Below are 57671 nucleotides of genomic sequence, written 5' to 3'. Positions count from 1 at the left end.
GCTCATGTCGCACTTCATGGTCTCGTTGTGGCCGGCCGGCTTGAGCGAGATGCCGCCCGAGTCGTAGGTGATGCCCTTGCCCACCAGGGCGAGCGTCTTGGCGTCCTTGCCGGCGGTGTAGCTGAGCTTCACCAGGCGCGGCGGGTTCTGCGAGCCCTGGCCGACGCCGACGATGCCGCCGAAGCCGCCCTTGACGAGCGCCTTCTCGTCGAGGATCTGCACCTTGACGCCGTGCTCCTTGGCCGCGCCCGCGGCCAGCGCGGTGAACGTCTCGGGGGTGAGGTCGTTCGGCGGCATGTTGATCAGGTCGCGGGCGCGGTTCAGCTCCTCGGAGACCGCGATGGCGCGCTCGGCGGCGGCCTTGTACGCCTTGTCGCGCGGCTTGGCGCCCAGCAGGGCGACCTCGGCGAGCGGCAGCTTGGGCCCGCCGCTCTTCGCGCTCTTCTTGTCGCCGCCCTGGTAGGCGGTGAAGGAGTACGCCCCCAGAAGGGCGCCCTCGGCGATGGCCTGGGCGTCCTCCGCGGCCTCGATCGGCAGCGCGAAGGCGGCCTTCTTGGAACCGTTGAGCACCCGGGCCGCGGTGCCCGCGGCGCGGCGCAGGGTCTCGGCGCCGTAGGTCTCGTCCTTGCCCGGTACGGTCCCGAGGCCGACGGCCAGGACCACCGGCGACTTGATGCCGGCCGGCGAGGGAAGCTTGGTCACCTCGCCCTCGGAGCCGGTGGCCCCGAGGGTTTCGAGTACGGCGGCGAGCTTTCCGCCGAACGCCTTGTCCACGGCCTCCGCGCCCGGCGTGACCACCGGGCCCTTGGCGCCCTTCGCGACCCCGACGACAAGGGCGTCGGCGCGCAGCGTCGCAGCGCCGGCAGTGCTGAGAGTGAGAGCAGTCACGGTGGTGAAATCTCGCTTCCGTTGAGTTCCAAGGCCTTTGGGGGCCGTTGAGGGGATAGGTCGACACCCCGCCCGGCAAAAGCGTACGCGCGGTCACCTTCGCTGCTCACGGCGGCGGTGGTGCCGGTGCGCGGCACTTCGGCTGTACGGGGGTTCAGGAGCGCGCGCCGGTGCGCGGGTGCCCGGCCGGTCACCCGAGGACCAGCGCGATCAGAGTGACGGTCGCCGCCGTCTCCGCGACGCCGCCGAAGACATCGCCGGTGACCCCGCCGAAGCGGCGGACGCAGTGCCCCAACAGGGCCTGTGCGGCGAGGAGTCCGGCCAGGACCGCGAGGGCCTGGTGGGCGGCGCCCCAGCCGCCGAGGAGGGCGCCCGCGCCCGCGCAGCCGGCGGTGACCGCGGCCGCCGCCGCCAGCGCGAGCGGTACGGGAACGGTCCCCGCGACCGCGGCGCCCAGGCCCTGCGGCCGGGCCGCGGGGACCCCGGCGCGGGAGGCGAGGGTGAGGGCGAGCCGGGCGGTGACGCCGGAGACCACGGCCGCCACCGCGCCGTGCGCCCAGCTCTCGCCGTACAGTTCGGCGACGGCCGCGACCTGCGCGAGCAGGACGAACAGCAGGGTGATCACCCCGAAGGGGCCGATGTCCGACTGCTTCATGATCCGCAGGGCGTCCTCGGCGGGTCTGGCGCTGCCCAGTCCGTCGGCGGTGTCGGCGAGACCGTCCAGATGCAGCCCCCGGGTCAGCGCGGCGGGGACGGCGACGGTCGCCGCGGCCGCGAGGGCGGGACCGGCCCCGAGCAGGGTGAGCAGCCCGCCCGCGCCCGCCGCGAACAGACCCACCACCAGCCCCGCCAGCGGGGCGCAGAGCATCCCGGCGCGGGCCGCGTCCCGGTCCCAGCGGGTGACCCGGACGGGCAGGGCGGTGAGGGTGCCGAAGGCGAAACGTATACCGGTCACCCGCCGAAGCGTAGCCCGCTCCTCCTCTCCCACAAGCGGTAAATTGCGCATACCGCTCGAAGGGGAGCAATCCAAGGGGAGCACCGCATATGGGCCGCTGGTTCCACGACAACATCATCGAGCCGGGGAAGCTGCCCATGCTGCTCGCGCTCGGCTCCTTCGTGCTCACCTTTCTGATCACCCGCACCATCACCCGGCTGATCCGGGCCGGCCGAGGGCCGTTCCGCGACCTCAGCAGCTCCGGCGGGACCCATATCCACCATGTGGTGCCCGGTGTGGTGCTCATGGTGGTCGGCGGCTTCGGCGCGGTCGGCAGCGGACGGTACGGGGTGACCGCCGCCGTCTGCGCGGTCGTCTTCGGGGTCGGGGCGGGGCTGGTGCTCGACGAGTTCGCCCTGATCGTCCATGTCGACGACGTCTACTGGACCGAGCAGGGGCGGCAGAGCGTGGAGGTCGTCGTCCTCGCCACCGCGCTCGCCCTGCTGGTGATCAGCGGGTTCTCGCCGCTCGACGTGGACTCCCTCAGCCCGGGGGAGCGCCAGGACCGGGTCACCTTCGTCGGCACCCTGGTGCTGAACTTCCTCCTCGTGCTGATCACCCTGCTCAAGGGGAAGCCCCGGCTGGCGCTCATCGGCACCCTCGTCCCCTTCGTCGCCGTCCTCGGCGCGCTGCGGCTGGCCCGCCCCGCCTCGCCCTGGGCCCGGCGCTGCTACCGCGACCGCCCGAGGGCCCGCGCCCGGGCGGCCCTGCGCTCCTACCGCCACGACCGCCGCTGGGACGGCCCGCGCCGCAGATTCCAGGACCTGATCGGCGGCACCCCCGGCCCGCCGCCACTTCCCCCGCCCGGCCCGCCGCCCGGCCCGCCTTCCGGTCCCGGTCCCGGTCCCGGTTCCGCGCGGAAGGAGCCCTAGGGTTCCCGGCGGCCCTCCAGATGTCTGCGGTGCAGCCACTTCGGCAGCCCCGGGGCCTCCAGGAAGCCCTCCGCGCGCCCCGCCGCGATCCCGATGCGCAGCAGATCGGCGCTCTTCTCGAAGAGCAGGAACCGGGGCTCCCAGATCGGCCGGTACTTGGCGTTGGCCCGGTACAGCGACTCGATCTGCCACCAGCGGGAGAAGAAGGTCAGCAGCGAGCGCCAGAGCCGCAGCACCGGCCCCGCGCCCAGCCGTGAGCCGCGCTCGAAGACCGAGCGGAACATCGCGAAGTTCAGCGACACCTGGGTGATCCCGAGCGCCTTCGCCCGCTGGAGCAGCTCGATCACCATGAACTCCATCAGACCGTTCCCGGAGTCCCGGTCGCGCCGCATCAGATCGAGCGAGAGGCCCTCCGGGCCCCAGGGCACAAAGCTCAGCACCGCCCGCAACCCGCCCTCGGCGTCGGTGCACTCCAGCATCACGCAGCGGCCGTCGCCGGGGTCGCCGAGCCGCCCCAGCGCCATGGAGAAGCCGCGCTCGGTGGCCCCGTCGCGCCAGTCGTCGGCGCGCCGCAGCAGCACCTCCATCTCCTCGGCCGGGATCTCCTCGTGGCGCCGGACGCGCACCTCGTACCCGGCGCGCCGGACCCGGTTGTACGCCTGCCGGACGGTGCGCATGGCCCGCCCCTCCAGGGTGAAGTCGACGGTCTCCACGATCGCCTCGTCGCCCAGTTCCAGCGCGTCGAGACCGTGCCGGGCGTAGACCGTCCCCGCCTCCTCGCCCGCGCCCATCACGGCGGGAATCCAGCCGTGCCGGCGCGCCTCGCCGAGCCAGGGCTCGATCGCGCCGGGCCACGCCTCCGGGTCGCCGATCGGATCGCCCGATGCCAGGCTCACTCCGCCCACGACCCGGAAGACGACCGCGGCCTTGCCGGTGGGGGACCACACCACGCTCTTCTCCCGGCGCAGCGCGAAGTAGCCCAGCGAGTCGCGCTCGCCGTGCCGGTCGAGCAGGGCGCGCAGCCGCTCCTCGTCCTCCTCGGTGAGCGGGTCGACGGCCCGGCGCGAGCGGAAGGCCGCGTACAGCAGCGCCAGCACCAGCACGGTGGAGGCGGCGTTGATGACGACATCGACCCAGCCGGGGGTGGCGATGCCCGGGAAGTGCCGGTCGTCGGCGGCGAGCGAGACCAGCCGCATCACCCCGTACCGCCAGCGCTCCAGGAAGGTGGAGCCGCTGGTGGCGGTGTTGGTGGCGGTCACCAGCAGGGCCGCGAGGAGCGAGGTGGCCAGCAGCCCGAGGACGGCGACGGTGGCGGCGAGGAGGGGGTTGGAGCGGTCCCCCACCGCGTAGAACTCCCGCCGGCCCAGCAGCAGCGCCAGTACGAAGGCGGCGGTGAGGGCGAGCGAGACCCAGTTCTGAGGGCGCGCCCGGAACTGCGGCTCGACGGCCACGGCGAGGACGAAGACCGCCAGGACCAGCCCGCCGAGGACCAGATTGAGAATCCAGGCGGCCCGCTTGCGGCGGCGCATGGTGATCGCCAGGAAGAGGGTGAAGACCCCGGACGCGAACCCCGCGGTCAGCAGATACGGGGTGAAGAGGGCGTCCTCGTTGTGGCGGCGGACATCCTGCCCGAACGAGACCCAGACGGCGCTGAGGATGTTGAGGAACGCGACCGCCCGCAGATACCAGACGGCGAAGGCCGCCCCGCGCCGGGAGGCCGTGCCCCCGCCCGGGGCGGAACCGGAGCCGCCGGTACTGCCGGTACCGCCGGCGCTGTCGGCACTGCTGGACAAGCGGACCTCTCCCATGAAGAGCGTTGAACGCGAGGAATGCCGCGCGTGCCGCGAAACAGGGCATCGCTCGCCAGGGGAGGCGAGGGTACGGCCACCACCCGGTGCCGGGACCGTACCCGCGCGTCCGTCAGTCCGTGTCGCTCCCCGCCCGCTCCGGGACCACCGGGGTGGCCCCCGGAGTCTCCTCCCGGGCGGTCCCCGCCGCCGGAGCCGGACGCTCCGGCAGCTCGGCGGCGAGCGCCGCCGCGGCCTGGACGAGGGGGAGTGCGAGCAATGCCCCGGTTCCTTCCCCCACAGTGACGCCGTGGTCGAGCAGCGGGTTGAGCGCCATCCGGTCCAGCGCCTTCGCCTGGGCCGGCTCCCCGCTCACCTGACCCGCCAGCCACCAGTCCGGCGCCCGGAACGCCGCCCGCTGCGCGACCAGCGCGCACGCCGCCGAGACCACCCCGTCCAGGATCACCGGCATCCGGCGCACCGCGCTCTGGAGCAGGAACCCGGTCATGGCGGCCAGATCCGCGCCGCCCACCGCCGCCAGCAGCTCCAGCTGGTCGCCCAGGACCGGCCGGGCCCGCCGCAGCGCGTCCCTGACCGCCGCGCACTTGCGCATCCACGCCAGATCGTCGATGCCCGCGCCGCCGCGCCCGGTGACCACCGAGGCGTCCGTCCCGCAGAGCGCCGCGATCAGCACCGCGGCGGAGGTGGTCCCGCCGACGCTCAGATCGCCCAGGACCACCAGATCCGTGCCCGAGTCGGCCTCCTCGTCGGCGATGGCCATCCCGAGCCGGACCGCCCGCTCGGCCTCGTCCGCCGTCAGCGCGTCCTCGACATCGATCCGGCCGCTGCCGTGCCGCACCCGGTGGCGCGTGATCTCCCCGGGCAGCTCCCCGGGGTCGGACGCCAGACCGGCGTCCACCACCCGCAGCGGCACCCGGAACCGGCGGGCCAGCACCGCGACCGGGCTCGCGCCCTCCAGCACGGCCCGCACCAGCAGATGCGCCGAACCGGCCGGGCGGCCGGAGACATCCAGCGACGCCACCCCGTGGTCCCCGGCGAACAGCACCACACGGGGCTGCTCGATGGGCTTCACCGGCACCGCCGCGCGCGCGGCCGACAGCCACTCGCCCAGTTCGTCGAGGCGGCCGAGAGCACCGGGCGGGACGATCAGCCGCTCCCTGCGTTCCTCGGCGTCACGCCGGACACCGCTGTCGGGGCGCTCGATCAGATCGGAGAAGTCATCGAGATTCAGCCTGCTCATTCGCCGAACAGTACCGGGTGCGCGCCGGCTCAGTTCCGGAGCACCAGCGCCTGCCCGGCGACCACCAGCACCACCTGCTCGCACTCCGCCGCGAAGGCCGCGTTGAGCCGGCCCAGCTCATCGCGGAAACGCCGTCCCGACGCGGTCGCCGGGACCACGCCCGACCCCACCTCGTTGGTCACCGCGACGACGGTACGAGGGGTCCGCCGCACCGCGCCGACCAGCTCGGCCACCCGCTCCCGCAGCGCCCGCTCGCCCCCCTCGTACCAGGTCGCGTCCTCCCAGGCGCCCGCCCGGTCCATCGCGTCGGTCAGCCAGAGCGAGAGACAGTCGATCAGGAGCGGCGGGCCGTCGTCGCCGAGCAGCGGCGCCAGGTCGCAGCTCTCGTCGGTACGCCAGGAGGCGGGCCGGCGCTCCCGGTGCAGCCGCACCCGGTCCGCCCACTCCGCGTCCCCCGCGCGCCGGCCGCCCGTGGCCACGTACAGCACATCGGGGAAGGTCTCCAGACGGCGCTCGGCCTCCACCGACTTCCCCGAGCGCGCGCCGCCGGTGACCAGGGTGCGGCGCGGGACGTCCGGTACGGCGTGGTACTCGCCGACGATCAGCGTCGTCCCGTCCGGCACGGCCCGCGCCCCGGCCGCGGAGAGCCTGCGCTCCAGCTCCGGGCCGCCCGGGACGTCGTGGTCCAGATGGACCGCGATGACATCGGTGGTCGCGCCGATGGCGCCGGCGGCGCGCAGCCGGGCGATGGCGTCCGGGCGGCCGGTCACATCGGCGACCACCATCTCGTACGCCGCGAGGCCCTCGGCGAGACCGGCCGGGGCGCCCCCCGGCGGGAGGTACAGCAGCCGGTCGCCCTCGGGGGAGGTCACCTCGTACCCCGTGCCCGGGTGGTCCATGGCCACGGCCCGCACCCGGTGGCCGCTGATCAGGGTCAGCACCCGCCCGTCGGGCACCCGGCCCGGCGCGGGGAGCCCCGCCGGGACATCGACGGCGGGGCCGTCGTGGGGGTGCGTCAACAGCACCTGCCGCACCCCCACGAGCGAGTGGCCGGCCCGCGCGGCGGCGAGCGCGGCCCCCGGGGTGAGGTCGAGCAGCAGCGCCCCGTCCACCAGCAGCGCGGTGGCGGCCCGCGCACGGGGACCGCGGGCGGCGGCACAGACGGCACAGGGGCAGTCGGGCCGGGGGAGGCCGGCGGGGGCGCCGGTGCCGAGCAGAGTCAGTTCCACCCCCTGATCCTCCCGCGTCGGCGCGAGCCGTGCGCGCCCGGCTACGCTGCGGGCAGGACAGAGATCACTTCAGGGCCCTGGAGGCGGACATGGCATGGACGTGGCGGTTCGAGAAGTCCGACGGGACGGAGGTCCGGCCGGCGGTGGAGCCGGAGGAGTTCACCACGCAGGGGGACGCGGAGTCGTGGATCGGTGAGCACTGGAGGGCTCTGAAGGAGGGCGGTGCGGATGCGGTGACCCTCTCCGAGGACACCACGAAGATCTACGGCCCCATGAGCCTCGACGCCCCGGAGTAGCCCTCCCCGGCGCCCGCCCGCCCGGCACGGGGCCCCGCGCCCCGGACCCCGTCCCGAGGGGCCCGCACCCGTGCGGGTCGCCTGTGGCCCGGGGTCCGTCCTCAAACGCCGGACGGGCTGGTTCTTTCAGCCTCTCCGGCGTTTGAGGAGCGGGGGTTCGGGGGCTGGTCTCCGACGGTGGGTCGTAGCGTGACGGGGTCCTGTGGTGCGGGGTCCGTCCTCAAGCGCCGGACGGGCTGGGTTTGCTGGGGTTGCCCGTGGTGCGGGGTCCGTCCTCAAGCGCCGGACGGGCTGGGTTTGCTGGGGTTGCCTGTGGTGCGGGGTCCGTCCTCAAGCGCCGGATGGGCTGGGTTTGCTGGGGTTGCCTGTGGCCCGGGGTTCGTCCTCATGGGCCGGATGGGCTGGTTGTTTCAGCCTCTCCGGCGTTTGAGGAGCGGGGGTTCGGGGGCTGGTCCCCGACCGTGGCCCGCAGGGTGCGGGGGCCACGCGCCGGGGCGGGCGGGTTTGATCGGGGCCCGAGGCCCGGGGGCGTGCTCAGGCGTTGGGCCGGCCGGGTTCGCCCGGTGCGGGGCCCGGGGGTCAGACCTCGCCCAGGGTGACCTCCGCCGTCTTCGACGCCCCGCCACGCGTAAACCCCACCACCACCCTCTCCCCCGGCTCATCCCCCGCCAGCGCCTCCGCCAGCGACGTGATCGACGTGATCTCCACCGACCCCACCTTCCTGATGATGTCCCCCGCCCTCAACCCCCCTTTGTCCGCCGCACCCCCCTTCACCACCTCCACCACCGCCGCCCCCGCCGGCTGGTAGTTGTCGTCCAGCACCGTCCGCGCCGTGATCTCCAGCGCCGCTCTCCCCGAGTCCGTGACCTTCCCCTTCTGGATGATCTGGTCCGCGACCGTCGTCACCATCGACACCGGGATCGCGAACCCGATCCCCGGCGCCGACCCTTCCCCCAGCTCCGGATCGGTCGCCGCCAGTGTCGGGATGCCGATCACCTCGCTGTCCAGGTTCACCAGCGCGCCCCCGCTGTTCCCCGGGTTGATCGCCGCCGAGGTCTGCACCATGTTCCCGATGGTCGCCCCCGTCCCCCCGTTCGTGGCGCTCTCGCTCACCGTGCGGCCGATCCCGGAGACGATGCCCTGGGTCACGCTGCTGGAGAGCCCGAGCGGCGAGCCCATCGCCAGGACGATCTGCCCCACCGCCACCTCGGACGAGTCGCCGAACCGGGCGGCCTTCAGCCCGGCGGGCACCCGTTCCAGCTTGATGACCGCGAGATCCTGCTCCGGGTACGACGAGACCAGCTTCGCGGTCAGCGGCTCCTCCCCGGTCGCCACCGTGACCAGGAAGGACCGCCCCTCGCCCACCACATGGGCGTTGGTGATCACATGGCCCTTGCTGTCGTAGACGATGCCGGACCCCAGGCTGTTCCCGGCCTCGATCTGGACGACCGACGGGAGCACATCCCTGATCACGGTCTCGTAGTCGGTCTGGAGGTCGTTCGCCATCTTGGGGGGCACCGCGCGCGTCGAGTTCTCCGGCTGCCACGCCGCCGCCGGCGGCCGCTCACCGCCCTGGAGAACGCCCGAGCAGCCCCCCACGAGGGCCGCGGCGCAGACCCAGGCGGTCAGCGCCGCCAGCCGCCGCCGGAAGCGGCGGGCAGCGCGGCGCGGCGGGTGCGGACGAGGGGATATATCCATGCCCGGAGTATCCCTTTCGCCCCGATGTGCTGGCATGTCGTACGCCGCCGAACCGGTGACCCCCGCTCACCCGGCGGCGGGGCTCACTCCGGCACCGTCGCCAGGAACTGTGTCGCCGCCAGCTCCCCGTACAGCGGATCTCCGGCCACCAGCTCCGCGTGGGTCCCCACCGCGCGTACCCGCCCCGCGTCCATCACCACGATCCGGTCCGCCAGCGTCACCGTCGACAGCCGGTGCGCCACCACCAGCACCGTCACCTCCCGGGCCACCTCCGTGACCACGTCCCGCAGCGCCAGCTCATTGACCGCGTCGAGCTGCGAGGTCGCCTCGTCGAGCAGCAGCAGCCTCGGCCGCCGCAGCAGCGCCCGCGCTATCGCCACCCGCTGGCGCTCCCCGCCGGACAGCTTGGAGCCCCGGTGGCCCACCACCGTGTCGAGCCCCTCGGGCAGCCGCGCGACCAGGGTGTCGAGCCGCGCCCGGACGAGAACGTCCTGAATCTGCTCGTCCGTGGCCTCCGGCGCCGCGAAGACCAGATTCTCCCGCAGGGTCCCCGCCAGTACCGGGGCGTCCTGCTCGACATAGCCGATGGCGGCGCGCAGCCGCGCGGTCGGCCAGTCGCGCACATCCCTGCCGTCGACGAGGACCCGCCCGCCGGTCGCCTCGTAGAACCGTTCGATCAGCCCGAACACGGTGGTCTTCCCCGCTCCCGAGGGCCCCACGAAGGCGGTCATCCCCGCCCCCGGCACCTCGAAGGAGACCCCGTGATGGACCGGGGGGAGATCGTCCCGGTAGCGGAAGGCCACGTTCTCGAAGACGACGGACGCGGCCCCGGCCGCCACCGGCCCCGCCCCGCCCAGCTCCTCGGTCTCCAGACGCTCCGCCTCCACGATCCGCGCGATGGCCGCCGAGCCCTCCTGGTACTGGGTCGCCGCCTCCACCAGCTTCGACACCGGGTCGATCAGATAGAAGAGGAAGAGCAGGAACGCCACCAGGGTCGAGACCGAGATCGCCCCGGAGGCCACCCGCGCCCCGCCGATGCCGAGCACCGCGAGGAACGACACCTGCACCGCGAGCCCCACCGACGACCACGCCACGGACTCCCACTTGGCGGACCGGACGCCATGGCGCCAGGCCTCCTCGGCCGCCCCGGTCACCGCGGCGGCCTCGCGCTCCTCCGCGCCGGACGCCTTGAGGGTGCGGAAGGCCCCGAAGGCGCGCTCCAGGCCGGTGGATATCTCGCCGACGGCCTCCTGGGCCCGCTGCGCCGCCTTGGCGATCCTCGGCATCACCACTCCGACGGCCCCGCCGACCAGCACGATCACCCCGAGCGTGACCCCGAGCAGCACCAAGTCCATCATGCCCATCAGCACGACGGTGGCGATGGCGGTGAGCCCGCCGGTGGCCGCCGAGACGATCGACTGGGTGGTCACCGCCCGCAGCAGCGTGGTGTCGGAGGTGACCCGGGACATCAGATCGCCCGGCTGGCTCCGCTCCATCTCCGGCAGCCGCAGCCGCAGCAGCCGTCCGATCAGGGTGCGCCGGGCGGCCAGCACCACGGACTCGGCGGTGCGGCCGAGGATGAACCCGCCGAACGCCTCGATCACCGTGCCGCACACCACCAGCGCGGTGAGCGCGATCAGGATCGAGGTGATCGGCTGATCGCCGCCGAGCCGGTCGACCAGCTCCTTGGCCGCCAGCGGCTGGAGCAGTCCGGTGACGGCGCCGATCAGGGTCAGGAAGGCACCGAGAGCGACCAGCCCCCGGTGCGGGCGGAAGTGCCCGTAGAGGGCCCGCCAGGTCTCCCCGGCGGAGAGTCTCACCGGGGGTCTGTCGTTCTCTGTCCGGTTCTCGTTCTCGTTCTTTTCCTTGGTTTCCGCGTTCGTCACTGGGGTGAGGACGCGGAAACCGCCTCGCCGCCTGAGCGGAGGGCGCGGAAAGTTCTACGCGTCCCGCGCGCCGCAGAGATGCAGCAGTGCCGCGATCCCCCGGTACGGATCGGTCCGCCCGGCCCGGTCCTCCGCCGTGAGCTGCCGCCCCAGCGCGTCCCCGGAGCCGGCGCCGGAGCCGGTGGTCTCGGCCGCTCCGGTGGTCCCGGAGCTCCGCCCGGTGAAGACCTGCACGCCGTACCAGGCGTGCAGCGGGGCCGCGATCCCGGCCAGGGTCGCGGTGAGCGCCGCCAGCCGGTCGGCGCGCACGGCACCGCCCCGGCGGTCGGTGGCCCCCTCCGCGTCCAGCGCGGTCAGGGCTCCGTCCCAGTCGCCGGCCAGTCCGGGGCCCAGCGCCAGCGCGTCGGCGTTGCGGACGAGGAGGGAGAGGAGCCCGCGCGGCGCCAGCATGCGGGCGAGCCCGGCCAGCGTCGCGTGCGCGTCCGGCTCCGGCGAGTCCATCAGCACCCGGTGGCAGAGCACCACATCGAAGCTCCCGGGGGTGAAGTGGACCCCGGTCTCCCGGCAGTCGCCCTCGATCAGCCGGACCCGCTCACGGATGCCCTCCGGCTCGGTCGCCAGCGTCTCCCGGGCCCGCCCGAGCAGCCCGGGATCGGACTCCAGACCGGTGACCTCATGGCCCGCGCGGGCCAGCCGCAGCGCCTGGCCGCCCCGGCCCATGCCGACATCCAGCACCCGCAGCCGCTGGCCCACGGGGAAGCGGGCCACGATCTGCTCGTCGAGCTGGCGGGTCAGCAGCTCCCGGCGGATCGCCGAAGGAGTGATCTCCGCCGCTTCGGCCGCAGGGGCGCCCGAGGGCCCGCCGCCGGCCGGGTTCAAGCCCGATGGCCCGTCCGGCGCCGCGTCGGCGACGCCCGTCGGGGCCTCCGTACTCAGGGTCGCTCTCCGCGCTTGACCTGCGGCTTCGGCAGCCGGAGCCGGCGCATCTGGAGGGTGCGCATCAGGGCGTAGGCGACCGCGCCGCGCTTGGGCTCGTCCGGGAAGCGCGTGTTGAGCTGCTTCTTCAGCCGGATGCCCAGACCGATCGAGTCGATGACGATCATCACGATCACACCGAGCCACACCAGCAGCGCGATGTTCTGGAGCTGACCCACCTGGATCATGCTCATGATCAGGATGATCACCGCGAGCGGCAGGAAGAACTCGGCGACGCAGAAGCGGGAGTCGACGAAGTCCCGGGCGAACCTCCGCACCGGGCCCTTGTCCCGCGCCGGGAGGTACCGCTCGTCACCACTGGCGAGCGCCTCCCGCTGCCGGGCCAGGTCCGCCCGGCGCGCCTCCCGCTGGCGGCGCATGGCCGCCTTGCGGTCGAGGGGCTGGGTGGCCGCACGGCGGCGCTGGGTCTGGGCCTCACTCCGCTTGGGCGTGGGGCGGCCCTTCGGGGCCTCGGGGTCGCGGGTCTGCTGGGAGAGGTCGGCCGTCACCTTCTCGGCGGGGACCTTCTCTGTCTTGGCACGGCTACGGAACACAAAGCCCAAGGGTACGGGGTGGGGCGCGGCGACCCAACGCCGGAGGGGAACGATCCGGCAACGCCACGCGTCCTCCACACCGACAGAAGGGGGACGCAAAGGAGACGCAAGGGGGACAGAAGGGGCGAGAAGCAGGCGCCGCCGGGCATTTCCTGAGGGTTCCCTGACAGTCGTCTACTCCTTGCGCCGGATCGGCGGCTGTCCGCAGTCGTCCTTGGGGATGAGCGCATCCGCGTCCGAACAGTGCGGTAATGGATGCAGGGCCCGTACTGTGGGTTCTGTTGGAGTGCTGGAGCGAAGTCCGTCAGAAGGGGGCGCGCGAAGCCCATGAGCGGTGTCATGAAGCGTATGGGGATGATCTTCCGCGCGAAGGCGAACAAGGCCCTTGACCGGGCCGAGGACCCGCGCGAGACCCTCGATTACTCGTACCAGAAGCAGCTGGAGCTGCTCCAGAAGGTACGCAGGGGAGTCGCCGATGTCGCGACCTCCCGCAAGCGCCTGGAGCTCCAGGTGAACCAGTTGCAGGGGCAGTCCACCAAGCTGGAGGACCAGGGCCGCAAGGCGCTCGCCCTCGGCCGGGAGGACCTGGCCCGGGAGGCGCTCTCCCGGCGGGCCGCGCTCCAGCAGCAGATCAGCGATCTGGAGGTGCAGCACCAGACGCTCCAGGGCGAGGAGGAGAAGCTCACCCTGGCGGCCCAGCGCCTTCAGGCCAAGGTCGACGCCTTCCGCACCAAGAAGGAGACGATCAAGGCCACCTACACCGCCGCCCAGGCGCAGACCCGGATCGGGGAGGCCTTCTCCGGCATCTCCGAGGAGATGGGCGATGTGGGCCTGGCGATCCAGCGGGCCGAGGACAAGACCGCCCAGCTCCAGGCCAGGGCCGGCGCGATCGACGAGCTGCTGGCCTCCGGCGCGCTCGACGACCCGTCCGGGATGGCCAAGGACGACATCGCCGCCGAGCTGGACCGCATCTCCGGCGGTTCGGATGTGGAGCTGGAGCTCCAGCGGATGAAGGCCGAGCTGGCCGGCGGCGGCAGCGCCTCGCAGCAGGCCATCGAGGGCGGCGGCGCCGCCGGGCAGGACGCCTCCCGGCAGCAGCAGGGCAGCCGGCCCAATTTCGACAAGCCGTAATCGCCGGCGTCCGTCACTCTGGCATCAGGCGCCCGGACGGCCGGACACTCCGGCACCCGGGCCCTCGGGCAGTTTCGACAAGCAGGACAAGCAGTAGGGACTCGTCATGATCGTACGGATCATGGGGGAGGGTCAGGTGAGGCTGGCCGATCGCCACCTCGCCGAACTGAACAGGCTCGACGACGAGCTGCTGGCCGAGATGGAGCGGGGGGACGGTCCGGGATTCCGCCGGACCCTCACCGCGCTCCTGGACACCGTCCACACACTCGGCGAGCCGCTCCCGGACGACGCCCTGGAACCGTCCGAGCTGATCCTCCCGGCGCCCGACGCGACGCTGGAGGACGTACGGACCATGCTCGGCGACGAGGGCCTGATCCCGGGCCTGCCGGGCTGACCGGCCCCGTCGGCCCCGTACCCCCTGCGCACCCCTCCGCACCGGGCGCGGCCATCCGCGCCCCGAGAGCGGCACCGCACTCCCGCACCCACCCGGGCCGCACCCGAGGTCCGCACCGGCCGCACCCGGCCCGGGCCCCGGGAGGCCCCGGGCCCCCGGGCCGCGCACCGCCGGACGCCCCCACCGCGACACGCCGTACTCTTGCCCGACGTGACCTCACTCGCCACCGGATTCGCCCGCGCTCAGAGCTGGGTCCGCGCGCACCCGCTGGCCCTCGACGGCGCGCTCGCCGGCTTCTCGCTCATCGCCATGGTCATCGGCTCCTTCGCCGTGAACGGGGTGCACGGGCCGGAGTTCGGCACCCGCACCCCCGCCGCGCGCAGTGTGGCCCTGATGGTGCTGGTCGCCGCCGCCCTGGTGCCGCGCCGCCGCAACCCGATGGGCGTCCTCGTCTTCACCAGCCTGCTCTCCGTCGTCGAACTGGGCTTCGGCGATCCCTCGGCCCCGGTCGCCATGTGTGCCGTGATCGCCCTCTACACCGTGGCCTCCCGCACCGACCGCCCCACCACCTGGCGGGTCGGACTCCTCACCATGACCGGGCTGACCGGCACCGCGATGTTCTTCGGCTCCACCCCCTGGTACACCCAGGAGAACCTGGGGATCTTCGCCTGGACCGGGATGGCCGCGGCGGCCGGGGACGCCGTCCGCAGCCGCCGGGCCTTCGTCGACGCCATCAGGGAGCGCGCCGAACGCGCCGAGCGCACCCGCGAGGAGGAGGCCCGCCGCCGGGTCGCCGAGGAGCGGCTCCGCATAGCCCGCGACCTCCACGATGTCGTCGCCCACCACATCGCCCTCGTCAATGTGCAGGCGGGTGTCGCGGCCCATGTCATGGACAAGCGGCCCGACCAGGCCAAGGAGGCCCTCGCCCATGTCCGCGAGGCCAGCCGCTCGGCCCTCAACGAACTCCGCGCCACCGTCGGCCTGCTGAGGCAGTCCGGCGACCCGGAGGCCCCCACCGAGCCCGCCCCCGGCCTCGGGGTGCTCGATGAACTCGTCACCACCTTCCGGCAGGCCGGACTGCCCGTGGAGGTGGCCCGCGCCGACGACGGCGTGCGCCCGCCGGCGGCCGTCGACCTCGCCGCGTACCGGATCATCCAGGAGGCCCTCACCAATGTGCAGAAGCACGCGGGCCGGGAGGCCAGGGCCGAGGTCAGCGTGATTCGTGTGGGCCGCACCCTGGAGGTCACCGTCCTCGACAACGGCGCCACCGCCGGCACCACCGGCGGACCGCCCCCCGCCGACGAGGAGCCCGAGGGCCGGCACGGCCTCGTCGGGATGCGCGAGCGGGTCAGCGCCCTCGGCGGCCGGCTCAGCGCGGGCCCCCGATACGGAGGCGGCTTCCGGGTGCAGGCGATACTGCCACTCACCGCACGCACGGGGGAGGACGCATGACGATCAGGGTGCTGCTCGCCGACGACCAGACGCTGCTCCGCAGCGCGTTCCGGATTCTGGTGGACTCGGAACCCGACATGGAGGTCGTCGGGGAGGCCGCCGACGGCGCGGAGGCCGTCGATCTGGCGCGCTCCGAGCGGGCCGATGTCGTGCTCATGGACATCCGGATGCCCGGCCTCGACGGACTCGCCGCCACCCGGCTGATCAGCGCCGACCCCGGGCTCTCCGGGGTGCGCGTGGTCATGCTGACCACCTTCGAGGTGGACGAGTACGTCGTCCAGTCGCTGCGCGCCGGCGCCTCCGGCTTCCTCGGCAAGGGCGCCGAACCCGAGGAGCTGCTCAACGCCATCCGGATCGCCGCCGCCGGTGAGGCCCTGCTCTCCCCGGCCGCGACCAAGGGCCTGATCGCCCGGTTCCTCGCCCAGGGCGGCGGCACCGACGACACCGAGGAGACCGCCGCCCACTCCCAGCGGCTCCAGGCGCTGACCGTGCGCGAGCGCGAGGTGCTCGTCCTGGTCGCCGGCGGCCACTCCAACGACGAGATCGCCGAACGCCTCCAGGTCAGCCCGCTCACCGTCAAGACTCATGTGAACCGGGCGATGGCCAAGGTGGGCGCCCGGGACCGCGCCCAACTCGTCGTCATCGCCTACGAGTCCGGTCTGGTACGCCCACGAGTGGAGTGAGGACCACCCGCCCGTACTGCGCCTGCGGTATGGACGGCATAAGGAAACGGGACCTGGGGCCGACGGGGGAGCCCTTCTCATGGCTGATCGTATGAATGCGGGCCTCTGACTCTGCCCGCTCTGCCTGCCGCGCAAGCCACAGAAGAGAGACCTCATGTCCTGGCTGTCCAGATTCAGCCTCGCGCAACGCGCCCTCGTCGGGCTGATATCGATCGTGGCGCTCGTCTTCGGCGCCATCGCCATCCCTCAGCTCAAGCAGCAGCTGCTGCCCACCATCGAACTCCCGATGGTGTCCGTGCTCGCCCCCTATGAGGGCGCGTCTCCCGATGTGGTCGAGAAGCAGGTCGTCGAACCCCTGGAAAGCTCCCTGGAGGCCGTCGACGGCATCAAGGGGATCACCTCCACGGCGAGCGAGGGCAACGCCGTGATCATGGCCGGCTTCGACTACGGCGAGGGCACCAAGCAGCTCGTCGCCGATGTCCAGCAGGCCGTCAACCGTGCCCGCGCCCAGCTCCCCGAGAGCGTCGACCCGCAGGTCATCGCCGGTTCGACGGACGACATCCCCACCGTCGTCCTCGCCGTCACCTCCGACCAGGACCCCCAGGCCCTCGCCGAGCAGCTGGAGCGCACCGTCGTCCCCGCCCTGGAGGACATCGACGGTGTCGCCCAGGTCTCCATCGACGGCGTCCAGGACCTCCAGGTCTCCGTCACCCCCGACGGCGCCGCCCTCGCCAAGGCCGGTCTGACCACCGCCGTCCTCGCCGAGGCGCTGCGCGCGGGCGGCGCGACCGTACCCGCCGGCTCCTTCAGCGAGGACGGCAAGAGCCGCACCGTCCAGGTCGGCGGCGGCTTCACCGGGCTGCGGCAGATCGAGGAGGTGCGGCTGACCCCCGCGCCGCCCGCCAAGGGCAAGCCGGTCCGCCTCGGCGACGTCGCCGAGGTGAAGCAGACCCCGGCCGCCGCGGTCTCGCTCACCCGCACCAACGGCAAGCCGAGCCTCGCCGTCCTCGCCACCATGGACAACAACGGCAGCGCCGTCGCGATCTCCGAGGCCGTCGAGGAGAAACTGCCCGGGCTGCGCAAGGACCTGGGCTCCGGCGCCGATGTCACCGTCGTCTCCGACCAGGGGCCCGCGGTCTCCAAGTCGATCTCCGGTCTGACCACCGAGGGCGCCCTCGGGCTGCTCTTCGCGGTCATCGTCATCCTGGTCTTCCTCGCGTCCCTGCGCTCGACCCTGGTCACCGCGGTCTCCATCCCGCTCTCCGTGGTCCTCGCGCTGATCGTGCTCTGGACCCGCGACCTCTCGCTCAACATGCTCACCCTGGGCGCCCTCACCATCGCCATCGGCCGGGTCGTCGACGACTCGATCGTGGTCCTGGAGAACATCAAGCGCCACCTCGGCTACGGCGAGGAGCGGCAGAGCGCGATCATCACCGCGGTCAAGGAGGTCGCCGGGGCGGTCACCGCCTCCACCCTGACCACCGTCGCCGTCTTCCTCCCGATCGGTCTCTCCGGGGGCATGGTCGGCGAGCTGTTCGGCTCGTTCTCGCTCACCGTCACCGCCGCGCTGCTCGCCTCGCTGCTGGTCTCGCTGACCGTCGTACCGGTGCTGTCGTTCTGGTTCCTGCGCGCGCCCAAGGACGTCCGCGGCCTGGACCCGGACGAGGCGCGCCGCGTCGCCGAGGAGAAGGAGGGCCGGAGCCGGCTCCAGCGGGCCTATGTCCCGGTGCTGCGGTTCGCGACCCGCCGCCGGATCACCAGTGTGGTCCTCGCCGTCGTCGTCCTCCTCGGCACCTTCGGCATGGCCTCGCTGCTCAAGACCAACTTCTTCGACCAGGGCGAGCAGGAGGTGATGTCCATCAAGCAGGAGCTGCCCCCCGGCACCGCGCTGGACGCCGCCGACGCCGCCGCGCAGAAGGTCGAGCGGGTCCTCAAGGGGATCGACGAGATCAAGGACTACCAGGTCACCGTCGGCTCCTCCGGGTTCATGGCGGCCTTCGGCGGGGGTACGGGAGCCAATCAGGCCTCGTACCAGATGACGCTGAGGGACGCGGGCGACTACGAGCGCGTCCGCGACCGCGTCGACGCGGAGCTGGCGAAGCTCGACGGCGTCGGCGACACCACCATCGCCGCCGGGGACGGCTTCGCCAGCCAGGACCTGAGCGTGGTGGTGAAGGCCGCCGACCCGGCGACGCTGAAGGAGGCGTCCGAGGCGGTGCGCGAGGAGGTCGCCGGGCTCGACGACGTCACCGACGTCCAGAGCGACCTGGCGCAGAGCGTCCCCAGGATCTCGGTCACCGGGAACGCCCGTGCCGCCGAGGCCGGGTTCAACGAGACCACCCTCGGCATGGCCGTCGGCCAGGCGGTCCGGGGCACCCCGGCCGGCAAGGCGATCCTCGACAGCACCGAGCGCGATGTCGTCATCACCTCGGCGAAGCCCGCCAAGACCCTCGCGGAACTGCGGGAGCTGCCGCTCGGACCGGTGAAGCTGGGACAGATCGCCGAGGTCGAGCTGGTCCCGGGGCCGGTCTCCATGACCCGCATCGACGGGGCCAGGGCCGCGACGGTCACCGCCAAGCCGACCGGGGACAACACCGGCGCGGTCAGCACCGCGCTCCAGTCGAAGCTGAAGTCCCTGGATCTGCCGGAGGGCGCCACGGCCTCCATCGGCGGGGTCTCCGAGGACCAGGACGAGGCCTTCGCCTCGCTCGGCCTGGCGATGCTCGCGGCCATCGCGATCGTCTTCATGCTGCTGGTCGCGACCTTCCGCTCGCTGGTGCAGCCGCTGATCCTGCTGGTCTCCGTCCCGTTCGCGGCGACCGGGGCGATCGGCCTGCTGGTCGTGACCGGTACGCCGATGGGGGTGCCCGCCATGATCGGCATGCTGATGCTGATCGGCATCGTCGTCACCAACGCGATTGTGCTGATCGACCTGATCAACCAGTACCGGGCTCAGGGGTACGGGGTCGTCGAGGCGGTCGTCGAGGGCGGGCGGCACCGGCTGCGCCCGATCCTGATGACGGCCCTGGCGACGGTCTTCGCGCTGCTGCCGATGGCGCTGGGGGTCACCGGGGAGGGCGGGTTCATCGCGAAGCCGCTGGCGGTGGTGGTGATCGGCGGGCTGATCAGTTCGACGCTGCTCACGCTGCTGCTGGTGCCGACGCTGTACGCGATGGTGGAGCTTCGCAAGGAGCGGCGGGCGGCGAGGAGGGCGGCGAAGCGCTCGCCGGACCCGCTGTCCCCGGACACCCCCCAGCCAACCCCCGCGAACGCCTGACCCAGCCCCGGCGGGGCTGCCCCCCCTTCGGCCCCGCCGGCCCCCGGCCACCCCCGCCTCTGCGGCGAGCTGAGCCGCGCCACTCCAGCCTCTGCGGCGAGCTGAGGCTCACCCTCCGGCCTCTCCGGCGAGCTGAGCCGCGCCCATTCAGCCTCTCCGGCGTTTGAGGAGCGGGGGTTCGGGGGCTGGTCCCCGACGGTGGCCCGCACCGTGCGGGTGTCCTGTGGCACAGGGTCCGTCCTCAAACGCCGGACGGGCTGTGAGGGTGCCGGAGGCCCGGGAGTGTCGGACAGGCCCGGGGATACCGGACAAGGCCAGGGTGTCGGACAGGCCCGGGGGTGCCGGACCGGTTCCGGGATGTCGGGCGAGGGGACGGAGTCCCGTGGGGAACCTCGTGGTGAGGGCGTGCTCACGGGGTGGACGAGGCGGGCACCACAGGGTGGGACGCCCTGTGCGCGAAGGCCGCGCACACAACGGCCACCGCCGCACACACCCCCATCACCCCAAACAACCTCCCCACCTCATCCCCCACCACCGGCGCCACCCCCGCCCCCACCCCACTCTGCACCGTCCCCAGCACCGCCGACCCCACCCCCGCCGCCCCCGGCACCCTCCCGATCGCGAGCGCCGCCGCGTTCGACAGCGCGAGCCCCACCCCCAGGCACATCACCGCCACCAGCGGCAGACACACCACCACCGTCAGCCCCCCGACCAGCGTCACCCCCAGCAGCCCCGCACACGCCGAGAGCACCGCGAGCAGCCCCGTGCGCAGCAGCCGCTCCGGCCCCACCCGCTCCACCAGCCGGGCGCTCACCACCCCGCCGGCCGCCGCCATGACGGCGCCCGCGCTGAAGGCCGCGGACGATGCCCGGACGCTGAGCCCCAGCTCGTTCTGGAGCAGGAACGGCGACCCGGATATGTAGCAGAACAGCGCCCCGAAGCCGAAGGAGAAGGCCAGCGTGTACCCGGTGTAGGCGCGGTCCCCCACCACCTCCCGGATCGACGCCGCCAGCTCCCGCACACCCCCGCCGACGCGCCGCTCCGGCGGCAGGCTCTCCGGTACGAAGAGGGCGACCGCCGCCGCGACGGCCGCCGCCACCCCGCCCAGCACCCAGAAGACCCCGCGCCACCCGAGCGCCTCGATCACCGCCCCGCCCACCAGCGGCCCCACGATCGGGGCGATGGTGCTCAGCGTCATCAGCAGCGCCAGCAGCCGGGCGGCGGCGGCCCCGCGCGCCACATCCGCGACCACCGCGCGCCCGATGACCACCCCCGCCGCCCCGCTGAACCCCGCGACGAAGCGCGCGGCCACCAGCCACCCCAGCGACGGCGCCACCGCGCAGAGCGCGGTCGCCACCGCGCACACCACCGCCCCCGCGAGCAGCGGCCCCCGCCGCCCGTATCGGTCGGAGAGCGGCCCGAACACCAGATGCCCGACCGTCATCCCGACCAGGAAGGCCGTCAGGGTGAGCTGCACCCCGGAGGCGTCCGTGCCCAGTTCCCCGGCCATCCGGGGGAAGGCGGGCAGATACATGTCGGTCGACAGCGGACCGACCACACAGAGCAGCGCGAGCGCGCCGGTGAGCGAGCGCATGACGGAGTGAACCCCCACGGGGAAGGAGACAGTGATGTGTCCGCGGAAGAAGCGGAACCAGATCGTCCGGGCCGTGTCCGGCGCCGGGGGCGGAGCAGGGCGGCCATGGCCCTGCTCAGAACGCCCGGGGCGGAGCTGTTCGCGACACGCTTCCCGTGCCGCGCCGCGGACCCGTCGCACGGCACGCTAGCGGCGGCCCGGCGGAAAACCAAGAGGCGCCCCGGCCGTCGACAGCGACGGCCGGGGCGCCCGGGGACGCGGCGGCAGGGCTACGGCAGCGCGAGCATCCGCTCCAGGGCCAGCTTGGCGAAGCTCTCCGTCTCCGGGTCGACCTCGATCCGGTTGACCAGCGTCCCCGCCGCGAGCGACTCCAGCGTCCACACCAGATGCGGCAGGTCGATCCGGTTCATGGTCGAGCAGAAGCAGACCGTCCGGTCGAGAAAGACGATCTCCTTGTCGGGGTGGGCGAGCGCGAGCCGCCGGACCAGGTTCAGCTCGGTGCCGATCGCCCACTTGGACCCGGCCGGAGCCGCGTCCAGGGCCTTGATGATGTACTCCGTGGAACCGACCTGGTCCGCCGCCGCCACGACCTCGTGCTTGCACTCCGGGTGCACCAGCACCCGCACCCCCGGAATCCGGGCGCGCACATCCTCCACCGACTCCAGCGAGAACCGGCCGTGCACCGAGCAGTGGCCGCGCCAGAGAATCATCTTCGCCGCGCGCAACTGCTCCACCGTCAGCCCGCCGTTCGGCTTGTGCGGGTTGTAGAGGACGCAGTCGTCCAGGGACAGACCCATGTCCCGGACGGCGGTGTTGCGCCCCAGGTGCTGGTCGGGCAGGAAGAGCACCTTCTCGCCCTGCTCGAAGGCCCAGTCCAGGGCCCGCTTGGCGTTCGACGAGGTGCAGATCGTGCCGCCGTGCTTACCGGTGAACGCCTTGATGTCCGCCGAGGAGTTCATGTACGACACGGGCACGACCTGCTCGGCTATGCCGGCCTCGGTCAGCGTGTCCCAGCACTCCGCGACCTGCTCGGCCGTCGCCATGTCCGCCATGGAGCAGCCGGCGGCGAGATCCGGCAGCACGACCTTCTGGTCGTCCGAGGTCAGGATGTCCGCGGACTCCGCCATGAAGTGCACACCGCAGAAGACGATGTACTCGGCCTCGGGCCGCGCCGCCGCGTCCCGCGCCAGCTTGAAGGAGTCGCCCGTGACATCGGCGAACTGGATGACCTCGTCACGCTGGTAGTGGTGGCCCAGGACGAAGACCCTGCTGCCGAGCTTCTCCTTGGCCGCGCGGGCCCGCTCCACCAGATCCGGGTCCGAGGGGGAGGGCAGATCGCCGGGGCACTCCACTCCGCGCTCGCTCCTCGGGTCGGCCTCCCGGCCGAGCAACAGCAGGGCGAGTGGCGTCGGCTGTACATCGAGCACGTCCTGCGACTCCGTACGGGGCTGGGCGGTGGTCACGACACACACCCTTTCTCTGTTCTGCTGGGCCTTTTCGTCTATTTGACGTTATCTATCATAACCGCTTCACGTCACTTTGACGATGGCCATAGCGTCGATGTGACGCACCCCTGGGCGTCGCGCCATGTCCCCCCACGGGCGCGGTGTGCGAGCATGAAAGGGAAAGAACACCAACGGCCCGGAATGAATCCGCGGCCCCGCCGGTTGCAATCGTCGGCAAGCAGTCTCCGTACTTCCCCTGCCTCGCTGGGGAGACCCCATCCCGGGAGTGATGAAGCACATGTCCGTATCGGACGAGACCACCACCGTGAGCGACGGCATCCTCCTGTCCGACGCCGCCGCGGCCAAGGTCAAGGGCCTGCTCGACCAGGAAGGCCGCGACGATCTGGCGCTGCGCGTCGCCGTCCAGCCCGGCGGCTGCTCCGGCCTGCGCTACCAGCTGTTCTTCGACGAGCGGTCGCTCGACGGCGATGTCGTCAAGGACTTCGACGGCGTCAAGGTCGTCACCGACCGGATGAGCGCCCCTTACCTGGGCGGCGCCTCGATCGACTTTGTCGACACCATCGAGAAGCAGGGCTTCACCATCGACAACCCGAACGCCACGGGCTCCTGCGCCTGTGGTGACTCCTTCAGCTAGAGCAGCCCTCGGCACCGCGCCGAGGCGACGACGCGGAGGCGGCGGTCCCGACCGGGACCGCCGCCTCCGTGCTTCCTGTGCTTCCTGTGCTTCCCGGGTTTCCTGTGCTTCGCGCGCTCAGCCGGCCGACCGGCCGACGGCCCTCCCGGACTCCGCGTCCACGACCTCCCGGTCGCCCAGCGGCCGTTCCAGCGTCACCGTCTCCCTCAGCTCCTTCGCCACCGCGATGCAGACCTCGTCCGGCTCCGGCTCCGGCGGAACGATCCGTACCGCCACCCGGTCGGCGCTCTCCTCCGCCTCGGCGCCGTACTCACCGCACACCCCGCCCCAGAACGTGACGGTCAGCGACCGGCCCTCCGTGCTGTACGACTCGATCGAGGCGCCGCCCGACTCCGCCGGCGGCACCGTGGGCTCCCGCAGCAGGGACGGCTCCACCGCGGGCTCCGCCACCGTGTACCCGTCCCGGCCCCCGCCCGGCTCCGCCCGGAACATCCAGGACGGCACCAGGGTCGCCCGCCCGTCCGCGTACTGCGCCGAGAGCCCGAACCAGGCGCCGGTGACCGGGATCTCCTTCGGCTCGGCGGGCGCGGCCGGGGCGCCCCCGGTGCCGCACGGGTCCTCCGCCGGCCTGGCGCCCCGCTGCTCGCCCTCCAGCGGCACCGCCGAGGCACAGGCCGCCGGGCCGCAGGGGACATCGCGCTGCGGGAGCCTGCCCGCGCAGCCGGAGAGCGAGGCGCCGGAGTTCCCGCCGCTCCGCGCGTTCAGCCGCTCCAGCGTCCCGCCGGCGGAGTGCACCGGGTACTCCTCGCCCTTCACCGGAGCCTTCAGCTGCCCCACCCCCCGGACCACCCGGCCGTCGGGGCCGATCTGGAGATCCGTCGCCCAGCCGTACGTCGGCAGCCCGCCGATCACGGGATCGGCGTTCACCACCCGTACCGACCCGATCGTCTGCGCGGCGCCGAGCCGGGCCCCGCTCTGGCCGACGGCCCTCAGCACGGGCTCCGCCGCCCTCCTCGCGGCCCGCTCGTCCACCGCCCGGCCGTTCCCGGACTCCGCGGCCGGCGGGGGACAGGGCTTGCCCTTGGAGCAGTTGTGGCCGCGGGGGGCGCGTTCGTACGTCCAGCTGCCCGGCGCGGCGGTCTCCACCCGCAGCACCGGCTCGGAGCCGTCGCCGACGGGGCCGACCGTCCACTGCCCCCCGCTCCCGGCGGGGGCGCCCGCCATGCCGAGCGCCTCGGCGAGCCGGGCCACCTCGGCCCGGGAGACCGTACCCGCGGCACGGTGGACCGGGGCCCGGTCCGGGCCGTCCGGCAGTTCGCCCCGGGCCCGGTAGACCACCCCGCCCGCGGGGGACGGGGTACTCGGCGCGATCCCGCCCGTCCCCCGGTCCCCGGGGGAGGAGGAGGGCGGGGGCGCCGGTACGGCGGCCGTGCCGCTCTTCGCGTCCGACGCGCCGCCGCTCGTCCCGCCGGTGCCGCTGCCGGCGGCCGGTCCGGCCGTCGCGAGCCAGACGCCGCCGCCTCCCGCGATCAGCACCACCGCCGCCACGGCGGCGATGAGGGGGGCACGCCTGCGGGGTGGACCGTCGTCGTGGGTGGTGCTCTCCGTACCGCTCACCGCATCGCTCCTCGTCTCCCGTCCCCGCGGGCCCGGGGGTGTGTATGGGACGGGGCACGGCGGCGCACGGTTCCCCGGGCGCCGCCGCCCGGGGGAGACGACCGGCAGATTCCTGTCAGTCGCCGTACTCGGACATGGCGTCGACCAGCCGCGCCGAGGCCGCCGGGACGACTACACCATGGATGTGCGAGGGAGGCACGGGGGCGGGCAGCGCCACGGCCGGAACCACCCAATGTGGTGCCATGCGGACGCAGTCACCCCGGAGCTGCGCCAGGGTGGGATCGGGCTCGTGCGCGGTGCCGGGGACGGGGAGCTCTGTCATACCCGCACCGTACGCAGCGGAAGTCAGGGTAAAAAAGACCTACTATCGGGTAGTTTCGTACCATCGGCTGATCCACTCGGAACCGGGTAGCGTTAGGCGTCATCCACACCCCTCCACAGGAGCGCATCGCCGTGCGAATCGCAGTCACCGGCTCCATCGCAACCGACCACCTCATGACCTTCCCGGGACGTTTCGCCGATCAGTTGGTCGCCGACCAACTGCACACCGTATCCCTCTCCTTCCTGGTCGACGGCCTCAATGTGCGCAGGGGCGGTGTCGCGGCGAACATCTGCTTCGGCATGGGCCAGCTGGGCACCGAGCCCATCCTCGTGGGCGCGGCCGGGGCGGACTTCGACGAGTACCGCGCCTGGCTCGACCGCCACGGTGTGGACACCGAGTCCGTAAGGATCTCCGAGGTCCTGCACACCGCCCGTTTCGTCTGCACCACCGACGCCGACCACAACCAGATCGGCTCCTTCTACACGGGAGCGATGAGCGAGGCCCGGCTGATCGAGCTGCACTCGGTGGCCGAGCGGGTCGACGGGCTCGACCTGGTCCTGATCGGCGCGGACGACCCCGAGGCGATGCTCCGCCACACGGAGGAGTGCCGCTCGCGCGGGATTCCGTTCGCCGCGGACTTCTCGCAGCAGATCGCCCGGATGAAGGGGGACGAGATCCGCATACTGCTGGACGGTGCCACCTATCTCTTCTCCAACGAGTACGAGAAGGGGCTGATCGAGTCCAAGACCGGCTGGACCGACGAGGAGATCCTCTCCCGGGTGGGCCACCGGGTCACCACGCTCGGCTCGCGCGGAGTCCGCATCGAGCGCGCCGGCGCGGACCCGATCGAGGTGGGCTGCCCGGAGGAGGACGCGAAGGTCGACCCGACCGGGGTCGGGGACGCCTTCCGGGCGGGGTTCCTGTCGGGGCTGTCGTGGGGGGTGGGGCATGAGAGGGCGGCGCAGGTGGGGTGCATGTTGGCGACGCTGGTGATTGAGACTCTCGGCACCCAGGAGTACACGCTGCGCCGGGCCCACTTCATGGACCGCTTCAAGAAGGCGTACGGCCATGAGGCCGGAGCCGAGGTCCAGACCCACCTCCTCTGACGGCACGCCCCCTCGGTACGGTCACCCCGCCCCGAGGGGGCACTCACCCACCCCGCCGCGCACCCCTCCTCCCGGAGCCCCCTCCCTCTTCGCCGCGTGAGCCGCACCACTCCACCCTCTCCGGCGACCCGAGGCACACATTCCAGCCCCTCCGGCGACCGAGCCGCGCCACCTCAGCCCCGCTGGCGAGCTGCACCACCCCAGCCCCGCTGGCGAGCTGCACCACCCAAGCCCCTCTGGCGACCTGAGCAACCCAAGCCCCTCCGGCGTTTGAGGAGCGGGGGTTCGGGGGCTGGCCCCCGACCGTGGCCCGCACCGTGCGGGGTCCTGTGGCACAGGGTCCGTCCTCAATCGCCGGACGGGCTGGGGGTGCCGGACCCGCTGGGTTTGCTCGGGCCACCCGTGGTGCGGGGTCCGTCCTCAATCGCCGGACGGGCTGGGGGTGCCGGGCGGACTGGGGGTGCCGGGCGGACTGGGGGTGCCGGATGGGCTGGGGGGCCGACGGGCCGAAGGCGCTCGGGGCGCCCCCGGGGCAGGGTGGCTAGTGGAGGCGGCGGACGCGGTAGGCGGTGCCACGGGGGCGCGGGGACTCCCCCAGGTACTCATGGCCCCGCATCCCGCACCACGCGGGAACATCCAGCCGCGCCGCCACATCATCCGCCACCACCGTCACCACCCCCCCCACCCGCACCCTCCCCATCACCTTCGCCAACTCGATCACCGGAATCGGACACCGCTTCCCCACCGCGTCCACCACCACCCCCTCTTCCTCCGCCCCGCCCTCCGTACCCCCCGGCGCCCCGATCCGCTCCCGCACCGCCCCCACCACCCCGGGCAGCACCGACAGAAACCGCTCCACCTCCGCCTCCGGGGTGCCGAGCGGCAGCGACACCCGGACATTCCCCTCGCTCAGCACCCCCATCGCCCGCAGCACATGGCTCGGCATCAGCGTGCTCGACGTACAGGACGAGCCCGACGAGACCGAGAACCCCTCCCGGTCCAGCCCGTGCAGAAGCGCCTCCCCGTCGACGTACAGACAGGAGAAGGTGACGACATGGGGGAGCCGGTCCACCGGATCACCCACCACCTCCACATCGGGCACCAGCTCCGGCACCCGGGCGCGCATCCGGTCCACCAGGCCCCGCAGCCGTACCGCCTCGTCGGCCGCCTCCGACCGCACCGCCCGCAGGGACGCCGCCGCCGCCACGATCGCCGGCAGATTCCCGAACCCGGGGGAGCGGCCCGACTCGCGCTCGTCCACCGGGCCCCGCGGCGCGAACCGCACCCCCTTGCGGACCACCAGCAGCCCCACCCCCGCCGGCCCGCCCCACTTGTGCGCGCTCGCGGTGAGCAGCGACCAGTCGCCCGCCACCGGGCCCCACCCCAGCGACTGGGCCGCGTCCACCAGCAGCGGCACCCCCGCCGCCCGGCAGACCCCGGCCACCTCCGCCACCGGCTGCTCCGTGCCGACCTCGTGGTTGGCGGACTGGAGACACGCCAGCGCGGTGTCCTCCCGCACCGCCTCCGCGAAGGCCGGCACCGACACCCGGCCGGAGCGCTCCACCGGCACCTCGGCGGCGTCCTCGCCCGCCGCGTGCAGCACCGACGAGTGCTCCACCGCCGAGACCACCACCCGCCGCCCGGCCCGCCGCCGTCCCGCCCGCGCGCCCGCGACCCCCTGATGCACCGCATGGGTCCCGGAGGGGGTGAAGACCAGCTCGTCGGGGCGGCACCCCACCGCGTCGGCCGCCGCCTCCCGGGCGGCGTCCAGGAGCAGCCGGGCCCGCCGCCCCTCCCGGTAGAGCCTGGCGGGGTCGGCCCACCCCTCGTCCAGCGAGGCGGCGAGCGCCTGCCGGGCGACGGGGTGCAGGGGAGCGGAGGAGGCGGCATCGAAGTAGGACACGCCGCCACGCTAGCCCAGGGCCCCGGACGGGCGGCGGGCCCGCGAAGGGCCCCCGGAGCCCTCGCGCACCCCGCCGAAGCCCCGTCAGATCCTCGCCGGAGCCACCCCCTCCGCCGCCCCGCCGAGAGCCTCCCGCGCCCGAATACCCGAGCGAATACGCGAGCGATTCCCGGAGAAAACCGCACGTTATCCAGGGGGATTCCACCCCTTCGGGGGGCCGGACGGCGCGTTGGGCACCCTCCCCGCGCGACCCCAAATAGCGTCCAGTAGGGTTTGGTCCGCATAAACATCCAAACCCCTGCCCGCGTCAGGGCCGGCGACCGACCAGCGAGACGGCCGCAGCCCGTCGCGCGGGCCGAGACTCTCGGGAAGGCGCTACGTGAGTCCCAACGGCTCCGACCGCTCGTCGCGGCGCCCGATGCGGCGGAAGCTGCCGCAGGTGCTGACTGCGGGCCTGATCCTGGTTACCGCCACCGGCTGCGAATACACATACAAGGACTTCCCACGCCTCGGCATGCCGACTCCGGTCACGGAGGAGGCTCCGATCATCCTCTCCCTGTGGCAGGGGTCGTGGGCCGCGGCCCTCGTCACGGGTGTTCTGGTGTGGGGCCTGATCCTGTGGAGCGTCTTCTTCCACCGGCGCACCCGCAGCAAGGTGGAGGTACCTCCGCAGACCCGGTACAACCTGCCCATCGAGGCGCTGTACACCGTGGTCCCGCTCATCGTCGTATCGGTGTTCTTCTACTTCACCGCGCGCGACGAATCCAGGCTGCTCTCCCTCTCCAACAAGCCCGTCCACAACATCAATGTGGTCGGCTACCAGTGGAGCTGGGGCTTCAACTACATCGAGAACGTGGACGGGTCCACGGGTGATGCCAAGACGGACAAGAACCTGAAGGCGATCCCGGACAAGTTCGTGAAGGACCTCCCGGCCAATGCCGGCGGTGTGTACGACGCCGGTATCCCCGGCACCCGCAACCCGCAGAACGGCAACCCGGGACCGACCCTGTGGCTCCCCAAGGGCGAGAAGGTCCGCTTCATCCTGACCTCCCGTGACGTGATCCACTCCTTCTGGGTCGTGCCCTTCCTGTTCAAGCAGGACGTCATTCCCGGACACACCAATGCCTTCGAGGTGACCGCCACGAAGGAAGGCACCTTCATGGGCAAGTGCGCCGAGCTCTGCGGCGTCGACCACTCCCGGATGCTGTTCAACGTCAAGGTCGTCTCCCCGGAGCGCTACCAGCAGCATCTGAAGGAGCTGGCCGAGAAGGGGCAGACCGGCTACATCCCGTCCGGCATCGCTCAGACGGACCCGGCCAAAAACGCGGAGAAGAAGCAACTGTGAGCATCCTCAACGAATCCCAGGGTGCCGCCGCAGCAGCTGACGACTCATACGAGAACGAGCTGCCGGTACGGCGCAAGCAGCCGGGCAATGTGGTGGTGAAGTGGCTGACCACCACCGACCACAAGACCATCGGTACGCTCTACCTGGTCACCTCGTTCGTCTTCTTCTGCGTCGGCGGACTGATGGCGCTCTTCATGCGCGCCGAGCTGGCCCGTCCGGGCACGCAGATCATGTCGAACGAGCAGTTCAACCAGGCGTTCACCATGCATGGCACGATCATGCTGCTGATGTTCGCCACCCCGCTGTTCGCCGGATTCGCGAACTGGATCATGCCGCTGCAGATCGGCGCGCCCGATGTGGCGTTCCCGCGGCTGAACATGTTCGCCTACTGGCTCTACCTGTTCGGCTCGATCATCGCGGTGGCCGGCTTCCTCACCCCGCAGGGTGCGGCCGACTTCGGCTGGTTCGCCTACTCCCCGCTGTCGGACGCGGTCCGCTCGCCGGGTGTCGGCGCCGATATGTGGATCATGGGTCTGGCCCTCTCGGGCTTCGGCACCATCCTCGGCTCGGTCAACTTCATCACCACGATCATCTGTATGCGCGCCCCCGGTATGACGATGTTCCGCATGCCGATCTTCACCTGGAACGTGCTGCTGACCGGTGTGCTGGTCCTGCTCGCCTTCCCGGTGCTCGCCGCCGCGCTCTTCGCGCTGGAGGCGGACCGCAAGTTCGGTGCGCACATCTTCGACGCGGCCAATGGCGGCGCACTGCTCTGGCAGCACCTCTTCTGGTTCTTCGGCCATCCAGAGGTGTACATCATCGCCCTGCCGTTCTTCGGCATCGTCTCGGAGATCATCCCGGTCTTCAGCCGCAAGCCGATGTTCGGCTACATGGGTCTGGTCAGCGCGACGATCGCCATCGCCGGCCTCTCGGTGACGGTGTGGGCGCACCACATGTATGTGACGGGCGGCGTACTCCTGCCGTTCTTCTCCTTCATGACCTTCCTGATCGCGGTACCGACCGGTGTGAAGTTCTTCAACTGGATCGGCACCATGTGGAAGGGGTCGCTGTCCTTCGAGACACCGATGCTCTGGACGATCGGCTTCCTGATCACCTTCACCTTCGGTGGTCTGACCGGTGTCATCCTGGCCTCGCCGCCGCTGGACTTCCATGTCTCGGACTCGTACTTCGTGGTGGCGCACTTCCACTACGTGGTCTTCGGCACCGTGGTCTTCGCGATGTTCGCCGGCTTCCATTTCTGGTGGCCGAAATTCACGGGCAAGATGCTGGACGAGCGTCTCGGTAAGATCACCTTCTGGACGCTGTTCATCGGATTCCACGGCACCTTCCTGGTCCAGCACTGGCTGGGCGCCGAGGGAATGCCCCGGCGGTACGCGGACTATCTCGCGGCCGATGGCTTCACCGCGCTGAACACCATCTCCACCATCAGTTCGTTTGTGCTCGGCGCCTCGGTTCTCCCCTTCATGTACAACGTCTGGAAGACGGCGAAGTACGGGAAGAAGATCGAGGTCGACGACCCGTGGGGCTATGGCCGTTCACTCGAATGGGCGACCTCCTGCCCGCCGCCGCGGCACAACTTCCTGACGCTTCCGCGCATCCGTTCCGAATCCCCGGCCTTCGACCTGCACCACCCTGAGATCTCGGTTGTCGACCAGCTCGAGAACCGCGGCGAGGTCGACAAGGCCCTCACGACTGGGAAGGGGGCCGCCAAGTGAAGATTCAGGGAAAGATGTTCCTGTGGCTCAGCGTCTTCATCCTCGCTGTGGCCATCCTGTACGGCGTCTGGTCCAAGGAGCCCGCGGGCACCACCGCGCTCTTCATGGCGTTCGGACTCAGCGTCATGGTCGGCTACTACCTGGCCTTCACGGCCAAGCGGGTCGACGCCATGGCCCAGGACGACACCGAGGCCGATGTCGCGGACGAGGCCGGCGAGGTGGGGTTCTTCTCCCCGCACAGCTGGCAGCCGCTCTCGCTGGCCATCGGTTCGGCGTTCGCCTTCCTCGCCGTGGCCGTGGGCTGGTGGCTGATGTACTTCTCCGCGCCGCTGATCCTCTTCGGCATCTTCGGCTGGGTGTACGAGTACTACCGCGGCGAGAACCAGAACCAGTGACCCACTGGAGCCGGTGACCGCCTCACGGCCGGCGCACCGACACCGCGCCGACGGCACACACGGTCCGGGCCCGAATCCCCCACTTCACTCGTGCGGGGGATTCGGGCCCGCCCGTTTGCACCCACTCGGCGTGCTGCGGGGATGCGCTTTTCATACCGTGAGGCCATGAACCAGACGCCGCGCATCAGCACAGTTCTCCGCTGCACCCTGCTGGCCCTGACCCTGGGGGCGGTCGCCACCGCGTGCGGCGAATCGAAGAGCCACCCGCTCTCCACCAAGCCCTTCGACGCCGCCGAGCAGATCGCCTTCAACACCCCGAGGGGTGCCGTGAAGGCCAGCCCGGACAAGCCCTTCGAGGTCACCGTCAAGGGCGCCGAGGGCCGGATCACCGATGTCACGGTCGTGGACCACGCCGGCCACCACCTCGCGGGCGAGCTCGCCGCCGACGGCAGCCGCTGGCGCTCCACCGGCTCCCTCTCCGCCGGAGCCAAGTACACCGCCCGGGTCGCCACCGAGGACAAGAAGGGCGCCCCGGGCACCCGTACGCTCGCCTTCGAGACCTCCCCGGCCAAGCGGACCCTGACGGTCGGTTTCGGCCCGGAGGCGGGCACCTACGGCGTCGGCCAGCCGATCATCGCCGAGCTGAGCCTCCCCGTGACGGACCGCGCGGCCAGAGCCGTGGTCGAACAGGCCCTCAAGGTCGAGTCCAAGCCCTCCGTGGAGGGCGCCTGGCACTGGATCGACGACGAGAACCTCCACTTCCGCCCCAAGGACTACTGGCCGGCCGGAGCGAAGGTCACCGCCTCCAGCAACCTCCAGGGCGTCAAGGTCTCCAACCAGCTCTACGGCGCCGCGTCCGACGGGCTCAAGCTCACCATCGGGGACCGGATGGAGGCCATCACCGACGCCTCCTCGCACTGGATGACCGTCTTCCGCAACGGTGAGGAGATCAACAGCATCCCGGTGACCACCGGCAAGCCCGGCTTCTCCACCCGCAACGGCGTCAAGGTGGTGCTCGGCAAGGAGTACTTCGTGCGGATGCGGGGCTCCAGCGTCGGCATCGGCGGCTCGGAGGCGTACGACCTGCCGGTCTACTACGCCACCCGGGTCACCTGGAGCGGTGAGTACGTCCACGCCGCGCCGTGGTCCATCGGATCACACGGGTACGCCAACGTCAGCCACGGCTGCACGGGCATGTCCACCGGCAACGCGGCCTGGTTCTACGAGACCTTCAAGGAGGGCGACCTGGTCCAGGTCGTCAACAGCGTCGGCGACGAGATGGACACCTTCGGCAACGGGTACGGCGACTGGAACCTCTCCTGGGCCGACTGGCGCAAGGGCAGTTCCCTGGTGAGCGAGATCAGGGACGGCAGCAGCGCCACCGACGTGGCACGGCTGCGCCCCCGTATCTAGATCCCCGCCCGGCCCGTCCGTGCGGGCCGGGGCCCTCAGGCGCCCACACCGAGCCTCTCGCGCAACAGCGCGGCCAGCGCGTCCGCGAACTCCACCGGCTCCACCGGAAGCGTCACAGCGGCCTCCGCGCGGCTCCAGGTGGCCAGCCAGGCGTCCTGGGGGCGGCCGATCAGCAGCAGCACGGGCGGGCAGTTGAAGATCTCGTCCTTGATCTGCCGGCAGACCCCCATGCCGCCCGCCGGCACGGTCTCGCCGTCCAGCACACAGACGTCCACCCCGCCGGCGTCCAGCCGCTCCAGCACGGCGGGCAGGGTGGCGCACTCGATGAACTCGACCGGGGGAACATCGGCCGCCGGCCTGCGCCCGGAGGCCAGCCGGACCTGTTCGCGGGTGTTGGCGTCATCGCTGTAGACCAGCACGGTGGCGGTCGGCTGCATGGTTCCTCCGCGTCGTTGGAGCCCTGGATCAGGTACCGATGGGGCGGATGCTACTCGCTCACCCCGTCGGTAAACAGCGGTTCGGGCTCCCTGCCGCTGGGCCGTTCGGGCAGCACAGGGGCCACTGACACACCGAACGGCACCCCCCGGAGTGAGGGCGGGATAAGCGACCGACATAATGTCGGTCGTGGCGACAGCAACGACAGTAGAAACCGGGCACGCGCACCCGTCGGTCAATCGGCCGAACCTCGTCAGCGTAGGAACCATCATCTGGTTGAGTTCCGAGCTGATGTTCTTCGCGGCCCTCTTTGCGATGTACTTCACTCTGCGCTCGGTTACGGGTGCCGAGTACTGGTCCTCAAGGGCTGACCTTCTGAACTTTCCGTTCTCGGCGACGAACACCACGATCCTGGTGCTCTCCTCTCTCACCTGTCAGCTCGGCGTATTCGCCGCCGAGCGCGGCGATGTGAAGAAGCTCCGAACGTGGTTCATCATCACGTTCATCATGGGCTCGATCTTCGTCGGTGGACAGGTGTACGAGTACACCGAGCTGGTCCAGCACGGGGTCTCGCTCTCGTCGGACCCCTACGGTTCGGTGTTCTACCTGACCACCGGCTTCCACGGACTGCACGTGACAGGCGGCCTGATCGCCTTCCTGCTGGTCCTGGGGCGGACGTACGCGGCCAGGAGATTCACTCATGAGCAGGCAACCTCCGCCATCGTCGTGTCCTATTACTGGCACTTCGTCGATGTCGTCTGGATCGGCCTCTTCGCCACGATCTACATGATCAAGTAACGGGCGCGGGCGTCCTCGCCCGAGCAGACACAGTCCAGAAGCATCGACGCAGAAAATCCTGACACCGGGGTAATCCGTGAAAAAGCTCTCCGCACGACGACGCCATCCGCTGGCGGCGTTCGTCGTCCTACTCCTCGCGCTGGCGGCCACCGGGGGGCTGTACGCCGCGTTCGCACCCGCGGACAAGGCACAGGCCGAACCAACCTCCCAGTCCCTCGCCATCGAGGAGGGCAAGAAGCTGTACACCGTTGGCTGCGCGAGCTGCCACGGAACCGGCGGTGAGGGCACCACAGACGGTCCGTCCCTGGTCGGTGTCGGCTCCGCAGCCGTCGACTTCCAGGTCGGCACCGGACGTATGCCGGCGCAGCAGCCCGGTGCCCAGGTGCCGAAGAAGAAGGTCGTCTACACCCAGGCCGAGATCGACCAGCTCGCGGCGTACGTCGCCTCGCTGGGCGCCGGTCCGATCACCCCCACCGAGGAGCAGTACAGCCCCAAGGGCGCGGACGTGGCCAAGGGTGGCGATCTGTTCCGCACCAACTGTGCCCAGTGCCACAACTTCACCGGCAAGGGTGGCGCGCTGACCAACGGCAAGTACGCCCCCACGCTGGAGGGCGTCAGCAACAAGCATCTCTACGAGGCCATGCAGACCGGCCCGCAGAACATGCCCTCCTTCCCCGACGGCGTGATGCCGGAGAAGGAGAAGAAGGACATCATCGCGTATGTCGAGACCATGAACGAGTCCACGAAGGCGTCGAGCCCCGGCGGTCTCACGCTGGGCGGGCTCGGTCCCGTCAGCGAGGGTCTGTTCGCGTGGATCTTCGGTCTCGGTGCGCTGATCGCAACCGCCGTCTGGGTCGCGGCCCACACCGCTAAGGCCAAGAAGTCATGAGTAGCCAAGACATTCCAGAAGAGAACCTGCCGGACGAGCAGGGCACCGCGCACGGCGCGGGCGGCCATGGCGGCACCGCCGTGGCCAAGCGGGTGGACGAAGATCCGTTCCACGACCCGGGGCTGCCGGCGCACAAGCCGCGTATCCAGGACATCGACGAGCGGGCCGCCAAGCGGTCCGAGCGCACCGTCGCGCTCCTGTTCACGCTGTCGATGCTCTCCACGGTCGCGTTCATCGCCTCCTTCGTCGCCTTCCCGGCCGACAAGCTGGTCTACATCTGGCCCTTCGGCCGGGTCAGCGCGCTGAACTTCTCGCTGGGCTGGACGCTCGGCGGGGCCCTCTTCTTCATCGGCGCGGGCGCGGTCCACTGGGCCCGCACCCTGATGTCCGACCTGGAGGTCCCCGACGACCGGCACGCCATCGAGGCGCCGCCCGAGGTCAAGGCCCATGTCATGCGCGAGTTCGCGGCCGGTGCCGCGGAGTCGGGCCTCGGCCGCCGCAAGCTCATCCGGAACACGATGTTCGGTGCGCTGGCGCTGGTCCCGCTGACCGGTGTGGTGCTTCTGCGCGACCTCGGTCCGCTGCCGGAGCGCAAGCTCCGGGAGACGCTCTGGGCCAAGGGCAAGCAGCTCATCAACATGAACACGCATGAGCCGCTGCGTCCCGAGGACATCACCGTCGGCTCGCTGGTCTTCGCCATGCCCGAGGGCCTGAAGGACGACGCGCACGACTTCCAGATCCAGATCGGCAAGGCCGCCCTGATGATCGTCCGGATTCGTCCCGACGACATCAAGGACAAGCGCGAGCTGGAGTGGTCGCACGAGGGCATCGTCGCCTTCTCGAAGATCTGCACCCACGTGGGCTGCCCGATCAGCCTGTACGAGCAGCAGACGCACCACGCCCTCTGCCCGTGTCATCAGTCCACCTTCGACCTCTCCGACGGCGCCCGGGTCATCTTCGGCCCCGCCGGTCACCCCCTTCCGCAGCTGCGGATCGGTGTGAACGCGGAGGGCAACCTCGAAGCGCTCGGCGACTTCGACGAGCCGGTCGGTGCGTCCTTCTGGGAGCGCGGATGAGTACTGCAACTGAGAACAAGCGCACTGAGCGCAAAGCACCCGCCGGTGAGCGGGTCGCGGACTGGGCCGACGGCCGGCTGGGCATCTACAGCCTCGCCAAGGCCAACATGCGGAAGATCTTCCCGGACCACTGGTCCTTCATGCTGGGTGAGATCTGCCTCTACAGCTTCGTGATCATCATCCTCACGGGTGTGTATCTGACGCTGTTCTTCACCCCGTCGATGAACGAGATCGTCTACCACGGCACCTACGAGCCGATGCACGGCGTCCGGATGTCGGAGGCGTACGCGTCGACGCTGGAGATCAGCTTCGATGTCCGCGGCGGTCTGCTCATCCGGCAGATCCACCACTGGGCCGCCCTGATCTTCGTCGCGGCGATGATGGTCCACATGATGCGCGTCTTCTTCACGGGCGCGTTCCGCAAGCCGCGCGAGGTCAACTGGCTCTTCGGCTTCCTGCTGCTCGTCCTGGGCATGTTCACCGGGTTCACCGGCTACTCCCTCCCGGACGACCTGCTCTCCGGCACCGGTGTCCGCTTCGTCCAGGGCGCGATCCTGTCCGTGCCGATCGTCGGCACGTACATCTCGATGTTCCTGTTCGGCGGGGAGTTCCCCGGCCACGACTTCGTGGCCAGGTTCTACTCGATCCACATCCTGCTGCTGCCGGGCATCATGGTCGCCCTGGTGGTGGGCCATCTGATCCTGGTCGCCTACCACAAGCACACGCAGTACGCGGGCCCCGGCAAGACCGAGAAGAACGTCGTCGGCATGCCGTTCCTGCCGGTGTACATGGCGAAGGCCGGAGGCTTCTTCTTCCTGGTCTTCGGCATCATCTCGGTGGTCGCCGCGGTCGCCACGCTGAACCCCATCTGGGCACTCGGCCCCTACCGGGTCGACCAGGTCTCCACGGGTGCGCAACCCGACTGGTACATGGGCTTCGCCGAGGGTCTGATCCGTGTGATGCCGGGCTGGGAGATCAACTTCGGGGGCTACACGCTGGCCCTGGGTGTCTTCATCCCGCTGCTGGTCTTCCCGCTGGTGCTGGGCGCGATCGCGGTCTATCCGTTCATCGAGTCCTGGGTCACCGGGGACAAGCGCGAGCACCACATCCTGGACCGCCCGCGCAACGCCCCGACCCGTACCGCCTTCGGTGTGGCCTGGCTGTTCGCGTACTTCATCATGCTGCTGGGCGGTGGCAACGACATCGTGGCCACGCACTTCAACCTGTCGATCAACGCGATCACCTGGTTCGTCCGGATCTTCTTCTTCGCCGGACCGGTCCTCGCCTTCATCATCACCAAGCGGATCTGTCTCGGCCTCCAGCGCCGCGACAAGGAGAAGGTGCTGCACGGGCGCGAGTCCGGCATCATCAAGCGCCTGCCGCACGGTGAGTTCGTCGAGGTCCACGAGCCGCTCAGCCAGGGCGAGCTGTACCGGCTCACCTCGCACGAGCAGTACAAGCCGCTGGAGATCGGCCCGGAGGTCGACGAGAACGGCGTCCGGCGGAAGGTCTCGCTCGTCAAGAAGACCCAGGCCAAGCTCAGCCAGGGCTTCTACGGCGAGGGGAACCAGATCGCCAAGCCCACCGCCGAGGAGTACAAGGAGATCACCAGCGGCCACGGCCACCACTGATCACCTGAACTGATCGTCACGATCGCCACAGCGGGAGCCCCGTCCACTGCCTGGACGGGGCTCTTCGCTGTCCCCCGGGGCTGGATAGGGTGGGAGCCAGACCACCTCTTTCCCAGCTGGACCTGGAGCGGACCATGAACGTTGTGACCCCGGTCGGCGGCGACAGCGTGGCGGACCTCTCCTGGCCCCGTGTGCTGAACGCGCTGCTGGACAACCGCGACCTGAGCGAGACCGCCGCCGCGTGGGCGATGGACCGCATCATGAGCGGTGAGGCGACCGATGTGCAGATCGCGGGGTTCGCGGTGGCGCTGCGGGCCAAGGGCGAGACCGTCGAGGAGATCTCCGGGCTCGTACGGACCATGTACGGGCACGCGAACCTGATCGAGGTGCCCGGGCCGACGGTGGACATCGTGGGGACGGGCGGGGACGGGGCCAACACGGTCAATATCTCGACGATGGCCGCGATCGTCCTGGCCGGCACCGGAGCGAAGGTCGTCAAGCACGGGAGCCGGGCGGCGTCGAGCGCTTCGGGGGCGTCGGATGTGCTGGAGAAGCTCGGGGTCAATCTGGAGCTGACGCCGCAGCGGGTGGCGGAGGTCGCGGAGGAAGCGGGGATCACTTTCTGCTTCGCGGCGAAGTTCCACCCGGCGCTGCGGCATGTGGCGGCGGCCCGCAAGGGGCTCGGAGTGCGTACGGTCTTCAACTTCCTGGGTCCGCTGACCAACCCGGCCCGGGTGAAGGCCCAGGCGACGGGCGTCGCCGACGCCCGGATGGCGCCCATCCTGGCGGGGGTGCTGGCCGAGCGCGGCTCGTCGGCGCTGGTGTTCCGGGGGGACGACGGGCTGGACGAGCTGACGACGACGGCGACGTCGCGGGTGTGGGTGGTACGCGACGGCTCGGTGCGGGAGGAGGCCTTCGACCCCCGGGACATCGGGATTCCCCTCGTCCCGATGGAGGCCCTGCGGGGCGCGGACGCCTCGTACAACGCGGAGGTCGCGCGGCGGGTCCTCGCCGGGGAGAAGGGGCCGGTGCGGGACGCGGTCCTGCTGAACTCGGCGGCGGCGCTGGTGGCCCTCACCCCGACCGACGCCGCTCTCACCGACCAGCTCGCCGCGGCCGTCACCCGCGCCGCCGAGGCCATCGACTCGGGCGCGGCGACGAGTGCCCTGACCCACTGGATCACCGCGACCAACGCGTAGCCCCTCCGGGGGAGGGCGGGCACCGCCGGCCCCCGCCGTCGTGGTGGTCTCCCGCCGCGGCGGGATGGGGGCCTCACTCACCCGGTGGTGGGGTGCCGCCCGTCCTTCTCCGCCGCGACGGCGCGATGCCCCCACCGGGGTCTCCGGCGGTGCCTGGCCGCCGTCGGCTCGGCGGGGTCGGGTGCGGGGCCAGGCGTGGGCCGGTCCGGCGGGCGCGGCTGACTCCGGCCTCGGCGCAGAGGCATCGACATCCCGGGATACGGGACAGGGTTGCGCCGGGAACTGTGGGTGGCTTAACGTCTTCGCAGGTCATGAGCGACAGCGACTACGGCCCCGGCCCGCTGTCCGGCAACCCTCCGTCCGTGGCGGGGTGCCCCGGGTGAAGACCAGGCCGTGGGCAGCGAGGTCCGCGGCAAGCGCGGACCCCTGCACGCCCTGGGGTCCTGGTCCTCAAGGGAGCAGTCTCGTGAGCAAGCGAATGCGATAGGGCTGAACGCCCCTTCTTCAGCACACCCTCCACCCACGCGGACATCCCCGCGTGCGCCGAGGCACCCCCGTACGCCGAGCGCCCCCGAGGCGCGCCCACGCGTACCGCCAGAGAAGCCATTCCGCCTGTCCCGCCGGGAGATCTCGCCATGTCCGCACGCTCCAACACCGCCGCCGACACCACCCTCCGCGCCCCCCTCCCCGTCCTCGGCCGCGATGTCACCGTCCCGCTGGTCACCGGCGGCGAAGTCACCTACGCCGCCCTGGACTACGCCGCGAGCGCCCCCGCCCTCCAGCGCGTCTGGGACGATGTCGCCGCCTACGCCCCGTACTACGGCAGCGTCCACCGGGGCGCCGGCTATCTCTCCCAGCTCTCCACCGACCTCTTCGAGAACAGCCGCGCCACCGTCGCCGAGTTCCTCGGCTGCCGCGACGACGACCAGGTCGTCTTCACCCGCTCCACCACCGACTCGCTCAATCTGCTCGCCGCCGCGCTCCCCGCCGGCTGCGAGGTCTTCGTCTTCGAGACCGAGCACCACGCCTCGCTGCTGCCGTGGCGTGACGCCCGCGTCACCTACCTCAACGCCCCCCGCACCCCCGCCGAGGCCGTCACCACCCTGGAGCGCGCCCTCGCCGACCGCGACCCCCACGGCCCCGCGCTGGTCTGTGTGACCGGCGCGTCCAATGTGACCGGTGAGCTGTGGCCCGTACGGGAACTCACCGCCGCCGCCCACGCCCACGGCGCCCGGATCGTCCTCGACGCCGCCCAACTGGCCCCCCACCACCCCCTCTCGGTCCGTGAGCTGGACGTCGACTGGGTCGCCTTCTCGGGGCACAAGCTGTACGCGCCCTTCGGCTCCGGTGTCCTCGCCGGGCGCGCCGACTGGCTCCAGGGCGCCGAGCCCTACCTCGCGGGCGGCGGTGCCTCCCGGAAGGTGGCCCGCCGTGCCGACGGCGGGGTCGACGTCGAGTGGCACACCACCGCCGCCCGCCACGAGGCCGGCTCGCCGAACGTGATCGGCGTCTACTCCATCGCCTCCGCCTGCAAGGCCCTCACCGAGGCCGGTTTCGACACCCTCGTCGCCCGCGAACAGCAGCTGGTCTCCACCGTCCTCGCCGGTCTCGCCGAGGTCCCCGAGGTCAGAGTCCTCTCGCTGTTCGGGGACGACGCCCCGCGCGTCGGAGTGATCTCCTTCGTGGTGGAGGGCTGGAACAGCTCCCACTTCGCCGCGGCCCTCTCCGCCGAGTACGGCATCGGCGTCCGGGACGGCCTCTTCTGCGCCCACCCCCTGGTCCGCACCCTCCTCGGCAGCGACCCGCGGGACCCGGGCGAGTGCGGCGCGCCGGAGGGCGAGCCGGGGGAGCGCTCCCTGAACGCGATCCGGGTCAGCTTCGGCGCGGGCACCCCCGACGAGCACGTGGAGCGTTTCGTACGCGCCGTGCGGGAGCTGGTCTCCCAGGGCGCGCGGTGGAACTACCGCACCGAGGACGGCCGGTGCGTCCCGGACACCGCCTCCGCGTGATCCGGTAGCCGGGTCCCGATCAGCACCATCCGCAGGGCCCGCTCGGTGGCGTCGGCGAGGAACTCCCCGCCGCGCCCGAGCGCCTCCGTGAGGCTGACCGGCGCCGGCAGGATCGCGCTGTACGCGTCCACCCCCTCGGCCCGCACCAGGTGCGCGCCCTCGCCGATGGTCCCCGCGAGGGCCAGCACCTCACGCCCGTACAGCTTGGCGCGCCGCGCCACCTCCGCCGGGACCTTCCCGCGCGGGGTCTGGTGGTCGAGGGCGCCCTCGGCGGTGAGGACCAGATCGGCGCGGGCGAGCCGGGCGTCCAGGTCCAGATGGTCGAGGAGGACGTCGAAGCGCGGCAGCAGCGCCGCGCCGAGCGCGGCGAGACCCGCGCCGAGACCGCCCGAGGCCCCGGTCCCGGGGCCCCCGCACAGATCGGCGCGGACCCTCAGATCCCGGGTCAGAATCCCGGCCCAGTGCTCCAGCCCCGCCGCCAACTGCTCCACCTGCGCGGGTGTCGCGCCCTTCTGCGGCCCGAAGACCCTGGCCACCCCGCGCTCCCCGCACAGCACGTTGAAGGGGTTGCAGGCGACCCGGATCTCCGTCTCGGCGAGCCGGGGGTCCAGCTCCGCGATGTCGACGCGCGCCAGCCGGATCAGCTCCCGCCCGCCGCGCGGCAGTTCCTCGCCCGCCTCGTCGAGCAGCCGGGCGCCGAGGGCCTGGAGCGCCCCGGCGCCGCCGTCCGATGTGCCGGAGTCCCCGCAGCCGACGAGAATCCGGCGGGCGCCGGTGTCGAGCGCGGCCCGGATCAGCTCACCGACGCCATAGGTGGTGGTCGCGCCGGGGTCGCGCAGATCGCGCGGTACGAGGGAGAGCCCGGCGACGGCGGCCATCTCGACCACCGCGGTCTCCTCCCGGTCCCCGAGGAGCGCGAAGTGGGTATCGATGGGCTCCCCGGTGGGCCCGGTGGCCCGCAGCCGCACCAGCCGTCCGCCGGACGCGGTGGCCAGGGCCTGGGCCGTCCCCTCGCCGCCGTCCACCAGCGGGATCAGATCGATCTCCGCGTCGGGGATCACCCTGCGCACCCCTTCGGCGATGGCCTCGGCGGCGCACTGCGCGGACAGGGACTCCTTGAAACCGCTGGGGGCGATGGCGAATCGGGTCAGCATCGTGAGAACTCCTGACAGAGAAAGAGAGGGTGTGAGGGAGCCGGGGCGCGGGCACGGCGCGCCGTTGGGCGGGGGGCTTCGCGTCAGCTGACGGGAATCCCGAGCAGCGGCCAGACGGCGATCGCGAAGAGCAGCACCAGCGCCGCCGTCAGCGGCGCCAGCACGGCGGAGAGCCGCAGCAGATCGCGCGGGGTGTAGGTGGGGACACCGGGGATCTCGGCGAAGAGCGTGACCGGCTTCGCGGAGGCGGGCAGGGTGTGGCAGAAGCCGGCGGCGGCGGTGGAGGCGAGGGCGGCGGCCACCGGGTTCACCCCGGCGCCCACGGCCGCGGCGACCACCAGCGGCACCAGGACGGAGGATCTCGCCGAGCGGGACTGGAGCACCAGGTGCGCCACGGTGGAGACCGCGACCACCACCCCGAGGAACAGCCACGGCGGCAGATCCAGCGGCACCCCGCCCACCAGCCACTTCGCGGCCCCGGAGTCGGCGAGCGCCACGCCCATCGCCATGGTCGCCGCCATGAAGAGCAGCAGCGCCCACGGCACGGTCTTCAGCGCGTCCTTGAGCCGTACGGTGCCGAGCGCCGGGGAGGCCGCCACTATGGCCCCGATCAGCGCGACCACGGCGGGCGGCACCCGGTGCAGGGGCTCGCTGCACCAGAGCGCGACCACGGTCGCCAGCAGCAGGGCGCACCGTGTCTCGGCGGCCTCCCAGGGCCCGATGACGGGCTTGTCGCTGTGCTCCTGGATCTGTTCGGCGGTGATGTGCACGGGACCCCGGCGGTCCTCCCGTCCCGTGGTGGTGAACAGCACCACCTCCGCCGCCAGATGGGAGGAGACCACGGCCAGCGGCAGCCCGATGAGCAGCCACTCGGTGAATCCGATCCGCTCGCCCGCGGCCTCCCAGAGCACCGAGACGGTGATCAGATGGGCGCCCGCGCCGATCAGGGTCGCCACCGCCGAGAGCAGGATGACGGTGGGGAAGAGCAGCGCCAGCATCACGACCAGCCGCTTGCGGTCGGAGAGCGCCTTCGCCAGGGCGAGGAAGACCGGCATGGCGAGCGCGGCCCGGCCCGAGGTGGCCGGCACGGCGAAGGCGGTGACCACGAGCGCGGCGGTGGTCAGATGGACCAACTGCCGTACGGTGCGGGCGCCGCCGACGAGGAAGGCCGCGGCCCGCCCGGCGAGCCCGGTCCTGGCCACCGCGGCGGCCAGCACGAAGGCGCAGATCAGCAGCCACACCGTGTCGTCGCCGAGGGTCCCGAACAGCTCATCGCTGCTGATCACACCCGTCGCGGTGAGCGCGAGCCCCGCGCCCAGCGCGATATAGGTGTCGTCGATCGGGGTGCCGATCCAGGCGCAGGTCGCCAGGGCGAAGACGGCGAGGGTGATACGGGCGTCCCCGCTCAGCCCCGGGAAGTTCCCGGGGACGATGAGCAGTGCGCAGATGCTCAGGGCCACGCACAGGGTCGCCGCTTGTCGCAGGTTCATGGTCACATGAGAAAGGCTTCACCCGGGCGGTGAGCGCTCCATGAGCACTTCATGAAAGGAACTTCACGCGACGGGGGGACGGGCGGGCCCGGTCCCGCTCATGTGGCGGTACCGGGCCGGAAGCGGGCGGAACAGCTCATTCCGGAAGCCGGTACCCCATGCCCCGTACCGTCTCCACCCGTCCCGCGCCGAGTTTCTTGCGGAGCGCGCGGACATAGACGTCGACGATGTTGGAGCCGGGGTCGAAGTCGTACCCCCAGACATGGGAGAGGATCTGCTCCCGGGAGAGCACCTGCCCGGGGTGGCGCAGAAACAGCTCCAGGAGGACGAACTCCCGCGCGGTGAGGTCCACCATCCGCTCGCCGGAGCGGGCCCGGCGGGTGCGCAGATCAAGGCTCAGCTCCCCGTTGCGCAGCACCGTGACCTCGGGGGCGCGGGCGGCCGTGCGCAGCCGCAGCCGCACCCGGGCGAGGAGTTCCTCGAAGCGGAAGGGCTTGGTCATCCAGTCGTCGGCGCCGCCCTCCAGCCCGGCCACGGTGTCGCGGACCGAGTCCCGGGCGGTGAGCACGATGACCGGGACCGATATCCGGGCCTCGCGCAGTTGCCGCAGTACGGTGAAGCCGTCCTTGCCGGGCAGTCCGATGTCCAGCACGATCAGATCGAAACCGCCGGTCACGGCGTAGTCGTAGGCGGCCTCGCCGTCCCCGACGACGGTGGTGGTGAAGCCGTTGGCGCGCAGCCCCTTCTCCACGAAGGAGGCGATGCGTTCCTCGTCCTCGACGATGAGTATCCGGTTCACAGGGTCGCTTCTCTCTGGAGTACGAGGACGAAGGTGGCGCCGCCGCCGTCGGTGGGGCGCAGCTCGACCCGTCCGCCGTGGCCCTCCGCTATGGCCTTGACGATGGCGAGCCCGAGCCCCGCGCCGGTGGCCCGCGCGCCGCGCCGCGCGGTGCCGCGCCGGAACCGCTCGAAGATCACATCGGCGTCCTGGGGCTGCACCCCGGGCCCGGTGTCGGCGACGTACAGCTCCATGGAGTCCTCCAGGCTGCGCGAGCCGATGGAGACCCGCTGGCCGGGGACGGTGTGCTGGACGGCGTTCTGGGCGAGCTGGACCATGGCCTGGGTGATCCGCTGGGCGTCCACCAGCACCTCGGCGTCGACGGCCCCGGCGAACGTCCAGTCCCGCTCGCCCAGGGTCCGTGCCTTGACGAAGACATCGGCGGTCAGCTCCCCGAGCTGCACGGGTTCGGGGGTGACGAAGTCGGGCCGCTCGGCCTTGGCGAGGAGGAGGAGGTCCTCCACGATCCGGCTCATCCGGTCCAGCTCCTCCATCACGATCCGTACGGTCTCCTCCCGTTCTCCCGGATCGTCGCCCATCAGCTCCAGATGGCCGCGGACGATGGTGATGGGGGTGCGCAGCTCGTGGCCGGCGTCGTCGACGAACTCCCGCTGGGCGGCGAACGCCCGCTCCAGCCGGTCCAGCATGGCGTTGAAGGTCTCGGCGAGCGCCGCTATGTCGTCGCGGCCCTCGACGGGGATGCGCCGGGTCAGATCCTGCTCGGTGAGCTGTGCCGCGGTGGTGCGCACCAGGCGTACGGGCTGGAGGATGCGGCCCGCGACGGCCCAGCCGATCCCGGTCGTCATCAGCAGGGCGACCCCGGAGATGGCGAGCAGCATGGTGAAGACGTCATTGGCCTTGTCCTGTTCGCCCTTGGGGTGGATCGCGACGACGAACGCCGCCGGCGGGTGGGCGGGGCCGGAGTCGATCTCCACCTTGGCCCAGCGGACCTCGCCCTGGGGACGGTTGAGGGTGCCGGCGGAGTCGGGGGAGTCGAAGACGGCCGACAGCGCGTGCTTGTCGGTGGCGAGAGGGCTGTAGGCCCGTGCCTCCCGCTCCTGTGCCTTGGTGGCCGGGTGGGTGCCGGTCCGGCCGACGAGTCCGAGGAGCTCCTCGTCCGGGTCGGCGTACTGGCGTGCCAGGAAGAGCCTCAGCAGGGGGTCGGGGGCGGTGAACTTCTTCCCGTCGCGGGGGTCGACCCCCTGCCGGACGAAGTTGGCGAACTCAGCGGCCTCCTGCACCAGGAGTCCGTTGATCCGATGGTCCACATCGCGGAGGAGTACGGAGCGGGTGGCGGTGGCCACGGCACCCAGGGCGACCGCCATGACGAGCAGCAGCCAGAGGAGGATGCGCAGCCGTGCGGAGACCCAGCGTCGTACGGGGTCAGCCGTCGTCACCGGAGTCGTCGCCGCCCGGGCCGTCGTCGCCCTGTCCGTTGCCGTCGTCGTCGTTGTCGTCACCCGGGGGGTTCTCCCGCACCGGTGGCTGCGGGACGGTCTCGTCCGTCGGCCGTGACGAGGGTGAGGAGCCGGACGGCGGCGGGGTGAGCGTCTCGTCGCTGGGGGTGGGCCGCGCCGAGGAGGACTGCGAGGGGTCGGGCTCCCCGGAGGAGCCGGACCCCGGGGAGCCGGACGGGTCCGCCGGTGAGCTCGTCTGGAGCTCCACCTTCGGCGGGACCTTGCGGTCGTCCGGACTGTCGGTGAGGGCATAACTGGTCACCGCGATCCCCAGGGGGATCGCGACGACCGCGGCCAGGGCCGCTATGCGATGAGAGAAGACCATGTGTTCGATACTGGCCAGACCACTCGGGAGGCTGGATGAGACGAAGATGAGGAATTCCTCATCTTGGGCCCTTTCGCCTCAGGAATCCAGTCCGATCGCGAACGCCGCCTCCAGATCGTGCTGGGAGTAGGTGCGGAACGCCACATGCGTGTCGGTGGCCTCCACCCCGGCGATCCTGCTGATGCGGCCCGGGATCACCTCGGCGAGATCGTCGTGCCGGGCCACCCGGACCATCGCGATCAGGTCGTAGGTGCCGGTCACGGAGAAGACCTCGCTGACGCTCTCCAGCGAGGCGATCGACTCCGCGATCTCGGGGATGCGGTCCACGCTGGTCTTGATGAGCACGATCGCGGTGATCACGGCTTGCTTTCTCCCTCGGTGGCCGCTGCTGGGGTCTTCACTCTAGCCCTACGGCCGAAACGTCCCCATGCGTAGAGAAACCCGGCCCCGAACCCCACGAGATGTGCCAGATACGCCACACCGGGCCCCCCGCTGCCCGCGCCCGACGCGGCCAGCCACTGGAGCGCGAACCAGAAGACCAGCACGATCCAGGCGGGGAAGCGCAGCGGCAGAAAGAAGAGGAAGGGGAAGAGACTGGTGACCCGTGCCCGGGGGAAGAGAAAGAGAAAGGCCCCGAGCACCCCCGAGATCGCTCCCGAGGCCCCCACCAGGGTCTGGTCGGACCCCGCGTTGGCGGCCGCGTAGGCGAAGAGCGCGACATACCCCGTGATCGCGTAGAAGACCGTGAACTCCAGCTGTCCCACACGCTCCTCGGCCATCGCGCCGAAGACGTAGAGAAAGAGCATGTTGCCGAGCAGATGCAGCCAGTTCCCGTGGACGAAGAGCGCGGTGAACGGGGTCAGCAGTGCTCCGGGGTCGCCGCTCGTCAACGCGGAGGGGATCACCCCCCACCGCTCGAAGTAGCCGCTCTGCGCCGCCAGCAGCGCGTCCCCCGTCCCGTAGTCCGGATTCAGCCCCGACACCGGGCTGACCAGGAAGACCGCACTGCAGACGGCGATCACTCCGTATGTCACGGAGGGCCCCGTCGCCGCCCCCCGGAACGCGCCCAGGGCCACGCCCCGCCAATCGACCATGGACAGATCATGGCTTAGTGGAACGGAACGGTACAGAGCGCCTCGCCGTGCCCCTGGACCCCCTTGAGGCCATAGAGTTACGGGGAGTACACCCGCAGTTCGACGGCGCACCGCGGCAACCGCATCCGGACGACGAAAGAGGACGGCACTCATGACGACGGTTCCCTCGCCGACCGCCGGCACCCGCTGGCGCTGCGCACTCTGCGGCAATCTCACCCGCTTCGATGTCACCCGCTCGTCGAAGGTCGTCGAATACGTCCATCTGGACCTGGCCGGAGAGCCCAAGGTCGAGGAGCGCGAGGTTCTCAGTGAGACCATCGAGTCCGTGCGCTGCCGCTGGTGCAACGCCGTGGACAAGATCGAGCTGGTGGACAGGCCAGGCGCGGACTCCTGACGGGGTCCCCGCGGAGGGTATGGGGTGACGGATCGTGGAGCAGCCTGACAGCGGCGCCGAACCGGCCGGTGCGGCCGGGGACGCCGCCGAGGCGCTCGACCGGCCGTTGCCGGAAGGCGTCCGGCGCCGGGTCGTGGCACTGGTCTCGGACGCCTTCGGCGGGCTCACCGTCGGTGAACTCCCGCCCCAGTTGCGGCAGTACGCCCGGTTCACCCCCTCCCGGCGGGCCAAGTTCGCGGGGAACGCGATGGCCGCGGCGCTGGAGAGCGATCCCCTCTTCCGGCAGCGCATCGGCGAGCGGCTCACCCAGGTGCAGACCGAGCTGTGCGCCGCCCTGGCCGCCGGATCGCCGCCCGCCGCCGCCGACCCCCTCGATGTGGCCGCCGCGGCCTATGTGCTCCGGCCCACCGGATGGGTGAAACTCGTCGCCGCGGCCGGCGAGGAGGCCCTGCGCGCGGATGCCGAGCGCGCGGACGAGGCGGGCCGGCGCGAGCTGGACCGGCTCCGCGAGGAGCTGGCGGACGCCCGGGGGCTGACCAAGAGCGAGACCGAGCGGCTGCGGACCGAGCTGGAGACCGTCCGCAAGGAGGCCGAGTCGCTGCGCCGCAAGGTCCGCAGCGCCCAGAGCGACATCAAGCGCGGGGAGGCCGCGCTGCGCCGGGCCGCCGCCGAGATCGAGACCGTGCGGTCGGAGAGCGCCGCCCAGGTGTCGGCGGCCGAGAGCGAGACCCGGCGGCTCAAGGCGCGCCTCGGCGAGGCGGAGGCCGCCGTGGAGGCGGGGCGCAGGGCGGCCAGGGAGGGCCGCTCGATCGAGGACATGCGGCTGCGGCTGCTGCTGGACACCGTGCTGGACGCGGCCCAGGGGCTCCGCCGCGAGCTGGCGCTGCCGCCCGCCTCCCTCCACCCGGCCGACACGGTCGACGCGGTCGAGCCGGGCCGGATGTCCCCCAAGGACATCGCCGCCCGCGCGCTCTCCGAGACCGATCCGGCCCTGCTCGACCAGTTGCTGGCGCTGCCCCAGGCCCATCTGGTGGTGGACGGCTACAACGTCACCAAGACCGGCTATCCCACGATGCCGCTGGAGAAGCAGCGGCTGCGGCTGCTCGGCGGGCTCTCGGTGCTGGCCGCCCAGACCGGGGCGGAGATCACCTGCGTCTTCGACGGCGCGGAGCTGGCGGCCCCGGTGCTGCTCGCCCCGCCGCGCGGGGTGCGGGTGCTCTTCTCCAAGCCGGGGGTGACCGCCGACGAGCTGATCCGCCAGCTGGTGCGGGCGGAGCCGCCGGGCCGGCCCGTGGTGGTGGTCTCCACCGACCGCGAGGTCGCCGACGGGGTGGCGAAGGTGGGGGCGCGGCCGGTCGCCTCGCTGCTGCTGCTGAAGCGGCTCTCCCGGGTCTGAGTCCCGACCGGGTCCGCCGCGCCGGGTGAACCGCGCTCTCCGCCATGGGGTCGATGTCAACTCATGGTGCCAATGCCCGGATTCATTCGGAAGTGATCGAAACAGACGGTCAAATGCCCCTTACGGCGGGTGCGATACGAGTAAAGAATGCCTCCGTGACCGAGATTTTTCCCGGCAGGATTTGAAGTGATCACAAGTGGGTCACTAAGGTCAGGCTTCGAACCTTCGCGCGGTAGATCACCCATCCGGGGTGGCAGCGGAGGACCGCCGAGTCCGTGCGCCTCAGCAGTCTCCCGGGGGAGCTGTGCGCGCGGAGCCGGGGCGTCCCCTCCCGGTAGGCGGCTCAGAGGAAGAAGGAGCCGTCCTTCGTGGCGTCCCACCGTCGTCCCAAGCATCCGAGCCGCGCCCGTGTGACCGTGCTCACCGCGACCGCCGCCGCCGCTGTGGCCCTCACCTCCCAGACCGCTCAGGCCGATCCCAAGCCGAGCAAGAACGATGTCAAGGAGAAGGTCGACAAGCTCTACCAGGAGGCCGAGAAGGCCACCGAGAAGCTCAACGGCGCCAAGGAGCAGCAGGGCAAGCTTCAGAAGCAGGTCGACAACCTCCAGGACAAGGTCGCCCGCGGCCAGGACGGGCTCAACGAGCTGCGCGACAGCCTCGGTTCGGTGGCCAGCGCCCAGTACCGCTCCGGCGGTATGGACCCCTCCCTCCAGCTCTTCCTCTCCTCGGACCCGGACGACTACCTCGACAAGGCGTCCGCGCTGGACCAGCTCGGCGCCAAGCAGACCGAGGCGATCACCGAGATCCAGACCAAGCAGCGGACCCTCGCGCAGCAGCGCAAGGAGGCGCAGGAGAAGCTCGGCGACCTCGCCGACACCCGCGAGGAACTCGGCGCCAAGAAGAGCGAGGTGCAGGCGAAGCTCGGCGAGGCCCAGCGGCTGCTGAACTCCCTCACCGCCGCGGAGCGGGCGGCGCTCAAGCGCGAGGAGGCCGAGAAGGCCGAGCGCGCCGAGGAGCGGGCCAACCGCGCCACCGAGCGCGAGGACCTCACCAACGCCACCGGCACCACCGGCACCGAGTCCGCGAAGAAGCCCGCCACCAACACCGACACCGGTACGCCCGGCTCCGGGAAGCCCGCGTCGGGGCGGGCCGCCGCCGCGTACAGCGCGGCCCAGGGCAAGCTGGGGGTGCCGTACGTCTACGGCACCGCCGGCCCCAACTCCTTCGACTGCTCGGGCCTCACCTCCTGGGCCTTCGCCCAGGCCGACATCTCCATCCCCCGCACCTCGCAGGCCCAGACCGGCATCGGCACCCGCATCAACTCGCAGAGCGATCTCCAGGTCGGGGACCTGGTGTTCTTCTACTCCGACCTGCACCACGTCGGCTTCTACGCGGGCAACGGCCAGATCCTGCACGCCCCGCGCACCGGCGCGGTGGTGCGGTACGAGTCCATCAACAACATGCCGTACATGTTCGGCGTGCGCGTCTGACCCGGCGCCCCACCCGGCCGGGCCGCCGAAAGGCCCGGCCGTGCCGCCCAATCGGGCGAATTCCCGCTCCCCTCGCTGACGCCGCGCCCCGCCGGTGACCTGTGGTCTCCCGGCGGGGCGCGGTCGCGCGCGCCCTCCGGGGTCTTTGGCCGCCCCGTGGTCACCCGGCTACTGTCTGCCGCGCAACAGCCCCTGTGTATCCGCAGAAGGGAGCGCGGTCCGTGGTGTCCCATCGACGGCCCTCACAGCCCGGCCTCACTCACAGCGCCAGGACCACGGTCCTGACCGCGGCGGCCGCGGCCACGGCCGCCGCCGCTCTCGGGGCCGTACCCGCGAGCGCCGACCCGCACGACACACCGCGGACGCCGTCGTCGCGGAGCGCGCAGACCCGGGTGGACCGGCTGTTCGCGGAGGCCGAGCGCTCCACCGAGAAGTTCAACGAGGCGGGCGAGCGGGCCGGGGAGCTGCGCCGGGTCGTGGCCAGGACCCAGGACGGGGTGGCGCGCGGACAGGAGCGGATCAACCGGATGCGGCAGGCGCTCGGCTCGGTCGCCGGGGCTCAGTACCGCTCGGGCGGGGTCGACCCCACCCTCGATCTGCTGCTCTCCTCCGATCCCGACACCTATCTCGCCCGCGCCGAGGCGCTCCAGCGGATCGGCGAACACCAGCACGGGGTCCTGCGGGACTTCCAGCGGGTGCGGCGCGATCTCGCCCAGCAGCGCGCCGAGGCCGCCCGCGCGCTGGCCGAACTGGAGCGCAGCCGGGCCGCGGTGGGCCGCCACAAGCGGGCCGTGGAGCGGAGGCTCACCGAGGCCCAGCGGCTGCTGAACTCCCTGACGGCGCGGGAGCGGGAGCGGTACGACCGGGCCTCGCGCGCCCGGCGGGACGACGCCCCGCCCGGCCCGGCCGGCGCGGCGCCCGCCTCCTCCCGGGCCGCCGCCGCGCTCAGGGCCGCGCGCGGAGCGGTCGGCCGCCCCTATGTGTGGGGCGCCAACGGGCCCGCCGGGTTCGACTGCTCCGGGCTCACCCAGTGGGCGTACGGGCAGGCGGGTGTCGGGCTGCCGCGCACCTCCCAGGCCCAGCGCGGCGCCGGCCGGCGGGTGGCGCTCGCCGACGCCCGGCCCGGCGATCTGGTCGCCTACCGCGACGACGCCAGCCACATCGGGATGTACGCCGGCAACGGCCAGGTCGTGCACGCGCCCTATCCGGGGGCCGCGGTGCGCTACGACCCGGTCGGCATGATGCCGGTCTCCTCGGTCACACGCGTCTGACCCGGGCCGCGTTCCGTACGATCGGCGGCGTGGCGGATCACGGATACGGACGGCGCGCGGTGGTGCGGACGGCGGGGCTCTCGCTCGCGGCGGCCCTGATGGCGCCCGCGCTCCTCACGGGGTGCGGTACCTCGGCCCCGGCGTCCGACGCCGCCGTCCGCTCCATCCAGCGCACCCTCGACGCCCGCGCGGCGGCGGTCCTCGCCGGTGACGAGCGCGGCTATCTCGCGGCGGTCGCCCCGGGGGCGGAGCGGCTGCGGGCCGAGGAGTCCCGGCGCTTCCGCGGTCTCGCCCGGGTGCCGTTCGGGTCGTGGGAGTACCGGCTCGGCGCGGTGGACCGCCGGGGGGACCGGGCCGTGGCCGGGGCTGAGCTGCGCTACCGCGTCAGCGGGTACGACAAGGGGCCGGTGACCGCCGCCCGGACGCTGGAGCTGGTCCGGGAGGGGGACCGCTGGTACGTGACGGCGGACCGGGTCGCCGAGGGGGGCGCCGAGCAGCTCTGGGAGCAGGGCGAGGTCACGGTGGTGCGGGGGAAGCGGAGCCTGATCCTCGGGGTCGGCCAGGAGCCCGCCCGGCTGGAGGCGCTCGCGGTCACCGCCGACCGCTCGGTGCCGGCCGTCACGGCGGCGTGGCCGTCCCGCTGGGCCGGGCGGGTGGTGATCCTCGTCCCGTCGACGCTGGAGGACATGGGGGCGCTGCTGGGGGCGCCGGCCTCCGGGTACCGGGGGATCGCGGCGGTCACCACCGGGGAGACCGGCGGGTCGGGGGAGTCGCCGGCGGACCGGGTGATCGTCAATCCGGCGGCGTACGGGGTGCTCGGGGAGTTCGGCAAGGAGGTGGTGCTGACCCATGAGACCACCCATGTGGCGACCCGCGCGCACACCTCACCGGCGACGCCCATGTGGCTCTCCGAGGGGTACGCGGACTGGGTCGCCTACCGCGCCACCGACCGCACCGCCCCGCAGACGGCCCCGGAACTCCGCCGCGAGGTGCGGCGCGGTGCGCTTCCGGCGGAGCTTCCCTCGGACGGGGACTTCGCCTTCGGCGGGACGCCGCAGGAGCTGGCCCGGGCGTACGAGGGAGGGTGGCTGGCGTGCGAGCTGATCGCGGAGGAGTGGGGGGAGAGGAGGCTGGCGGAGTTCTACCGGGTGGTGGGGGCGGGGGAGCACCGGGGGGCGGCGGTGGAGAAGGCGATGTCCGACATCCTGTCCACCACTCCCCGTGCCTTCACCACCCGGTGGCGCACGTATCTCGCCCACCGCCTGGGCGGGTGATCCGGGGTACATGCAGCCTCGCCGGCGTTTGAGGCGCGGGGGTGGCCCCCGAACCCCCCGAACCCCGGCCCGCACGGTGCGGGCGAGCTTCCCCGGAGCTGCCCCTGGGGGTGCCCCGGGGCGGGCCGGGTTTGCTCGGGTGTCCCGTCGCGCGGGGGCTCACACGGTGGATCGGCTGGGGGTGTCCGCGGGGCCGCGCACCGCGGAGGGCCTGCCCGAGGGCGGCCAGAGGCGCGCGCAGCCGAGCGCCGTCGCGGCCACCAGAAGCGCGTTGCGCAGCGTCAGCGCCACCAGCCCCGCCCCCTCACTCGCCACCACCCCCGAAAACCACACCGGAAACTCCAACCCCGTCATCCCCGTCGCCCCCAACACCACCCCCACCACCCCACCCATCCTGCTCCCCCCGAACGTCATGCACACCGCCCCCACCCCCACCACCCACACCATGTACTGCGGACTGATCACCCGGCTCGTCGCCGTGAACAGCAGCACCGCCACCAGCGCCGCGTCGCACAGCGTCGCCGGCCCGAACTCCCGCACCCGTACCCGCCACACCACCACCCACCCCAGCGCCCCCACCGCGAGCGCCAGCGCCACCCCCGACACCAGCGGCACATACGGCCCGAGGAACTCCACCGAGCCGTAGTGGAGCACCGCCCTCCCCTCCCAGCCCGCGTACCGGGCGGCGTGGAACACCATTCCCCCCAGCGACTCCACCTCCGTCCCCCGGTCCCGCTGGAACGTCAGAAAGGCCAGCGCCCCCGGCATCGCCGCCAGGAACACCAGCGTCAGCCCGCCCGCGGTGACCCCGGCCGCCGCCCACGCCCGCCGGGTCGCCCGGCCGCGCGGGACCCCCACCAGCAGCAGCACCGGCCAGACCTTGAGCAGCGCCCCGAACCCCGCGAGCACCCCCAGCACCCGGGGCCGCCGCGCCCCCGCCAGCAGCGCCGCCACCGCGACGGCGGTGACCATCAGGTCGTACCGCGCGTAGACGGTCGGCCCGAGCAGCGGCACCCCCACCGTCCACACCCACGCCCCGCGCGGCGACCTCCCGGCCCGCCCGCCCGCGTACGCCAGCAGCGCGTACACCGCCGCGTCGCAGACGAGCACCGACGCGAAGAAGCCCCCCGCGTACCCGAGGAGGGAGAACGGCGGCAGCCCGGGCGCGAGGATCGCGAGCGCCGCGCCCGGCGGGTACTGCCAGGTGACGTCGGAGAGCGGGAAGACCCCGGTGCGCAGGATCTCGTACCAGCCCCGGTAGATCACCGACACATCGGTGGTGACATCGGGGCCCGGGAACGGCAGGACCTTGGAGACGCACAGCAGCAGACCCGCCCGGGTGATCACCCACACCAGGAGCCGGGTGCGGGGGCCGCCGTATGCGCCCGTCATGAGATCTCGTCCAGTTCGTCATGGTTTGCGAAGCTGCCCCATGATGCCGTGCGCGCCACCGCCCGGCGATCGGGCAGGGCCGTTCGGCGCCCTCCCCGGATTTCGGTACTGTCGGCTGACCATGCACAAGACCTTGATCGTGACCAATGACTTCCCGCCGCGCCCCGGCGGCATCCAGGCGTTTCTGCACAACATGGCGCTCCGGCTGGACCCGGACCGCCTGGTGGTCTACGCCTCCACCTGGAAGCGGGGGCGCGAGGGCGTGGAGGCGACCGCCGCGTTCGACGCCGAGCAGCCGTTCACCGTCGTGCGCGACCGCGCGACGATGCTGCTGCCCACCCCCGCGGTCACCCGCAGGGCGGCCGGGCTGCTGCGCGAGCACGGCTGCGCGTCGGTGTGGTTCGGCGCCGCCGCCCCGCTCGGGCTGATGGGGCCGGCCCTGCGCCGGGCGGGCGCGCGGCGGCTGGTCGCCACCTCGCACGGCCACGAGGCCGGCTGGGCGCAGCTGCCCGCCGCCCGGCAGCTGCTGCGCCGGATCGGCGAGGGCACGGACACGATCACCTATCTGGGCGAGTACACCCGCTCCCGGATCGCCGCCGCGCTCACCCCGGAGGCCGCCGCCCGCATGGCGCAGCTCCCGCCCGGTGTGGACGAGAAGACCTTCCACCCGGACTCGGGCGGCGCCGCGGTCCGCGCGCGGCTCGGGCTCAGCGACCGCCCCGTGGTGGTCTGTGTCTCCCGCCTGGTGCCCCGCAAGGGCCAGGACACCCTGATCCGCGCGCTGCCCGCCATCCTCGCCCAGGTCCCGGAGACGGTTCTGCTGATCGTCGGCGGCGGCCCCTACGAGTCCGATCTGCGGCGGCTCGCCCGGGAGACCGGCGTCGCCGCCTCCGTGTGCTTCACCGGCGCGGTGCCGTGGTCGGAGCTGCCCGCCCACTACGGCGCCGGTGATGTCTTCGCCATGCCCTGCCGCACCCGCCGGGGCGGTCTGGACGTGGAGGGCCTCGGGATCGTCTACCTGGAGGCGTCGGCCACCGGGCTGCCGGTCGTCGCGGGCGACTCCGGCGGCGCGCCGGACGCCGTGCTGGAGGGCGAGACCGGCTGGGTGGTCACCGGCGGCTCCGCGCCCCAGTCCGCCGAACGGATCGTCGCACTGCTCCAGGACCCGGAGCTGCGCCGCCGGATGGGCGAGCGCGGCCGGCGCTGGGTCGAGGAGAAGTGGCGCTGGGATCTGCTGGCCGAGCGGCTCCGCACCCTGCTCTGAGACCCGCGCCCGGGCGTCGTCCGCCGCCGTCGGCCGTCCCGGTCATCCACCGGATATGACGGGACGTTCCTGACACTTCGTCGATCGGCGCGCCACGTCGTGCGTCCGGCCGGAATCGGATTCTCTGCCACGCGGTATGGGCAGAACTCCGGTTCTCACCGATGATCAGCCCATGAGCTTACATCTGACGCGCCGTCATATGCTCGGCGCCGCCGCCCTCCAGACCGCCGCGGCCCTCGGCTTCACCCGTATCGGACTCTCCTCGGCCGCGGCCGCCGAACCCCCGGCCGGCGACCACGCCCCCGCCGTCGTCATCGGTTCCGGATACGGCGCGGCCGTCGCCGCGCTCCGCCTCGGTCTCGCCGGGGTCCGCACCGTCGTCCTGGAGATGGGACGGCTCTGGGACACCCCCGGCCCCGACGGGAAGCTCTTCTGCCCCACCATCAGCCCCGACAAGCGGTCCATGTGGTTCCGCACCCGCACCGAGGCACCGCTCGCCACCTTCCTCTGGCTGGATGTCATCAACCGCGGCATCGCCCCCTACCCGGGTGTCCTGGACCGGGTCAGCCACGGCGACATGTCCGTCTACCTCGGCCGGGGCGTCGGCGGCGGGTCGCTGGTCAACGGCGGCATGGCGGTCACCCCGCCCCGCTCCTACTTCTCCCGGATCCTGCCCGGCGTCGACGCCGACGCGATGTACGGCACCTACTTCCCGCGCGCCCGCCGGATGCTCGGCGTCAACGACATCGACCCGGCCTGGTTCGAGTCCACCGAGTGGTACCGCTACTCCCGGGTCTCCCGCGCCCACGCCCGCCGCGCCGGCCTGGAGTCCGTCTTCGTGCCCAACGTCTACGACTTCGGCTACATGCGCCGCGAGGCGGCCGGCCAGGTCCCCCGGTCGGCCCTGGCCGGTGAGGTCCTCTACGGCAACAACCACGGCAAGCGCAGCCTCGACAAGTCGTATCTCGCCGCCGCCCTCGCCACCGGCAACGTCACCATCGAGACCATGAGCCGGGCCCGGGCCATCCGCCGGCAGCGGGACGGGTACGTCCTGACCGTCGACCGCTCCGACCTCTCCGGCCGCGTCACCCGGACCGACGAGATCGCCTGCGCCCGGCTCTTCCTCGGCGCCGGCAGCCTCGGCACCACCGAACTCCTGCTGCGCGCCCGGGAGACCGGGGCGCTGCCGGAGCTGAACGGCGAGGTCGGCCTCGGCTGGGGCCCCAACGGCAATGTGATGACCGCCCGCGCCAACCACCTCTGGGACCCCGTCGGCGTCCGGCAGTCGACCATGCCCGTGCTGGGCATCGACGACCCCGGCAACCCCGTCGGCCCGGTCTTCGCCGAGATCGCCCCGCTGCCGATGGGCCTCGAACACTGGATCAGCCTCTATCTGGCGATCACCAGGAACCCCGAGCGCGGCAGCTTCCGCTACGACGCCGCCACCGACTCGGCGAGGCTCGACTGGACGCGCTCGCAGAACGAGCCATCGCTCCGCGCGGCCAGGTCGCTCTTCGACCGCCTCAACCGCGCCAACGGCACCATCCACCGCTACGACCTCTTCGGCGGCAACCGGACCTTCGCCGACGACTTCACCTACCACCCGCTCGGCGGCTGCGTCCTGGGCCGGGCCACCGACGGATACGGACGCGCCGCGGGCTGCCCCGGGCTCTATGTCGTCGACGGCTCGCTGGTGCCCGGCTCCATCGGGGTGAACCCCTTCGTCACCATCACCGCCCTCGCGGAACGGAACATGGAACGGATCATCCAGGAGGACATCGCCGGCTGATCCGGAGCCGGCCCGGACCTGCCCCGGCACGGCCCTCGACGACGGGCTGCGCGACCGGATCTAGCGCACGATCCGCGAACTGCTCTCCCCGCGCCATG

General features: G+C 72.0%; 49 protein-coding genes and 1 riboswitch (1 of these 50 running past the window's edge). Of the genes, 26 read left to right on the top strand and 23 right to left on the bottom strand.

Annotated elements, in window-relative coordinates; genetic code table 11:
* Positions 1–888, bottom strand: the 5' portion of a protein-coding gene (locus ABT122_RS18145) for a leucyl aminopeptidase (protein ID WP_351552578.1). 642 nt of this gene lie to the left of the window's left edge; only the first 888 of its 1530 coding nucleotides appear in the window; it begins with the start codon at positions 886–888; the stop codon falls past the left edge of the window.
* A 190-nt stretch (positions 889–1078) separates the two neighbouring features.
* Positions 1079–1894: an adenosylcobinamide-GDP ribazoletransferase gene (locus ABT122_RS18140; protein WP_351552575.1), complete on the bottom strand. Its 816-nt coding sequence runs from the start codon at positions 1892–1894 to the stop codon at positions 1079–1081.
* 38 nt (positions 1895–1932) lie between these two features.
* Between ABT122_RS18140 and ABT122_RS18135 the strand changes: the two genes are divergently transcribed.
* The gene (locus ABT122_RS18135; protein WP_351552572.1) at positions 1933–2754 is read left to right on the top strand and encodes a hypothetical protein; all 822 of its coding nucleotides are present in this window, start codon (positions 1933–1935) and stop codon (positions 2752–2754) included.
* Here ABT122_RS18135 and ABT122_RS18130 read toward each other — a convergent pair.
* The 3 genes from ABT122_RS18130 to ABT122_RS18120 form a co-directional block, all read right to left on the bottom strand.
* On the bottom strand, positions 2751–4562 hold the full coding sequence (locus ABT122_RS18130; RefSeq protein WP_502976158.1) for a phosphatidylglycerol lysyltransferase domain-containing protein: 1812 nt from the start codon (positions 4560–4562) through the stop codon (positions 2751–2753). The genes ABT122_RS18135 and ABT122_RS18130 overlap by 4 nt on opposite strands.
* 112 nt (positions 4563–4674) lie before the next feature.
* Positions 4675–5802, bottom strand: coding sequence for a nicotinate-nucleotide--dimethylbenzimidazole phosphoribosyltransferase (cobT, locus tag ABT122_RS18125; RefSeq protein WP_351552569.1), 1128 nt, complete (start codon positions 5800–5802; stop codon positions 4675–4677).
* A gap of 29 nt (positions 5803–5831) precedes the next feature.
* Positions 5832–7031, bottom strand: a complete 1200-nt coding sequence (locus tag ABT122_RS18120; protein ID WP_351552566.1) for a bifunctional adenosylcobinamide kinase/adenosylcobinamide-phosphate guanylyltransferase — start codon at positions 7029–7031, stop codon at positions 5832–5834.
* A gap of 89 nt (positions 7032–7120) precedes the next feature.
* Between ABT122_RS18120 and ABT122_RS18115 the strand changes: the two genes are divergently transcribed.
* Complete coding sequence (locus tag ABT122_RS18115) at positions 7121–7327, top strand: hypothetical protein (protein WP_351552563.1); 207 nt, start codon at positions 7121–7123, stop codon at positions 7325–7327.
* A 579-nt stretch (positions 7328–7906) separates the two neighbouring features.
* Here the strand turns inward: ABT122_RS18115 and ABT122_RS18110 are convergent.
* The 4 genes from ABT122_RS18110 to ABT122_RS18095 all read right to left on the bottom strand — a co-directional run bounded on the left by ABT122_RS18110 (position 7907) and on the right by ABT122_RS18095 (position 12440).
* The gene (locus ABT122_RS18110; protein ID WP_351552560.1) at positions 7907–9025 is read right to left on the bottom strand and encodes a S1C family serine protease; all 1119 of its coding nucleotides are present in this window, start codon (positions 9023–9025) and stop codon (positions 7907–7909) included.
* Between the two features lie 83 nt (positions 9026–9108).
* A complete protein-coding gene (locus ABT122_RS18105) occupies positions 9109–10845 on the bottom strand; it encodes an ABC transporter ATP-binding protein (RefSeq protein WP_351552637.1) in 1737 nt (578 codons plus the stop codon).
* A 120-nt stretch (positions 10846–10965) separates the two neighbouring features.
* The gene (locus ABT122_RS18100) at positions 10966–11721 is read right to left on the bottom strand and encodes a class I SAM-dependent methyltransferase (RefSeq protein ID WP_351552634.1); all 756 of its coding nucleotides are present in this window, start codon (positions 11719–11721) and stop codon (positions 10966–10968) included.
* Between the two features lie 122 nt (positions 11722–11843).
* Complete coding sequence (locus tag ABT122_RS18095) at positions 11844–12440, bottom strand: DUF3043 domain-containing protein (RefSeq protein ID WP_351552558.1); 597 nt, start codon at positions 12438–12440, stop codon at positions 11844–11846.
* 327 nt (positions 12441–12767) lie between these two features.
* Here ABT122_RS18095 and ABT122_RS18090 point away from each other — a divergent pair, with 327 nt between their 5' ends.
* From ABT122_RS18090 to ABT122_RS18070, 5 genes are all read left to right on the top strand, one after another.
* Positions 12768–13571, top strand: coding sequence for a PspA/IM30 family protein (locus ABT122_RS18090; protein ID WP_351552556.1), 804 nt, complete (start codon positions 12768–12770; stop codon positions 13569–13571).
* A 106-nt stretch (positions 13572–13677) separates the two neighbouring features.
* Positions 13678–13965 (top strand): PspA-associated protein PspAA, encoded by a 288-nt coding sequence (pspAA, locus tag ABT122_RS18085; RefSeq protein WP_351552553.1) that lies wholly within the window; start codon positions 13678–13680, stop codon positions 13963–13965.
* 210 nt (positions 13966–14175) lie between these two features.
* Positions 14176–15417: a sensor histidine kinase gene (locus ABT122_RS18080; protein ID WP_351552550.1), complete on the top strand. Its 1242-nt coding sequence runs from the start codon at positions 14176–14178 to the stop codon at positions 15415–15417.
* On the top strand, positions 15414–16100 hold the full coding sequence (locus ABT122_RS18075) for a response regulator (protein WP_351552547.1): 687 nt from the start codon (positions 15414–15416) through the stop codon (positions 16098–16100). The genes ABT122_RS18080 and ABT122_RS18075 overlap by 4 nt, the downstream gene beginning before the upstream one ends.
* 154 nt (positions 16101–16254) lie before the next feature.
* Complete coding sequence (locus tag ABT122_RS18070) at positions 16255–19377, top strand: efflux RND transporter permease subunit (RefSeq protein WP_351552544.1); 3123 nt, start codon at positions 16255–16257, stop codon at positions 19375–19377.
* A gap of 409 nt (positions 19378–19786) precedes the next feature.
* Here ABT122_RS18070 and ABT122_RS18065 read toward each other — a convergent pair whose 3' ends face one another.
* Complete coding sequence (locus ABT122_RS18065) at positions 19787–20971, bottom strand: multidrug effflux MFS transporter (RefSeq protein ID WP_351552541.1); 1185 nt, start codon at positions 20969–20971, stop codon at positions 19787–19789.
* A gap of 269 nt (positions 20972–21240) precedes the next feature.
* The gene (gene nadA, locus ABT122_RS18060; RefSeq protein ID WP_351552538.1) at positions 21241–22443 is read right to left on the bottom strand and encodes a quinolinate synthase NadA; all 1203 of its coding nucleotides are present in this window, start codon (positions 22441–22443) and stop codon (positions 21241–21243) included.
* A 271-nt stretch (positions 22444–22714) separates the two neighbouring features.
* On the opposite strand from nadA, the gene ABT122_RS18055 reads away from it, so the two are divergent.
* Complete coding sequence (locus ABT122_RS18055) at positions 22715–23071, top strand: HesB/IscA family protein (protein WP_266703501.1); 357 nt, start codon at positions 22715–22717, stop codon at positions 23069–23071.
* A gap of 117 nt (positions 23072–23188) precedes the next feature.
* Here ABT122_RS18055 and ABT122_RS18050 read toward each other — a convergent pair whose 3' ends face one another.
* Positions 23189–24688, bottom strand: coding sequence for a hypothetical protein (locus tag ABT122_RS18050; protein WP_351552535.1), 1500 nt, complete (start codon positions 24686–24688; stop codon positions 23189–23191).
* Between the two features lie 115 nt (positions 24689–24803).
* Complete coding sequence (locus ABT122_RS18045; RefSeq protein ID WP_351552532.1) at positions 24804–25010, bottom strand: hypothetical protein; 207 nt, start codon at positions 25008–25010, stop codon at positions 24804–24806.
* Between the two features lie 131 nt (positions 25011–25141).
* Between ABT122_RS18045 and ABT122_RS18040 the strand changes: the two genes are divergently transcribed.
* Positions 25142–26116, top strand: a complete 975-nt coding sequence (locus ABT122_RS18040) for a carbohydrate kinase family protein (RefSeq protein ID WP_351552529.1) — start codon at positions 25142–25144, stop codon at positions 26114–26116.
* A gap of 541 nt (positions 26117–26657) precedes the next feature.
* Here ABT122_RS18040 and ABT122_RS18035 read toward each other — a convergent pair.
* Positions 26658–28019 (bottom strand): cysteine desulfurase/sulfurtransferase TusA family protein, encoded by a 1362-nt coding sequence (locus ABT122_RS18035; protein ID WP_351552526.1) that lies wholly within the window; start codon positions 28017–28019, stop codon positions 26658–26660.
* A 379-nt stretch (positions 28020–28398) separates the two neighbouring features.
* Between ABT122_RS18035 and ctaC the strand changes: the two genes are divergently transcribed.
* From ctaC to ABT122_RS18015, 4 genes are all read left to right on the top strand, one after another.
* A complete protein-coding gene (gene ctaC, locus ABT122_RS18030; protein ID WP_351552523.1) occupies positions 28399–29364 on the top strand; it encodes an aa3-type cytochrome oxidase subunit II in 966 nt (321 codons plus the stop codon).
* Complete coding sequence (gene ctaD, locus ABT122_RS18025; protein ID WP_351552520.1) at positions 29361–31100, top strand: aa3-type cytochrome oxidase subunit I; 1740 nt, start codon at positions 29361–29363, stop codon at positions 31098–31100. Before ctaC ends, ctaD begins: the two co-directional genes overlap by 4 nt.
* Positions 31097–31495, top strand: coding sequence for a cytochrome c oxidase subunit 4 (locus ABT122_RS18020; RefSeq protein ID WP_351552517.1), 399 nt, complete (start codon positions 31097–31099; stop codon positions 31493–31495). Before ctaD ends, ABT122_RS18020 begins: the two co-directional genes overlap by 4 nt.
* A gap of 165 nt (positions 31496–31660) precedes the next feature.
* The gene (locus tag ABT122_RS18015; RefSeq protein ID WP_351552514.1) at positions 31661–32908 is read left to right on the top strand and encodes a L,D-transpeptidase; all 1248 of its coding nucleotides are present in this window, start codon (positions 31661–31663) and stop codon (positions 32906–32908) included.
* A gap of 35 nt (positions 32909–32943) precedes the next feature.
* Here the strand turns inward: ABT122_RS18015 and ABT122_RS18010 are convergent, their stop codons facing one another.
* Positions 32944–33345, bottom strand: a complete 402-nt coding sequence (locus ABT122_RS18010; protein WP_351552511.1) for a DNA-binding transcriptional response regulator — start codon at positions 33343–33345, stop codon at positions 32944–32946.
* A 178-nt stretch (positions 33346–33523) separates the two neighbouring features.
* Between ABT122_RS18010 and ctaE the strand changes: the two genes are divergently transcribed.
* The 6 genes from ctaE to ABT122_RS17980 all read left to right on the top strand — a co-directional run bounded on the left by ctaE (position 33524) and on the right by ABT122_RS17980 (position 40945).
* Positions 33524–34141, top strand: coding sequence for an aa3-type cytochrome oxidase subunit III (ctaE, locus tag ABT122_RS18005; protein WP_351552508.1), 618 nt, complete (start codon positions 33524–33526; stop codon positions 34139–34141).
* Between the two features lie 76 nt (positions 34142–34217).
* Positions 34218–35030 (top strand): cytochrome bc1 complex diheme cytochrome c subunit, encoded by an 813-nt coding sequence (gene qcrC / locus ABT122_RS18000; RefSeq protein ID WP_351552505.1) that lies wholly within the window; start codon positions 34218–34220, stop codon positions 35028–35030.
* The gene (qcrA, locus tag ABT122_RS17995) at positions 35027–36106 is read left to right on the top strand and encodes a cytochrome bc1 complex Rieske iron-sulfur subunit (RefSeq protein WP_351552503.1); all 1080 of its coding nucleotides are present in this window, start codon (positions 35027–35029) and stop codon (positions 36104–36106) included. The genes qcrC and qcrA overlap by 4 nt, the downstream gene beginning before the upstream one ends.
* The gene (gene qcrB, locus ABT122_RS17990; RefSeq protein ID WP_351552501.1) at positions 36103–37737 is read left to right on the top strand and encodes a cytochrome bc1 complex cytochrome b subunit; all 1635 of its coding nucleotides are present in this window, start codon (positions 36103–36105) and stop codon (positions 37735–37737) included. Before qcrA ends, qcrB begins: the two co-directional genes overlap by 4 nt.
* A 134-nt stretch (positions 37738–37871) precedes the next feature.
* A complete protein-coding gene (trpD, locus tag ABT122_RS17985; RefSeq protein WP_351552498.1) occupies positions 37872–38936 on the top strand; it encodes an anthranilate phosphoribosyltransferase in 1065 nt (354 codons plus the stop codon).
* A gap of 307 nt (positions 38937–39243) precedes the next feature.
* Positions 39244–39361: riboswitch (SAM riboswitch) on the top strand.
* A 210-nt stretch (positions 39362–39571) separates the two neighbouring features.
* Positions 39572–40945, top strand: a complete 1374-nt coding sequence (locus tag ABT122_RS17980) for an aminotransferase class V-fold PLP-dependent enzyme (protein WP_351552495.1) — start codon at positions 39572–39574, stop codon at positions 40943–40945.
* On the opposite strand, the gene ABT122_RS17975 is transcribed toward ABT122_RS17980, so the two are convergent.
* The 7 genes from ABT122_RS17975 to ABT122_RS17945 form a co-directional block, all read right to left on the bottom strand.
* Positions 40897–42099, bottom strand: a complete 1203-nt coding sequence (locus tag ABT122_RS17975; RefSeq protein WP_351552492.1) for a glycerate kinase family protein — start codon at positions 42097–42099, stop codon at positions 40897–40899. The two genes, ABT122_RS17980 and ABT122_RS17975, sit on opposite strands and share 49 nt — an antisense overlap.
* Before the next feature lie 83 nt (positions 42100–42182).
* A complete protein-coding gene (locus tag ABT122_RS17970) occupies positions 42183–43589 on the bottom strand; it encodes an SLC13 family permease (RefSeq protein WP_451068052.1) in 1407 nt (468 codons plus the stop codon).
* Between the two features lie 136 nt (positions 43590–43725).
* Positions 43726–44388 carry a response regulator transcription factor gene (locus ABT122_RS17965; protein ID WP_351552487.1) on the bottom strand — a complete coding sequence of 221 codons (663 nt, stop codon included), beginning with the start codon at positions 44386–44388 and terminating at the stop codon, positions 43726–43728.
* Positions 44385–45824 carry a sensor histidine kinase gene (locus ABT122_RS17960; protein ID WP_351552484.1) on the bottom strand — a complete coding sequence of 480 codons (1440 nt, stop codon included), beginning with the start codon at positions 45822–45824 and terminating at the stop codon, positions 44385–44387. Before ABT122_RS17960 ends, ABT122_RS17965 begins: the two co-directional genes overlap by 4 nt.
* Positions 45811–46209: a hypothetical protein gene (locus tag ABT122_RS17955; RefSeq protein ID WP_351552481.1), complete on the bottom strand. Its 399-nt coding sequence runs from the start codon at positions 46207–46209 to the stop codon at positions 45811–45813. The genes ABT122_RS17960 and ABT122_RS17955 overlap by 14 nt, the downstream gene beginning before the upstream one ends.
* Positions 46210–46287: 78 nt before the next feature.
* Positions 46288–46569: an Lrp/AsnC family transcriptional regulator gene (locus ABT122_RS17950; protein ID WP_351552478.1), complete on the bottom strand. Its 282-nt coding sequence runs from the start codon at positions 46567–46569 to the stop codon at positions 46288–46290.
* The gene (locus ABT122_RS17945; protein WP_351552475.1) at positions 46566–47303 is read right to left on the bottom strand and encodes a rhomboid family intramembrane serine protease; all 738 of its coding nucleotides are present in this window, start codon (positions 47301–47303) and stop codon (positions 46566–46568) included. The genes ABT122_RS17950 and ABT122_RS17945 overlap by 4 nt, the downstream gene beginning before the upstream one ends.
* Positions 47304–47454: 151 nt before the next feature.
* On the opposite strand from ABT122_RS17945, the gene ABT122_RS17940 reads away from it, so the two are divergent.
* The 5 genes from ABT122_RS17940 (at position 47455) to ABT122_RS17920 (ending at position 53128) form a co-directional block, all read left to right on the top strand.
* On the top strand, positions 47455–47697 hold the full coding sequence (locus ABT122_RS17940) for a hypothetical protein (RefSeq protein WP_351552472.1): 243 nt from the start codon (positions 47455–47457) through the stop codon (positions 47695–47697).
* A 34-nt stretch (positions 47698–47731) separates the two neighbouring features.
* The gene (locus tag ABT122_RS17935; protein WP_351552469.1) at positions 47732–49093 is read left to right on the top strand and encodes an NYN domain-containing protein; all 1362 of its coding nucleotides are present in this window, start codon (positions 47732–47734) and stop codon (positions 49091–49093) included.
* Positions 49094–49461: 368 nt separating this feature from the next.
* Positions 49462–50583 carry a C40 family peptidase gene (locus tag ABT122_RS17930; RefSeq protein ID WP_351552466.1) on the top strand — a complete coding sequence of 374 codons (1122 nt, stop codon included), beginning with the start codon at positions 49462–49464 and terminating at the stop codon, positions 50581–50583.
* Between the two features lie 221 nt (positions 50584–50804).
* Positions 50805–51854 carry a C40 family peptidase gene (locus ABT122_RS17925; protein WP_351552463.1) on the top strand — a complete coding sequence of 350 codons (1050 nt, stop codon included), beginning with the start codon at positions 50805–50807 and terminating at the stop codon, positions 51852–51854.
* Between the two features lie 29 nt (positions 51855–51883).
* A complete protein-coding gene (locus ABT122_RS17920; RefSeq protein ID WP_451068054.1) occupies positions 51884–53128 on the top strand; it encodes a hypothetical protein in 1245 nt (414 codons plus the stop codon).
* A 159-nt stretch (positions 53129–53287) separates the two neighbouring features.
* Here ABT122_RS17920 and ABT122_RS17915 read toward each other — a convergent pair whose 3' ends face one another.
* A complete protein-coding gene (locus ABT122_RS17915; RefSeq protein ID WP_351552460.1) occupies positions 53288–54520 on the bottom strand; it encodes a glycosyltransferase 87 family protein in 1233 nt (410 codons plus the stop codon).
* Between the two features lie 121 nt (positions 54521–54641).
* On the opposite strand from ABT122_RS17915, the gene ABT122_RS17910 reads away from it, so the two are divergent.
* A complete protein-coding gene (locus ABT122_RS17910) occupies positions 54642–55784 on the top strand; it encodes a glycosyltransferase family 4 protein (protein WP_351552457.1) in 1143 nt (380 codons plus the stop codon).
* Positions 55785–55956: 172 nt separating this feature from the next.
* The gene (locus ABT122_RS17905) at positions 55957–57573 is read left to right on the top strand and encodes a GMC oxidoreductase (protein ID WP_351552454.1); all 1617 of its coding nucleotides are present in this window, start codon (positions 55957–55959) and stop codon (positions 57571–57573) included.
* The last annotated feature ends 98 nt before the right edge of the window (positions 57574–57671 follow it).

This window comes from Streptomyces sp. NPDC001985 (assembly GCF_040296845.1).
Taxonomy (GTDB): domain Bacteria; phylum Actinomycetota; class Actinomycetes; order Streptomycetales; family Streptomycetaceae; genus Streptomyces.
This window is presented reverse-complemented; position numbering and strand designations above follow the sequence as displayed.

Coding starts and splice junctions, on each gene's coding strand:
- ABT122_RS18115 (WP_351552563.1), top strand. CDS start 7,121: ATGGCATGGACGTGGCGGTTCGAGAAGTCCGACGGGACGGAGGTCCGG.
- ABT122_RS17915 (WP_351552460.1), bottom strand. CDS start 54,520: ATGACGGGCGCATACGGCGGCCCCCGCACCCGGCTCCTGGTGTGGGTG.
- ABT122_RS17980 (WP_351552495.1), top strand. CDS start 39,572: ATGTCCGCACGCTCCAACACCGCCGCCGACACCACCCTCCGCGCCCCC.
- qcrA (WP_351552503.1), top strand. CDS start 35,027: ATGAGTAGCCAAGACATTCCAGAAGAGAACCTGCCGGACGAGCAGGGC.
- ABT122_RS18065 (WP_351552541.1), bottom strand. CDS start 20,971: ATGCGCTCGCTCACCGGCGCGCTCGCGCTGCTCTGTGTGGTCGGTCCG.
- ABT122_RS18055 (WP_266703501.1), top strand. CDS start 22,715: ATGTCCGTATCGGACGAGACCACCACCGTGAGCGACGGCATCCTCCTG.
- ABT122_RS17905 (WP_351552454.1), top strand. CDS start 55,957: ATGAGCTTACATCTGACGCGCCGTCATATGCTCGGCGCCGCCGCCCTC.
- ABT122_RS18010 (WP_351552511.1), bottom strand. CDS start 33,345: ATGCAGCCGACCGCCACCGTGCTGGTCTACAGCGATGACGCCAACACC.
- ABT122_RS18110 (WP_351552560.1), bottom strand. CDS start 9,025: ATGGATATATCCCCTCGTCCGCACCCGCCGCGCCGCGCTGCCCGCCGC.
- ABT122_RS18015 (WP_351552514.1), top strand. CDS start 31,661: ATGAACCAGACGCCGCGCATCAGCACAGTTCTCCGCTGCACCCTGCTG.
- ABT122_RS18090 (WP_351552556.1), top strand. CDS start 12,768: ATGAGCGGTGTCATGAAGCGTATGGGGATGATCTTCCGCGCGAAGGCG.
- ABT122_RS17940 (WP_351552472.1), top strand. CDS start 47,455: ATGACGACGGTTCCCTCGCCGACCGCCGGCACCCGCTGGCGCTGCGCA.
- ABT122_RS17975 (WP_351552492.1), bottom strand. CDS start 42,099: ATGCTGACCCGATTCGCCATCGCCCCCAGCGGTTTCAAGGAGTCCCTG.
- ABT122_RS18045 (WP_351552532.1), bottom strand. CDS start 25,010: ATGACAGAGCTCCCCGTCCCCGGCACCGCGCACGAGCCCGATCCCACC.
- ABT122_RS17910 (WP_351552457.1), top strand. CDS start 54,642: ATGCACAAGACCTTGATCGTGACCAATGACTTCCCGCCGCGCCCCGGC.
- cobT (WP_351552569.1), bottom strand. CDS start 5,802: ATGAGCAGGCTGAATCTCGATGACTTCTCCGATCTGATCGAGCGCCCC.
- ABT122_RS18135 (WP_351552572.1), top strand. CDS start 1,933: ATGGGCCGCTGGTTCCACGACAACATCATCGAGCCGGGGAAGCTGCCC.
- pspAA (WP_351552553.1), top strand. CDS start 13,678: ATGATCGTACGGATCATGGGGGAGGGTCAGGTGAGGCTGGCCGATCGC.
- ABT122_RS17945 (WP_351552475.1), bottom strand. CDS start 47,303: ATGGTCGATTGGCGGGGCGTGGCCCTGGGCGCGTTCCGGGGGGCGGCG.
- ABT122_RS17955 (WP_351552481.1), bottom strand. CDS start 46,209: ATGGTCTTCTCTCATCGCATAGCGGCCCTGGCCGCGGTCGTCGCGATC.
- ABT122_RS18070 (WP_351552544.1), top strand. CDS start 16,255: ATGTCCTGGCTGTCCAGATTCAGCCTCGCGCAACGCGCCCTCGTCGGG.
- ABT122_RS17970 (WP_451068052.1), bottom strand. CDS start 43,589: ATGAACCTGCGACAAGCGGCGACCCTGTGCGTGGCCCTGAGCATCTGC.
- ABT122_RS18130 (WP_502976158.1), bottom strand. CDS start 4,562: ATGGGAGAGGTCCGCTTGTCCAGCAGTGCCGACAGCGCCGGCGGTACC.
- qcrB (WP_351552501.1), top strand. CDS start 36,103: ATGAGTACTGCAACTGAGAACAAGCGCACTGAGCGCAAAGCACCCGCC.
- ABT122_RS18140 (WP_351552575.1), bottom strand. CDS start 1,894: ATGCGCAATTTACCGCTTGTGGGAGAGGAGGAGCGGGCTACGCTTCGG.
- ctaE (WP_351552508.1), top strand. CDS start 33,524: ATGTCGGTCGTGGCGACAGCAACGACAGTAGAAACCGGGCACGCGCAC.
- ABT122_RS18075 (WP_351552547.1), top strand. CDS start 15,414: ATGACGATCAGGGTGCTGCTCGCCGACGACCAGACGCTGCTCCGCAGC.
- trpD (WP_351552498.1), top strand. CDS start 37,872: ATGAACGTTGTGACCCCGGTCGGCGGCGACAGCGTGGCGGACCTCTCC.